The sequence below is a fragment of the Photorhabdus akhurstii genome (assembly GCF_019090985.1).
Lineage (GTDB): Bacteria > Pseudomonadota > Gammaproteobacteria > Enterobacterales > Enterobacteriaceae > Photorhabdus > Photorhabdus akhurstii.
Genome location: NZ_CP020335.1, coordinates 4,317,391 through 4,374,531, shown reverse-complemented (window position 1 = coordinate 4,374,531; position 57,141 = coordinate 4,317,391). Strand labels below are relative to the sequence as shown.

Sequence of the window (57,141 nt, the reverse complement as noted above, 5' to 3'; positions counted from 1 at the left end):
GGACTTGATTACTAACAGTGTTGTTTCCTGTTAATCCAAGCTTAAATGCCCCCACATCTCCAGCGTTCAGACTGATATCCCCGGTTAACGCTTTTCCATTAATTTTTCTACTATTCGGTACCGCATTTTTAGCTAAATTGCCGGTTTCTGCTAAGCCGAGATTTTTCACAAACGCATTTTTATCAGGAATGTCTGCGCCATTTTGGCTTTTTGCTAATCTGTTGTTAGCATTATCATTTACATCAGAAACAAGTTTTTGAGTGACTGCAAGTGAATTGCTGTTGCCTATTTTATCTGTGAGTTGAACAATTCCTTTCTGGGTTAGTGAAGCGCTTGGAACTTCTGCGGCGATCTTTTTTTCTAAGGCTTTATTTAATTGAGTAGTGAGTTTGACTATATCCCCATCATCCAGAACATCATCGCCATATTGTGTCGCGATAAAATTAGCTATTGTAGAGGATATTGCTGAAGATTGACGTAATACCTTATTGAGCAAATGAGTGGTGATATTTTCTGGAGGAAATCCAGTCTTTAAAGCCGGGTTTGCTTCATACCCTTCTTGGCTTACTACGTTAGCATTATTACTAATAGAAAAAGCTTTAAAATCATTCTTGGGACTCATATACTTTCCTCAAATTAAATAATACTATTTTATAATTAACATATTGAATTATTGTGAAAATAACTCCTGTCAACTCCCGCTGAACATAGTCTAGTTAGGAATGGGAATAATGGAATATTCTTATATCTTATGAGGTTAATTATTTTTGTATGGTTGGTGGCAATAAATAACTGTAAATTTTGTAACTAGAAACATATCAAAGTTATTTATATTTAATATATGAAATTACTTCTTATATTTCTTCCTGTTTTTTCTGTCAGATGTACGGTATATTTTTTTATTTTTAACGATTGAATAGATTGCTAAAAATGGATTGAGTTCTATTAAGTGATCTACTGTTTGACATGGTTGTTTAGTAATAGAAAACATATTACATTTATTCTGAATAATATGTTTTCTATATCATGACCATGACGCTCTGTTTTATGCCTATTTTTATAACTTCATATTACCAAGAATTAAAGTTACAGTAATAATGGATAATAACGTTGTCCATGTAATAATAGATGCCATTGCCTCATGATCACCACCCATTTGTTTAGCTAATATATAAGCATTACCAGCACAAGGCACTGCGGAATATAGAATAGCAATGTTTGCGGGAACGCCTGATACACCTAAATATTTTATTATCAATATGGTGATAAGTGGCATTACAACCAGCTTAAGTATAGTCGCATAGGAAATAGAAAGTATCTTTTTTATATGCATGCTGATGATCAATCCAGCGCCTACGGACATTAAGCTTAATGGTGTAGCTGCGTTCGATAAGTAAATAAAAAGTTGCCTGATTGGTCCGGTAATATGAATGTTAAAGTAGTTTAGCAATACTCCAATAATTGCACCAATGATTAGCGGGTTTTTAGCTAAAGCAAGGATAGCGCCACCGAGACTTTTCTTACTTCCGTGACCATAATGATTCATTACGAGTACGCTCATAATATTGGTAATAATTATCATATAGGCCACAAAGAATCCGGATAATGCAACTCCCTCACTGCTGAATAGTGATTGTGAAAGTGCTATAAAAACATATGAGTTATATCTAACTCCTCCTTGGAAAATAGATGTAAATAGATCTGGTGTAGTGTTAAAGAAAAATCTACCGATGAAAATAATAATAGCGATTATTATTGTTGAACTTATGGTTGATACGATTGGATAGAAGTTATCGGAACCAGAGAAATTAGCCTCACTAATATCTAATATTAACAAGCAAGGAAAGAAAAGATAGTAAACAAATTTATCTGAAAAATTCCAGAAAATAGAAATGTCCTTTATGTATATTTTAGATAGGAATCCAAGAGTAATTAGTAGGAATATAGGTAGGATTGAAAAGAAAACATTTAACATCTGGTGGTCCTTTTAGACAGAGAAAACTCTATGCTCTATTTGATTTAAATACCGATGATTCCAAAGGTTAGATGAGATAAATACGCGTTGTAGTCGCCAGTTAAAATATTTATATTGATGTTTTATAATTTTTCTAATAGGGTATATTGGCTTAGGGTTTATGGATGTTTTTTGTTTATTTAGGGCTGATATTATTCTTACAGGTAAAGAAGACATCATGGCGGATTTAACTAAATGAATATATAAATCGCCACCGGTAGGATCGTAATCAATTTTGTTTAATGCTGAAAATAGATCCTGTTTTTCTTGCATGGTTAATTGAAATATATTTTGGTAATCCATTTATATTCTCTTTGAAAAATTATAATGTTAACTAACCCTAAAAGTAGGAATATATTACATATATTGTTCTTCTTTAAAACCAAAATTAATAGATAGTGTGATTTGAATCACCTAAAATAAAATTATTATATTTGATTTTTTAAATCTTAAAGTGTGATAAAAATCATCTTTTTAATAGCTAATGATCACTGTAGCTAGATAGTCTAAAGATTAAGTAGGATGTATTAATGGAAAAATAAATTGATTTATCTGTAGCCCTACAATTGACAAAAAACGATAAAAGTTATGTGGTTGCATGAATACGCCTATATTAAATAGGCTGGCATGATTACAGTTATATGTTAACTGTTTCGTTAAATAAGAATACTAAGATTCTTCTTGTAAAAATAACTATATAATTTTATGAGAATTCAATGAGTATTTATTATAATTACTCTATGCTTTATCTAGAATAAAGAGACAGTTCTTGAAGGGTTATTACTTCATTTTATTAATATTTGAGTGGCTATTTGTTTTAATTACAGTATCTTCAAATTTCTTGATGTGATTATTGATAATGATGATGAGTTAGCGGGAATATGAGCAATGCTAATAATTAGCAGATTCCAGCAGCCATTGCCTCACATCTGAACTGTCTAGATTGGTGGGGCGGTAGGATAGTACTGATAAAACCAGCTAATGATTTTGCTAATTATGCTCATTTCTCCTGTACCGGAATAGGCATGATTTTGAGGTCATGTGCGATACTAAATTCTGCTTCGGTTTTTTCTCGCAGAGCCTCTAATGTGACATTTGGCGCATGTTCTTTCAGGATTAACTGGCCCTGTTCAAAGCAGAAGACAGCTAATTCAGTGACAATCATGCTGACTTTATTGATGGCAGTGAGTGGCAAAGTACACTGCTTGAGGATTTTTGCTGAACCGTCTTTGGTACAATGTTTCATGGCAATGATGACTTTACGTGCGCCGGTGACAAGATCCATTGCTCCTCCCATACCAAGGACCATTTTCCCCGGTATCATCCAACTGGCTAGATTGGCGTGCTGATCAACTTGCAGACCTCCCAGAATGCAGGTATCTACGTGACCACCGCGGATCAGGGCAAAAGAGAGGGCGCTGTCAAATATGGCAGCGCCGGGCAGGATGCCACAGGGTTTTCCGCCCGCGTTGACCAAATTAGGATGTACTTCTGTAATCGGTCCAAGGCCCAATATGCCGTTTTCTGATTGGAGAGTAATATGAATGTGATCAGGCAGATAGTTCGGGACTTGTGTGGGAATGCCGATGCCAAGATTAACAACGTCGCCGTCTTGTAGTTCGAGAGCAGCGCGGTGGGCAATAACTTGTTGAGCATTCATTATTAGTTTCCCCCTGGATAAACGATGTAGTCGATCAATGCGCCAGGTGTTATCACGCAGTCTGGTGTAATCTCGCCGACTTCAACCAGCCTATCGGGTTCAGCAAGCGTGATGTCCGCTGCCAGAGCGATCACTGGGTTAAAATTTCGGGCGCTTAACTGGTAGGTCAGATTACCGTGATAGTCAGCAAGATGAGCTTGAATCAACGCGAGATCAGCGCGTAGCGGGAGCTCCAGCAAATAGTCTGTTCCATTGACGGTGATTTTTTGTTTTCCCTCTTCTACAACAGTACCTACCCCGGTTGGGGTCAGGAATCCGCCCAGACCGGCTCCGCCGCAGCGAATTCGTTCGATCAGCGTACCTAAAGGAACCAGTTCCACTTCTATTTCTCCAGCAAGCATTTTGCGTCCGGTTTCCGGGTTAGTGCCAATATGTGAGGTAATGACTTTTTTCACTCGGTTATTAACCACAAGGGGGCCGATACCAACGTCAATCCCGGCGGTATCGTTAGCAATGATGGTCAAATCTTTGACGCCGGAGTTCAGCAATGCGGTGATTAAGTGAGGGGGTGTACCTACGCCCATAAAACCGCCAGCCATAATAGTCATGCCGTCATAAAAATGCTCCATAGCTTGTTGTGTGCTAATAAGTTTATTTTTCATATTGATTCCCTATATAGGGTATATGGATATATGGGTATAGGTGTGTATTAGTATAGCAATGGGTATGCCAGCGACGGGATTTAAATGGGAATATTTTATAATTAACTGAAATTTAATTAATTCTAATTTATCTGGTTGAGAAAAGTGTGTGCGGATTTATACGAATAATAAATATGAGGTGTGCAAAATTTTGCACAGGTGTGCACGTTTTGTTTCGCTATTTTTTGCATAATGAGCAAGTTATTGTCCGATAATAAAGTCTTGCCAGTTATTAGCGTATAGAAATTGAATTTTGTATTATCACTCATGAGATTATTTTTTACTTTATTGGTAAATAAATGAGTTATGATTTTTGCCATTATATTGGTAATTGAAAGCTCAAAACTAACTAGAAATATTCAATCGTGTACTAATGGCATTAGAAAATATTAGATAAAGAAGTGTAAGTTACAACATGGTCTTTGTATGTTCCTCTTTATCAGGAATAGACAACCCTGCATCCGTGCTCTGTTTTGCTGATGTAGGGTTATCTATTCCGCTAAATTCAGTGGATTAATACGATATTCTTGAAGTTTATACATCAGCGCCCGGCGACTAATTCCCAGAGTCCGAGCGGTTTGCGACCGATTACCCTGATTATTTTTTAAAGCCGCGCTAATCAATCTGCGTTCATAGGCTTTAATACTTTCTTTCAGACTGTGGCCGTGTTCCAGTGTATGTTGAGGCTCTGAACTTAGCGGTGGAGGTGGTTTGAATAACAGATGTGCTGGCAGGTCATCGGGGAAAATAACCCGTCCTGTACTCATGATAACCGCACGCTCAAGGGCGTTAGAGAGCTCGCGAACATTACCGGGCCAGTGATATTCAGCCAGAATTGACAGTGTACTGGCATCTAATTCGATGATCTCTTTATTATTTTCTGCGCTGAATTTTTGCAGGAAATGATAGGCCAGCAAAACAATATCTTCAGGGCGTTCCCGGAGCGGAGGAGGAGAAAGATGAATAACGTTAAGGCGGTAAAAGAGATCCCGACGAAACTCCCCTTGTTCCACCATAACAGCCAGATCACGGTTGGTTGCTGCGATCAAACGAATATCAGTTTTAATGGTTTGGCTGCCGCCAAGACGTTCGAATTCTTTTTCTTGCAAAACGCGCAATAGTTTGGCCTGTAGATTAAGGGGCATCTCGCCAACTTCATCAAGTAGCAAGGTGCCCTGATTAGCACGTTCAAATAGCCCCTGACGCTGTATCTGGGCGCCAGTAAAAGCCCCTTTTTCATGGCCGAACAGCTCACTTTCGAGTAAGGACTCTGGTAAAGCTCCACAGTTAATTTTGATGAATGGCCCTTTAGCTCGCGAACTATTGTAATGAATGGCTTTAGCGATTAGCTCTTTACCGGTACCGCTTTCACCAGTAATTAATACTCTGGCGTGGCTACGGGCAATTTTCGCGGTATCACAGCACAACGCCATCATTTTGGGGCTGTTAGTCAAGATCCGATCCCAACCGTAGTTGTCGGATGAGGCACGGTGTCGTTGATTGACTTCCTGCTTCATCAATTAGCCTCCGAAAAACCTCGCCATTTAGGATAAGGGGAAAGGCGGTAATTGGGAGTATAGAAAGCGTTTCCGAATGGGAGCAAGGGGGAAAATGGGTAAGTGTGAGGGGCTTCTAATGGGTTTGACTCACTTTAGCCTTATAGGTGTATGGCGTAGGGATGATCTGTTAATACCGGGAGGCACAGCGTTGTATTCTATGCTGCGCCTTGAATCTATTTGCTAAGACAATTTTAGGTGAGGGTTTCTAAGAGAGATAATTATTGTTCCGACTTGATTATCGTTGCGGGTATCTTTTCCATAACTAAAATCAAAATATTTCATTTGGTCTCCGGTTTCTACCACTGTTCCATTAATCGCTATGAAATTTTTACGGAGCATGGTGTTAAGACCATAGGCATTAGCATCTTTTGGTGCAACATCAATGACGACTTTTCCTGTGTTCTCTTTTCCTTCGGCCATGAAATTGAATACACCTTTAGGGTAATCTTCTCTGTGAATATCTAATGGAAAATCGGTGCCGTTTGGAGAGTTAAGATTTAATAAAGTCGCTCCGGCTTTTAGAGTGAAATTTGTGTAGAATAAAGGTTGACCTTGTTCATCTAAATCAGTTCTTATGTTTAATATTTGAGAGCTTATTAACATCTGTGCATTATCTTGTAAGATAATATTGCTATTGTATATATTGACCAGATGGCTTTTAAGCATAGCTTTAGAGGATTCAGTGATAGAGAAATCACATTCTAGTGAAATATTACCTTTTATCACTTCATTTTCTTGCTGTATTTCTACCGAAGCCTCTACAGTAAGGTGACTTAACCCTGATATAGCGACTGCTGATTCTTCTGGTTTCAGTATTTTATTTTTAGGACCGCTAATTCTTACCGTGTTTGCCTTTGCTATTGCAAGGGTACTTGAATTTTGTAATTTTATTCTATATCTATCTGTAATTTGAGAATTAAGATGAAAATTAACAGGTTTTTCTTGACTTCCTGATATTATAAGATTTCCTGAGGAGATATTTATTGTTTCTCCTAAAGTTTTATCTGTATTTTCTGCCTTATGTACTATCTCATATTGCTCTTTAAGTTCAACTGGAATTGATGGTCTGGGCCAATGAATATCGTGTGCTTTAATGCTATTTGTGTTATCCGTATTCAGTGTTAATGTATTTTCTCCAGCGTCCATTTTGAAGGTGAAACCAATGTTTTTATCGAAAGAGCTTGATGGAGTAATAGTTTGACTGCCGTGTTGATGACCGTATGATTGATCTTCATCAGGGACCCAGATAAATTTTTCGCTCATTAATTTTACCCTTTTTTGAGTTAATATTATTTCATTATTAAATGTAGATTAATATAAACATAGTTCAAAATAAGTAAGTTTCAAGATACTTTCTCCTATTTTATTGTGATTTTGTTGCTGATCAATGGAGTTTGATATCAGCGCTTTTTCCTGTTTTTGATAGAGATTTTTCAACGGTTTATTTATGTAAGGAATGATATTATCGGAGAATAGTTTATTACTACTTGCTAACTGAATAATTCGGTTTAAATGCAGGTTTGATTGAGCATAATTGGTGAAGAGAGTTGTTCAAGTTGATAAATAATTCTTTGTGAATGAGAAAATAACGATAGGTGAAAATCCTGTGTCAAGATAGTTATGTTTGGTGGGGCGCTGATGTAATCAATACATATTATGTATAATCCGAAGACGATATTAATTTCAAGCTGAGAATTTTACTCTCTGTGAGTAGCCAGATATCTTAGTCGTAAATTTAATCTATTTTTTGTATCTGTTTTGTTGGATAAGTTGATGTTAGGTAAGCTTATCAACGCATTTTAATAGGTTGTTATTACCTTATTTCTTGTCGTATAGAAAATTAAGGTACTTGATTGAACTAATCGGTTTACCTATATGTGATTTAAATCTCAAAAAAGAAAATTTCTAATTTCTGCACGCTTTATTGTCGATTGTCAAATGAAGTAATCCTCTGACGAGGATCTTGTTGGGGAAATATGTGCAAAATACTATAATGCATTGTAAATACTGAAATAATTATAAAATTAATTGCGAATACATCTGAGTGTGATGATTTTTAAAATGGTTAATTTTATTATGAAATAATAATAAGTATGAGCATAATATTATTCTGTTTTATATTGTTTATTGGCATTAATATAGAAATAATTATCTGATTTTATTTTTTTTGGATAAATGATTTTATGGTTTTTAATGTTTCAAAGTGAAAATGGATAAGATGTCATTAAATAATTTTTAAATTTAGTGGAAAGGAATAGAACTTTGTCTATATTTAATTAACAACGTAACATGATAAATAAAAATAGTAACGCCTTCGTAGAATAGAAGGGAAAGTTTTACGTCAACAATCCATTTCAAGCTTAAGGAGGTGCTCAGAGATTAGTTCATCAATTTAATTAAGTCAGGGTTTATATTTAATTTTTAATGTGAAGATGAATGTTATTCAAGATTCTATGACGTTTTTTATAATTTTCTAATAATATAGGTGAATGAAATGATAGAAAAAACAGAGCGTATTGCAGAATTAGAAAAGATTATCGATTCACAATTAACTTCATCTATTTATAGTGTTAGTAATTTCGTAGGTAACGATAATGATGTACATTTGACTGGAGGCAGTCTGACGAGAACATATACGATTATGCCAATGGAGACAGTGTGGGGCATATATGCAAGCGTTCCAATTATAGGTCCTAATACGGATATTAAAATTATTAAGCCACTTGATTTCCATGTTATGACAAAGTATTGGGAAAATGTTGGAAAGATTTGGTTATTCCAGGAAGCAAGAGCTATTAATGGTGTTATTAAATATTGTGTAGGTGATAATTTTAATTACTTAGCTTCAAGAGAAGCGCAAGGTAATAATAATAGTGGGGGAAGTAAAAATCTGAAAGTTGTGTGTAGGGTTCCGGGAGATTTGAATACTGCTCAAATGATATTGTACTAACACAAGATAGCTCGGTTTTTAAAGTAGAGTTTTTACAGATTAATTGTGTTCTTGATATATTATATACCTTATAGATTTCAAGATGCATTGCGACGGCAAGGGAGCGAATCCCCGGGAGCATAGAGAACTATGTGACCGGGGTGAGTGAGTGCAGCCAACAAAGAGGCAACTTGAAAGATGACGGGTATAAACTGGTTGTAAACTCGAATAAGCTTTTTTAAGGTTATAAATGAAAAGAGACATGATTGCTTGACGAGTTCTCTGGTTTTTAATTCTGGATTTAAGGCTACACTCCGATGTAGCCTTATCTTTTTATTTTAATATAAGGTATTGTATATTTTATTTGATATTTAGAGAAATAATGTGTGGCTTACTAAATATGTGTAATATTACTGTGTTTGTATTTTCATGAGCATAGAATTTGTTTTTATGGATATTCTTACCATTTTAAGAAATTACTGAATATAATAACACAGAGTATTTGTGATGACTGTTTGTGAAGTGATGACTCGATATTTTTCGGTTTTGTTAATTCATGTTAAATATATTGTTGAAGTATAAAATTGTTTAATTCTGGGTTTTATGAGTAAATTTACACATTAGATATCATTTATAAAGTATGTGTTTTATAGTTTACCATGATTAAATAATAGCTGATTTATATCGATGTTAAGTGGTACATTACCTTATTTGATATCGTACCACAAAGAGTAAAATTAATTTTGAACTGCTAAACATTTACTTTTTGATATGATTGGTATTGATCTTTAAGTGATATTGTTATAATCATAAATTTATGATCATTTTTTAATTGGTCTGGTTTATAACCAATATTAAAATAATCTTCGTGTTTTTCTTTTTTAATTATTTTATTATTGATAGCTATTAGTTTTTTGTCAAATATCTTATTTATATTGTCTTTTATATTATTAGGATTTTGTTGTGAGAATTCAATCATAATTTTTCCTTCATTCTTGCCTTCTGTAGTAATGAAATTAAATAGACCTTTTGGATATTCTACGTTGTCAAGGTAGAGTGGGAAATTGATACCATCGAAAGATTCTAAGTTTAGTAAAGGAGAACCTGCTTTAAGCTTGAACCATGTCTTGTTTTTTTCTATGTCATTTTTTTGCATTATGCCATTATTAATCAAGGTCACTGTCGATTTATCTTGTATGCTTATATTGCAGTAATTAAAGTTTCCATCTCCAAGGTAGAGATTACTACTTTCAAAAGTGAGCTTAGATGATTCACTTAAAGAAATTTCACTAGCTAGAAATATAAAAGCCGGAACATCATCTTCTATTTTTGTTGTTTGTTTTATTTCAAATTCACTGTTCCCTGACATTATGAGTTTTGGCGGTTTATTGGAAACGACATAATCTATAAACATAAATACAGTTCCTGGATTTTTGATGCTTAAGGAGCCTGAATTTTTAAGAATAAAATTAGCGCTTTCAGAACACCCTAAATAAGCAACTGTATGGCTTCTATCAACTGTATGGTTTTGATCATTTAGCCGATAGTCTACTAATAGTGTTCCAGCAGATACATTTATATCTAATCCTTTGCCGCTATCAGTCATTGTTCCGTCATTGTTGCGGTTAAATTCTGGCCAATAGATAGGTATATTATCGGAATCATTCTGTAGTGTTAATGTTTCACTTTCAGCGTTCATTGTGAAATTAGCGCCACCTAATTTATCGAATGAATCTGACTGAGTAGATGAAAGAGTAATAGATCCAGTTCCATAATCTTTGGTATATACCTGAGAATTATTTGGGTCCCATTCAAAGACTGTGCTCATTTTTAACCCCTCATAAGGATGAATATTTTTTTCATAATTAAATATAGTTAAAATAAATATAGTTCAAAGTGAGAGGGTTTCAAGGTATTGAATGAGATTATTGTATATTTACTCAAATTTTCTTGCTAGAAATAAATTCAATTACAGTGCATAGCATAGTGCCCTTTACGTCAATAATTTCACCTAAAAATATATTTTATTGTAATTCGGTTATTGTTTAACACTGGAATTAATTATTAACATTATTCCATATTTCTCTTATAGCGTCTCTTTAATTATTACTTTGTTATTAGGATGGTTACATTACAGATGAATAGCCTGGAATTATCTAACGCTTGTGGGGATAATTGAAATATTTATCCAGTTTTAAAGTAATATCATAGATATAACTTATAATGTATGGTCATAATATTTCTTTTTGTCAGTATTTTTCCATAGCGATTTGCATTATTTAAAGCATATAAATATTATAGTGAATTGATTTATCTCAGTTTTAATTTAAGTGCTGTTTGCCCGGAATTTATTCATATTGCTCTGTCTAATTAATGCTTGATGAATAAAAAATAATATTTAACTCACTGGAATCTTGTAGGGTAAATAATATCATTTTAATGATAACCATTTGAAATCAATATATGGTTTTTTCATATTATATTCCAATTGACTTGTAATAATGTGAAAGATGGACTACTTTCTTAATGTGGATATATGAAGCTCTCCGATTCACTAAAGAATATTGATTATATAATTTTATTCAGAAATTAAATATTATTTAAGAAAGATATTTACATACCTAAAATAGCTATGAAAATTAATTTCAATTAGTTAATGCCATTATACGATAATTGAATGATTCTTAAAGGATATATAAATATGAAGAAATTTATGTTAGGAGTATTGCTTCTCGGAATTGCGTCTGCCGCAAACGCAGGCAATGGAGCCGATAAGTCTATTGAACTAACTGATCAAGAGTGTATTGCGCAGTGGTATATGTCTAGTGCTTCCCAGTCTTGTGATATATTATCAATTTGGAAACTCGGAAATGATACTTGTGCTATTACAGCACAATGTCGTGCTGTTCATGGACCAGTTGTCGAGAATGGTACTCGGTTTTTCCCGTATTCTCAGGTATCACAGATCGCGAACTGCGGTGGTTATTTAAAGACTGATGGATGTTAATTTTATTTTCATTAATTTCAGGCTACGGATTGTAGCCTGATTAGGGCGTTAGGGAAAAATTGTAAATTCAAATCAGTGCCGTAATCTCGGCAAATAGGGATTATGGATAAAAATTTTTTATAATTAGTTATGGCTATGGTAAAGCCGAAATTTAGGATAAAAGGGAATGCCAAATAGGAAAAAATAAAAGAGATTATTGCTTTCAACAGTGAGTATAGATGATTCACTTAGAGAAATGTTACTGGATAAAAATATAAATGCAGGAGCATTTTTTCTATTTCTGTTGTTTGTTTTATTTCAAATTTGCTGTTTCCTGACATGGTAAGTTTAGGCGGTTTAGATTCATTTGAAACGACATCATAGACAAACATAAATACAGTTCTTTTCTTGGGTTATTTATGTTTAAGGAGCCTGAGTTTTCAAGATTAAAATTAGCACTTTCAGCGTTCATTGTGAAATTAGGATGAATGTTTTTTTCATCATTAAACATAGTTAAAATAAATATAGCTCAAAATAACCTTGTAGGTAAATGATATCATATCTAATGATAACTATCTAAAATCAGTGTATGTTTTTTTTCATATCATATTCCAATTGACTTGTAATCATGTGGTGAATGGACTATTTTTTTATTGTGGATGTATGACATCCTCTCATCCACTAAAGAATATTGGTCCTATGATTCTATTCAGAAATCAAATATTATTTAAGAAAAACATTAACATATCTAAAATAGCTATGAAAAGTAATTTCAATTAGCTAATAATAATATATGTTGGCAATATCCGTTATATGAGAAATGCATGATTCTCTAAGGATACATATATGAAGAAGTTTATATTAGTCGCATTGCTTCTAGGATTTGCGTCTGCCGCAAACGCAAGTAGTGGAGATGACAAGTCTGCTCCGCCGACTATTCCAATTACTACTCAGGATTGTATTGCAAAATGGAATGTATCTAGTGCTGCCCAATCTTGTAGTGCATCGGTCTCGAAAGCTGGAGAGCGTTCTTGCACTGTTTCAGCAAAATGTCGTGCTCTTAATGGAAAACTTATTAATAATTATAAAATTTATCCTTATGCTAATATGTCACAGCTCTCGAACTGCAATGGTTACTTAAAGATAGATGGATGTTAATCTTATTTTCATTAATTTCAGGCTACGGATTGTAGCCTGATTAGGGCGTTAGGGAAAAATTGTAAATTCAAATCAGTGCCGTAATCTCGGCAAATAGGGATTATGGATGAAATTTTTTATAATTAATTAGTTATGGCTATGGCAAAGCCGAAAATTACAGTGCATAGATCAATGTTCTTTCCGTCATTAAGTTTACCTGAAAATATATTTTATTGTAATTCGGTTACTGTTTAACGCTGGAGTTAATTATTACTTTGTTATTAGGATAATTACATTACAGATGAATAACCTGAAATTACTTAATGCTTGATGAATAAAAAATCATATTTAATTCACTGGAATCTTGTAGGGTAAATAATATCATTCTAATGATAACCATTTGAAATCAATATACGGTTTTTTCATATTATATCCCAGTTAACTTGTAATAATGTGGAAGATGGACTACTTTTTTAATGTGGATATATGAAACTCTCCGATTCACTAAAGAATATTGATTGTTTTATTCAGAAATTAAATATTATTTAAGAAAGATATTTACATACCTAAAATAGCTATGAAAATTAATTTCAATTAGTTAATACTATTATACGATAATTGAATGATTCTTAAAGGATATATAAATATGAAGAAATTTATGTTAGGAGCATTGCTTCTCGGGATTGCGTCTGCCGCAAACGCAGGTAGTGGAGCCGATAAGCCTATTGAACTAACTGATCAAGAGTGTATGGCGCAGTGGAATATGTCTCGTGCTTCCCAGTCTTGTGATGTATTCATTTGGAAGCAAGGAGATGAGACTTGCGCTATTACATCACAATGTCGTACTGATAATGGAGGATTTATCGATAACGGTACTGAGTATTTTCCGTATTTTAAGGTATCAGAGATCATGAACTGCAATGGTCGTTTAAAGATGGGAAGATGTTAACTTTATTTTCACTAATTTTAGGCTACGGTATTGTAGCCTGATTAGGGCGTTGGGGGAAATTTGTAAATTCAAATCAGTGCCGTAATCTCGGCAAATGGGATTTTTGGATAAAAACTTTTTATAATTAGTTAGTTATGGCTATGGTAAAGCTATTGCAATATTGGTTAAGGTCGAAATTTAGGATAAGGGAGAGCAACAAATAGGAAAAAATAAATGAAATTAAGATTTGCTAACAACCGATCAATGTGATTTAATAGCGTCACTGGTTTGGAAGTACAGACCTATTTATGAAAAGTTTTTATGAAAAGTATTAAAGTTAAAGCAGTTCACCATTTAGCGTTATCCCTGATACCACTTCATTGCGAATTCCTTCTAATTAGTACCCGTAATAGTACCCATAAGTAAAACTGAAAAACAGACCTCATAACGCCTTATGGCAACTTAAAAATTAAAGGAAAATTCTATGTCTAATGCAATGACTGGTTCAGTAAAATGGTTTAACAACGATAAAGGTTTTGGTTTTATTTCGCCAAAAGATGGTAGCAAAGATGTTTTTGTTCATTATTCTGCAATTCAGAGTAATAATTTCAAAACATTGGAAGAAGGTCAGGAAGTTTCATTCTCTATTGAGAATGGCGCTAAAGGTCCATCCGCAGTAAATGTTATCGTATTATCTTGATTTAACTTAACTGCTTAAATCTATTAGCGACTTTACGATAGCGATGAAGGTAATATCCTGAGTAGTTAAAGTTGTTAATAAGTAAAAACCCGCTTAGTTGCGGGTTTTTTGCATGGTGACAGTAGTATTTTGCTTTGATTATTTTGTCTTGGTAGTTTAAAGGGAACCAAATATTGAAGCTCCCATTGAACTGATATTCCGGTAGTGGTTTGTATTTAGCGCTCAAACCCGCATCAAGGAAGGCGGCAGATTTTTAGGCTGTTGGGTTGTGTTAGGTGTCAGGCGTTGTTCAATATCATCAATAAATCGTTCCAGCCAGGCTTGTAGCTCGGCGACATCTACTTCGGCCAGGGGACGTTGTGACCATAGAATGGTTTGTCCATCCAAATCTCCCTGGACATGAGCCGGCCAATGTTGCCCAAAAAGATTGTTGGCATGACTGATTTCGGCCCCTAATTCGCAGAACAACTGTAGCCAGTTGTCGTGATAACAACCAATCAGTACTTGAAAGCGTCCATCAACTTCCAGAGTGTAGATATTATCGTCAGTAGAAGATGCAGGTACGCCAAGTTTAGAGAATAGAGCTTCTATAAGCTGGTGATAGTCGTGTGTCATCGTGTTTTAGGCTCGAAGTTGGAAACGTAGAAATTTTGTCCTAGTCCGATTTCCTTGTTATACATGGATTTAGACCAGAAGTCTTGAGAGAACCAGTTGGAGAATGAGGTTTTGTCCGGGAAGCTGAACTCGCCGAAGTTAGGATCGAAGAAGGTAACACCCTTTTGGTCATCTACATAAGCGGCTACTGTGTGCCCGGCCATTTGTCCTTCAAAACTGATCTTCTTGTAGCCTGAGTCTTTATCACCTGTATCCAGGATGGCGTTTAATAGATCTTTTGTGCCTTTACTGCCAGTTTCTCCGCTTACTTCAAGTGGGCTTCGTGGTTGGATACCGTTCTCACGGAGCCAGGATTCGGTTATTTGGCTTTGCTCGGCATATGGATCTAGGCCATCCATTTGTAACTGCTTAATGGAAACCAGAGAGTCGATATGAAATTGACCTTTTTGGCCGCCCACATAGAGCTGGTTGAAGACGCTTTCACCCTTGGCATGAGCGCTTATCCAGTGTGCGGAGATGGACTCACAAACCCCGCCGGAGGTGTCTTGATGTTTCATGATTTGGTCCAGAAAGGCGCCTTTGGTCTGAGCGAACTTGAAAGTAACTTCGCCGCCGTGCTTACTGGCAGAATCTCGAACACTCCCTAATTTGGTGCTCACCGCAAAGTGAACGATTCTGTCTTTTATCATGCTGAACGAGAAGCGGCTCTCTTGATTCTTCTTGCCATCGGTGGTCAGTTGACGATCGAGCATGGAGTGGCCCGGTAGATTGCGTTGAATTGTCGCGGAAAGGCGTTCTAGTAATCCTGGTCTGGGTGAAGAGACTTTCAGAGATTTACCCGACAGTTCCCCCTGTGGTTGATTAACGGCTGTGGTATCAAGCTGTTGGGTAGGAAATATTCTTTGGTGATTAATACCTGAGATGGGAGACAATGGTCACTCCTTTAGTAGTTTTTATTCCAAGGGATATACGCTTGGATATCAGATAGAGTGAATCATAATGTTTTGTCGAAATAGAGAATATTAATAACGGCAGAAGAAATTTTCACTTTCCGTCGAAAACTGGTTATCTCTTTGAAGCGTGATGGCGTCTTCAATTTTGCCATTGGTTATTGATGGCAGACATCAGCGCTTCTAATTGGCTATCCAAACTGGCATCTATGATCCCGACTTCTGTTTCTAAAATACAACCCCCTTGATCGAGACGCTCATCAGCGGTGATCTCTAAGTAGCCGATCTCAGGGAAATCTTTGTGTACCCGTGATATCTGTTCACGAACTGTCGCGGCCTGTTCAGGATTAACGCGTAAAATAACCTGTTTTTGGTTGCTGACTAATGACAAGGCTTCACGAACTATCTGTAAGGTGAGGGAAACTTGGTCATAATTCTTTAGGATTTTACGTACAGCTTGCAAGACTACATTGCTCATCTGTTGTTCCACCTGCCGGTAGTATTGCTGGCATTGCAACTGGGTTTGATGAATCAGATTAGCTTGTTCCGCGCGGGCAGCATCAATACCAGCTTGCCAGCCTAGCTCTTTTTGTTGTTCATACACCGCTTGAGCGTCACGTTCAATTTCTTGTGCCTGTATCCGGGCGGCATCGAGCAGAGATTGCGCACTCAGACAGGTCTGATAGTCCGCTTTACGCAGTATCTGGAGTTCAGGGGACAGTTGAAGGTGCTCTGTTGTTATTTTAATAAATGGTAACATTCTGTGTTCACTTGCTTAGCCAATTTGAGACACAATGCTTGTGCCAATGGTCGTTCTGCCTGGCTGACAGGCCAGGCCGCGAGGTTTTCATAAGGTGGAAGCCGTAGGCTCAGGCGTTTAGCGAAATCGATAGGAAGAGGCTCCATCGCTGTTAGCCAGAACTGTAAAGCACTGATACGAAAATAGTTTGCATTGATTACTAGTGGTAACGAGCGTTGCCAGCCAGTCGGCCAGTTGCCGATAATGATGTCGAGATACTTTAAGCAGAAGCGGTGCCCCTCTTTTCCTAGTGAATCGTGTAAATGGCGAAGTTCTGTCGCCAGCAGGCAATGGCGGATAGCTTGCCCGTGCAGTAAGGCTCCTAGCCAGGTAAGAAGTTGTTCTAAGCACGATTGTTCTAACAGGGCGAGATTTCCCAACCCGGTTGGTAATTCATAATCCACATTCAGATCAAATTGGGTTAGCAGTAGCCCATTTAGTCTGGGAGAGTTTCTCCACTCAGGCAGGGAAGATAAGACTGCAAGCCATTCTGATGGTAGGTGGTCAGAATGAATATAGCTGGCAGGGCAAAATCGAAACTGATAGGGCGTTAATATTGTTGCCATTTATTGCATCCTGCTTCGATGCCACAGGAATTGCGCCAGATTACTGACAAATAACAAGGCTAATAATAGTACAAACAGCCCAATCAGACGCCCTTGTGATTCTTCAGTCACTTGGATAGAGAACAGAGTGGAGTAGCGTGGCGCCAGCGGTACTTGACGCACGCCCGCTGCGGGCACTAATACGACGCTGATCCGATCATAACTCAACCCTTCAATGCTGTTATTAACCAGTTGCTTAATTTGAGGAATGTAAGTGTCGAGTTGCACGTCCGCCGCGTGTTTGATAAACACCGAGGAAGAGGCTGGCGATAGTTTTTTGCCCAATCGGTCTTGCTCCTCGGGTAAAACAACATGTACCCGAGCTACCAGCACACCGTCGATCTCGGAAAGTGTTCGGGCGATCTCCTGCGCTTTGGCAAAGTTAAGCCGCGCCCGCTCTTCTATTGGCGAGGAGATAAGGCCGTCTTTGGGGAAGACATCTTGTAACGAAGAGAAGCTCTCCCGTGGATATCCTTTACGTTTGAGCACTTCAACCGCTTGCGCCACATCGGACTCTTCGACTAACAGCTTGATATTGCCATCTTTGTCTGGTTGCTTATCAGAGGAAATGCCCGCTTCCCTGAGCAAGGCTAACATTTCGTTGCCTTCTTTTTGGCTGACGCCGGTGTAGAGTTCGATTTTACAGCCAGTTAGCATCAGGACAGCGAGCATAACGCAGATTATATAGGGTTTCTTCACAGCTCCTCACTGGGCTTTCATTAAGGTTTCAATGTTTTGATTGAGCCGTCCTACCGTTTTGGCAATTAGCTCTTCTTGCAGGGTGATTCGCATCAGAGACCACTGCATTTGCATCAGGCTGTTAGGGTCGCTACCGGGCACGGCTAGTTGCGCTTCCAGCTCCTGTTTGGCCTGAGTGAATTGTTGTCTGAGCTGACCCAATTCACTAATCAGATTGTTTTCAATCCCCTGATCTTGATTGGACATAGCGTGTTCAAAACTCGCAATATTTTCGGCACTGGCCTGAGGTGCGTTGAGTTCATCCAGGCTGGTGAGCAGTGTCTCACTTATCTGTGGTAGATCCATTGTTCCTCCAAATTTGAGGTAGGTTGAGTTTATTTAGGTTGTCTATCCCTGTTTCACTGAGTTGTGGTTGGTCCATTATTCTTCCAAATCGAGTTTGTGTGAGTTTCGTATCAGGTTATCCACCATACCGTTACGGGGGATCAGTGTTTTCAACTCTTGCCGGATAAGGTCACTCAGGTACTCATTGCCCGGAATAGTCCCAATCTTGCCGAGTATCTTGAGAAGCGCCGTCTCTTGTTGTCGACCTGTGGGGGCGAATTCACGAACAATCGCTCTCAGTTCTGGCATATCCAGCGGCGGATTGACGGGCAATGTCAGGCCGCCAAACTGCGACCATAGCCGCTCTTGTACCGGAGCGATCAGCTTGTCTTCTAACTGAGCACGTTGGGCGGGCTGTTTATCAGATGTTGAAGTCTGATACCACTGCCATGTCACTTGGCGCTGTGTTGCTGGATCAAAATCGCCTAAAACGTTTTCCAGCGATTCTCCCTGTAGCCAGCGTTGTTGGCGCTCTTTCAGCATTTGCTGATCCGGTGTGGTTTCCAGTGCTTGCTCAAAGCTGAGTTGATGCCTGGAGCTGACTGAAGGCTGTACCGTTGGTTGCGACACGCTGTTATGGGATGGCCCTTCAATCCTATCCATGAGCTAGCTGTTCCCGCATGCCGTCAACGAAGGAGAGCAATTGTGGATCATCACTGCCAGCCATTCGCGTCAGTCTTTTCTCCAGAGCTGATGACAGTCCCAGGCGCCATTCGCACAACGCTAACCAAGGTTCCAGACTAGGCCAGGGAAGATCCCGTCCAAAATCCAGAGCCTGTTGATATTTGCCTTGGTTCGTCAAAGAAGAGAGCCGAATCAGGTTTGCTGCTTCTTGCCCTTCCTCGTTTGACATCAGCCAGTCAGCAATAATATTAGCTTCGTCATGGCAGTGATGGCCGCTTCCAACCAGAGCGATATCTGCCAGTAGCCCTTTGAGTGAACGTGTCATGATTAGATCTTCTGTAATATACCCTGCATCAGGTCTTTCATGGACCGGGTGACAGTGGAGTTAATGTTGTAGATGACTGACCACTTGTTGATTTTGTGCTGTAAATCGGCTAGCAAAGCGGGGTTGTCAGCACCGTCGTTGAGGGCGGTGATTGCTTCATCAACGTCTTTGTTGGCTGTGTTAGCTTGCGTCTTCAACTGGTCAGCAACCTTATCGAGGGTATTAACTGTTGTTGCGGAAGTAAAAATTTGGGCCATGATGGTCTCCTTCTGTTGTGTTAAGTATTGTGATTGCGGCTTGGATGGCATCAGCCTCCAGTTGCCATTGTTGGTATTCTTGTACCGAACCGCCACGTCTCAGGCGTTGTTTGATATCGTTCAGCGCCTGAGAGAGGCGGAGTTGCATTTCGTTGACATAAGTGGGATCGGCGCCAAACAGTCGTGCCTCCAGGGATGTCATCATAAAACCGGGCTCCTGTTGAGTTTGATAATAAATTGCTGCTCGCCCTTGGTAATAACAATCGCATCTTGGCGGATGGCCTCGATTCTTAAACCGTTTTCTGTTGTTGCTCCGACGGGGTAACGCAGGTTGTTTTTGAGTACCACATAGGGTATACGCCCGAGGGACACTGCCCGGACATCGAAATTGAGCTCATCATTGCGGGTGAGCTGCTTATTATTCAGTAATACCAATGCTGGCCGGTTGCCGAACTCTTGTTTAAATACTTGCTGTAAGCGTTGGAAATTGTGAGCTTGGTGTTCATCCAGTTGACCTGTGAACTCGATACGATCATTTTTATCTTTGTAGGTCAGCGTGTTGGGTAAATCATGTTTAGCTAACAGCATATCTAGTCGCTTGATATGATTGCCCGTGAACTTCGTTTGGTTTTCTATGCCTAGTAAGCCCGGAACATCACGTTTGAGCAGTGATTCGATATCGTTCCATTGCTGGCTGGTATCAGTGACTTCGCCCATAAGGCGAACCCAGCCCGGTTGTTTGCCATTGTTGCTTTGGAGCTGGGCATAGCCTAGTTTTTGTAAAATGAAATCCACCCCTTGACGCAATTCTTCCATAGTGCGTAATTCCAGCCGATAACTGAGAGAGTGAGTATCAAGATACTGTTGCAGCGCCAGCCGTTGTTGATTGAGGTTTACATAACCTTTGAGCAATAGCGGCTCGTTATTGGGCATCATTTGTACACTTACATGACGATAGGCTGAATCGCCATTGAGAAAACGGCGTAGCTCTTGCTCGGCCATACCGTTGGACATATTGCTTCTTTGCCATCCTTCATGTCCAAGCAGCATCAAGAGACCAAGTGCCAGTACCAAGCACAGTATCAACATTCCACCAGCTACCCGGCTGCGATTTTGGCGGACAGGGTGCTGGCGTGGTGTGACCGCCGGTTCAGCGAGTTGGTTTGGGAATGTATGTTGTTGGTCACAAAAAGCCCACAATAATGGGCCTGCCTCCTGACGGGCTAACGCTTGCAATGTCGCTCCCGGTGATAGCGGTTCGCCATTCTGACTTGGCGCGGTTTCACCGGCCCATTCCAACAGGCGAATTGAGTCCGGTTCGACTTCTAAGATCAAGTGCACTGGGGCAACATCTTCATCCACCAGAACGATATCTGCCTGTAGGGGGTCTGAGCCGATGGCTAAACGCCCTTCAGCTAAATTGACCTCAATACTTTTATTCAGTCCGCGGTAAAAGCGAATTTTCCAACTCATCTGTTCGCCTTATTTTGCACACGAACACACCAGGTTTCTTTCAGTGAACATTGTTGCTCAATGACTCGCCATCCGTAAGTTTTACCCATTCGGCATGAGTCTAAAAATGAGCTTTTACCTGCTTGCCGTAGCGTTTCTTGTACTTGACGGGCCGAGGATAGTGGCTGGCATTGCGCACTCCCCAGAGCTTTACTCAACGATAAGCTATGATTAGAGATATCTTGTGTTGCCAGTAATCTTGGGCGTAGATCTTGTCCGTTGCCAAGAGCCAGATAATGGGCTATCCCACTATCAATCAGACGTGGTTCAATAATGAATAGCCGTACTGATCGCCGAACTTGTTCACTGGTATTGCGAAACAAGACACCCAAATAGGGGATATCGCCTAAAAATGGCACTTTACGTGTTATTTGACTCATTTCGTCGCGGTAGATGCCGCCGATCAGCAGACTTTGCCCATGTCCAACTCTGGCAACGGTATCGACAACGGTTCGGCTGATAGTTGGGATACCATCCCGACCTGAACTATTAGGTTTCTGGTTACCATCCTCAATATGCAGATCTAAACTGATTTCAGCAGAATCTCCTACTTGGATGACTCTGGGGATCATGCGTAGCATAGTGCCATAGGTCAGGCTTTTAAGTTCCGCAACCCGTTCACCATTCACTTTCACGTAGTAGGTTTCATTGTTGTCAATGACCGCTTGTGTATTCTCCTGCGTTAAAAGCGTTGGGCGGGAAATCACCTGAGCGCTTCCTTTACTCTCTAGTAAGGTTATTTTGGCGAGCAGGTAATCCAGACCACGGCGATCGACCAGACTACCTAATGCGGCTGAACCGAGGCTTTCCCCTTTTTCTTTGACCTCATTTTTTCCCCCGGCGGAAGTGGTGATATCGATAATGTGACGAGGCCCGGTGTTGATGCCGACTTGCCAGTCAACCCCCAATTCTGAAAGGTTGTTTGCGTCGATGTCGACAATGGAAAGGGCAACTTCAATCCGGGCAGAGGGTTTGTCCAATACGTTGATCAAGTGGGCATACATGGGCATCCTTTCCGGGTTATCCCGTACAATGATGGCATTGAGGGAGGGTTCTGCCTGTACAACCGCACGGCTTGAGTAGCTTCCTCCCGTAGAAGAAGACGCTTCACCAGTAACAGTGGTCACATTGGTATCACTGAGCAAACGAGAGAGAATGGTAGCTACGCCAGGTGCTTCAATGCTGGTATCACGATATTGAATCTTGCGATCGACTACCGAGGCGTATTTAAGCGGGAAAATTTCCACCGTCAAGGCGCCGGTTTTTTCGCTACGCAGCAATGATTGCTGTTCCAGCGCAGATGCGGTTTGATCAACCAGTTCGAGATAACGGGGAGGGCCTGATATGTAAACCAGTTGATTGCTTGGATCAGGACGCCAGCCAAAGCGTGGTTCCCAAATGCCTGAACGTTTTAGGGCCTGCTGTAGTTCCGTTGCGTTGGTTTGTTCAAGCTTAAGCAGGCGCGATTGTATTTCGCTGTTTTTGAATACATACAGCACACTCCCGTCGTAATACCAGACCAGATTATAGAGAGAGGATAAATGTTGCAGGAATTCCTGAGGAGTGTTCTGCTCAAAATGGCCGTTAACTTGATCGGTCACTTTGTCACTGACAACCACTGAGGCTTCATAGTTAGCGCCGAAATCAACCAGTACATCCCGCAAGCTTTCTCCTTTTGCCAAATAGCTATAAGGCGTAGGAAACCAATCCAGATCTTGGCTATAAGCAGAGGGAATCATCACGCCGCTGATGCTTAACGACAACAGTAGGGAACGGCATAACCGTTGGAACTGTTTCATGGTTGCCATATTACCTGTTTCCATTGGGGGGAGGATTGGGTTTCTGACAATAAAGCCATAACTTGTTCCAGTAGATCGACGTGCATGGTTAGCATCTGTTCCAGTATTTGAGCATCCAAACTATCAAGGTCAAGGCGTGCCTCCAGAATAAGATTCTCTGATTCATCTAAGGTCAGTGCGTGGGGAGCATGGCGTCCCCAACGTGTGACCTGCTGCAATAGTGTTTTCAGTAACTCTGCGCCTGACGGATCTTTTGGGTTATGGCGCCAGCTTAACGGGCTGGATAACACAAGTTCAGTTCCCTGTTGGCGAAGGAACAGGTTGTAGTTATCAATGTGCAAATGGTAATGCCCTTGTCTATCGGAAACGAAAGGCTTCTGGCCCAAGCGACTGGCCAAATGATTGAGTAGAGTTTGCATGTTTCCTCTAATAATTAGGTCGTCGTCGATTGCCAATAAAAACTGTCCTGTGGCAGACACAGAACACGGGCACAAAGCCATTTTTGTAAGTGAATGGCCGACTCGTTGTCATGCTCTAAAGCGGTTAACCACGTCCAACAGGATGACAGTGCTTCGGGAACCGGTGTAAAAGCGGTCAGGTCGCCGCCAGCTTGGAGCGCATCCAGCCCGGTAAACCAGTTGGGCCATGCTTCGCGAGCTTGGGTTTCCGTTGTCAACAGCAATTTTTCTAATAGTTGTTTGCGTTGATTAAGCGCTGTTTGCAAAGATATAACCTCTTGATGATGTTGTTTACGGCATTGAGATGGGACACTTTCCACCTGCTGCCAAAAATGCGCTTTAGCCCGCAATTGCCGTTCTTGGATCTGTAACTGCTCAAATTCAGTGAACCAGAAATCTATCTCTGGCTCCAACAAACGGAGCCACCAGTTAAATAGCGGGTGTAATACCCAGTGCTGTAAAAGATGCCTGTCAGCCAGGTTTATGCGGTCGCCCAATACCTTATTCCAGTCACATTCCGGTTCTGCCGCCGCTCTGATGAGCTGTTGTAGATCATCACGCCGCAAAGCTTGTCCACAATTTAACCGTCTACGAAACCAGACGGACTTCATCAAGCTTTCCAGCAGATGTCTGGGTAGCAAGCGTTGTAATAAAATAAACTGTTGGCTATTAATAATGTCGCTATTTTGATACTGAATAGCCGATGATTTTCCGAGTAACTGATCCCGGCGTGGAATTCCCGACTGCATGACAGAGATCTTGCGGCCGAGAAACATGCTGGTTCGAGTCTGATTATGGTCTTGCTGGCTCATGCTATGCTCATCTTGCTGCTAGTCACTCTTGTCGATTAAATTAGGAATGGCCTTATTTTATCTGTCAGGCCAATGGTTAACTTGTAAAAAACGTCAGATTATTTTAGCCAATCGTTACTCTTTGCCATACCTGGCCCGACTGGGGGTGCAATCAAAGCGTCTTCGATAGCTTTGAGTAAAGTAAGATTGGCTGGAGAATCCAGCTTCCATTGAGATATCAACAATACTCATCTCACTGTTGAGTAGTAGTTGGTGTGCATAAAGAATGCGGCGTTCACTGATCCAGGCGCGTGGTGATATTCCGTATACCGAACGGAACAACTCTTTGAAAGTGGTTAATCCCATACCAAATTCTTTAGCGAATTCACTGAGTTTCCACTCCTTAAGGTAGTGGTTTTCCATAAAACTCTGCAAACGTTCCACTTGGCGGTTGCTCAATTGTCGTAATACTGACATGAGCAAAGTGCCTTGTTCTCCAAATGCTAATAACAATAGCAACTCTTCTGTTCTGAGTTGACCCAACGCTGTGGGGTAATCATGAGCCAGTAAATCGACCAGCCCATTTATACTTTGAGATAACAGAGGCGATGAGGTAAATGCAATTAATTCGGGTGTTGGCATATTGTGCCGCTCGACCTCACTGAGCAGAGTGCCAAAACGTTGCAAAAAACCGTGGAGAAAAGCGGTGCTCAGAGGCAACCAGAGTAGCTTACAGGTATCACTACGCGTTTTTGCTGCATAACTGCCACGACGAACAAAAAGCAGTTCGTTGTGGGAGATATCGTAGGTATTGGTACTATCCTGCCATGTCATTTCACCTTCGAGTAGGATATATATCCCTTCCTGAGGATGTTCTATAACGTTAAAGGCAGGCATGCTACGTTGGAATAGCGAGATATCCATTCCCTTCCCTGATGTTGTGATGCCGTTCATTCTATTGTCCTGGATCTGTTGGTGTATGTCTTAAAAATACAAATCACATTATTATTAATAGATATTTTCTTCGTTTTCGCTGCCTGAAATAGACAGAAAGAATAGTTTATGTATTTAACCTGATGGTTAACTATAGCACCTTTTAATTAAAATGATTTTTGCTAGTGGGCCTATTTATGTTCCTTGGCCCGAATACCGAATTATTCTCACGTTTTATAAACGAAGAGTAAAAAGCGATCAAATTTTTATACGATAACCATTGCCGATAGATTTCGCACTTTTAATCATAAACTGGGCCTTTTTTCCTGACTGATATTGATAGTTATCTCCTTTTATTCAGGCAATGTATTAATGGTTCAGAATACGTTAATAATTGTAATGACTAGAGTAATATTAACGGATTAACAGGTATAGAAGTCAGCGCAAAGTGAAATCCAAATGGCTATATGTAATATAAATTACTTAATAATAAATTCAATCTGGTTTCAACGATTTGATCAATCGATAAAAAGGTAAAATCAACCGAACTGAATTGGATTGTTTATTATAATATTGTTTAAGGAATGTTGGTTTATTGGCGGTAATTTTTATTTATATTAAATTTGTTGTTATTATGTAATCTAATCGTAATAATTAAGAGACGAATCTGAATTATATTTCGTTTATATTGAGCATTGGCGAGGTGTTTTGAATGCCAATGCTCAGTCATATATGTAGTTTCGCTGTTAAAAAACGCTATTTGGGAACAGGTTACGACTCAGGAGCACGATCTTGCCACTGTTCTAGCCAGCGTAACACTTCTGCGGTAGCTTGGATGAGATCGGCAGGAATATAGTGGTCGATTAAGCCATCCTGATAAAGCGCCCGTGCCAGAGGAATACGTTGTAACACCGGAATACCTTCCTCTTCGGCAATACGTCGAACTTGTAGGGCCTGAGCATCGGTGAACTTGAGCGTGATAAGGGGTAATGGTGTTTCCCCTTTCTTGTAACGGATACCCACCGCAATGTGAGTTGGGTTGGCGACGATCACTGATGAGTTCTTGACGCTGGCACGCATATTGCTCGACTGTAATTCTTGATGAAATTGACGTCGCTTACTTTTGATCTCTGGGCTGCCTTCACTCTCTTTGTATTCCCGTTTGATCTCGTCTTTGCTCATTCTAAGCTGCTTAATATGTTGGTAGTGTTCGAAAGCATAATCAGCGATAGAGATCACGATAAATCCAATGCCACACACGGTCATTAACTGGGTTAACATCATTCCCAGTACAGGGGTGATGCATTTCTCCCCACACTCTGGTAGGTAGAGTAACGCTTGTAGGTTGCCTGCCAAAGTCACCCAGACTAAGGTACAGAGCAACCCCACTTTAAGTATCGATTTGATGAATTCCACCAGACTCTTGATAGAGAAGATTCTTTTAGCGCCTTCAACAGGATTGATCTTTTTAATATCAGGTTTGATGGAATGTCCACTCAGTAGAAAACCGTATTGGGCGAAGTGTGAAGCCAGCGATAGCAAAGCGGAAACGCTCAGAATTGGCAAGCAGAGGTAGACCAGCTCCTGCATCAAGTTTTCAACCACATGGTTTAAGGCTTGGGGAAAGGGTTTATCTAGCAGATTAGCCGGGATTAGCATCAGTTTACTCAGATGCTCCAAGTAGTATTCAGACATGACCATCATCATGCCGATTAGCCCCAAGATTAAGGAGGTAGAGACGACTTCGTTACTCTTGGTTACTTGGCCTTTCTTCCGGGCATCCCGGAGTTTCTTGGGGGTAGGCTTTTCAGTCTTTTCTCCACTCATGGCGCCTCCAGAATAGGGATTAACATGCGTACCGGGGAGAGAATTAACAGCACCTTGTCATAGGCGTGATGCATCAATAACTGGATATAGATAACCAGTAGCAGACTGGCAATTGCGCTTTTGATTGGCATTGCCAACACGAAAACGTTAAGAGAAGGAGCGAAGCGGCTAATCAGTGCTAACCCGAACTCAGCCAGAAACATGGCAATTAACAAAGGGGCGGCCATCAGGGCGCAGAGTTGCAGCAGATAACTAAACTGACCATAGAAAAAATGGAGCCATTGGTTGGTAATGTTGGGGAAGAACTGCGTCACTGGCCAACTGTTATAGCTCTGAAAGAGAGCGCCAAGCAGGCTAAGAAAAGCGCCGCCGGAGAAAAAAAGTGTGATTAGCGTTTGAGTTAATAACAGACCTGTGGGTGAAGTTTGACTTCCCAAGGAAGGGTTAAGCACTGACGCCATTGTTGCTCCCCGTTGGTTATCTATAATAAAACCGGTGGCTTCCATCGCCCAAAATGGAATAGAAGCGATAAAGCCAATGAGCAAACCAAGCAGGACTTCTTTACCGAGCAACAGCGTCAACTCCAGGCTACCTAATGTGGGCAGTGGGTTGCCGGCTACAGTTGGGTAAGCATAGAGGGCCAGTGAACAAGCCACGCCGTTGCGGATTAACCCACCACCTAGCATCTGTTTGCTGAGCACAGGGAATATCACAAAGCAGCTCATGATGCGCGGTAATAGCAGGGTATAAGCCAGCATTTGCTGCTGGAGCTCTGGTAAGGTCATTTGATCAGCGGCACCTTAAGAAAGGTCATGTTGGCAAAGCTATAAAGTTCGTTGCCAAGCCAGGTAGCTGTCGCGAACAAGGTGATAACGACCGCGATTAATTTAATAACAAAACCCAATGTTTGTTCTTGTATTTGGGTGAGTGCTTGGATTAGCGAGACTAATGTTCCCACTGCCGCAGCCATGAGTACCGGAGGCAGGGAAAGGATTAACACTAACCAGAGCGATTGGCTGGTGAAATGCAAAATATCAGCATTACTCATATTCAATCTCCGTAACTGATAACAAGGCCGTGTGTCAGGCGTGTCCAGCCATCAAGCAGGACAAATAACAGTAACTTGAAAGGAAGAGAGATAGTCATTGGAGAAACCATCATCATTCCCATTGCGAGCAGAATGTTAGAAATAATGAGATCGATTGCAATAAACGGCAGATAAAGCAGAAACCCGATTTCAAAAGCTCGGGTTAATTCACTGACTGTAAAGGAGGGTAACAGTATCAACAAGCTGTCTGGTTCTAGCCGATCTGCGTACTGGCTTGGCCAAATTTGTCGGGTACTGTCGATAAAAAAAGTGCGTTCACTGGGCTTGATATGCTGTTTAAGAAAGTTTCGGTAAGGTGTCAGGCCCTCTTCCACAAATTTCTCTACTGATTGTGAGTTGCTGAATGAAACTTCATTTTGACGCAGGTAATCTTGAGTGGCGAAACCCACCGGAGCCATCACATAGATAGTGAGGATAATGGCTAATCCGTACATAGCCATGTTGGGTGGGATCTGCTGTACGCCCAACGCGTTACGCAATAAGGAAAATACCACGGCCAGTTTGAGAAAAGAGGTTGCCATTACCGCGATAAAGGGAAGCAGAGCCAGCAAAGCCAGACCGATGATGAGATCCAATTCGTTCGGTAGCTGGATCATGATTGTTTCTCCACGGAGAGATGTTCGACTCTTACTCCCAGACGCCCCTCAATATCGACCAACCGCCCTGAACCCAGGCATTTCTGATTGACAAGAATACGTACTACACCGTCTGAGGGAACGCCAAGATCGAGTAATGAACCGGGTTGCAGGCTGGTGAGTGTCTGTAGATCCAAGGTCTGACGACCCACTTCGAAACTGACATGAACCTCCAGGTCGTTTAAGTCCGTTACTGGCAGAGTGTCGTCAGAATTGTCAGAGGAGGGGGTGTGCATAGTGATTAACTCCAGTTTATGGTCATGGGATTTAAAGTAAGCCCAAGGGCGTCCTTCCAGATACGCTAATAAAGGGGCATCTGGTTGTTGCTGTGGGGGCAGTAGCAGCACATCCCCTGATTCCAGGGTGCGAAACGCATCTAAAGTCAGGGTTATTGCTCCCCATTGCAGAGAAAGTCGTAATGGAATAGACAGGCACTCGCCAGGTTGACGTTCTGGCAATATAGCAATTAAAGGGGATGGCTCTGGTAACCAGAGCGGCAATGTGGCCCCCGGCCGTTCAAGGCGTAATTGTAAACAAGCTGACAAAGGGCGTTCCGACGTGGTACGCAGTGCTGACCATGACAGAGTGGGTAGCACTTTGCTCTGATATTCCAGCAGTGCCAGCAGCAGATCTTGAGGGAGCGAGGTGAGATTCGCTTGTTGTAGATCAGGAGCAAGCCACAATGCTAGCTCGGCTGCATGGCAGTAAAAGGAAAAAGTTTGTCCTTGCCAATGGGCGATCAATGCCCTGTCCAACGTTTGGGGAGGGGCGGCCACATCCAGAGAGAGATGGCTATTATCCCAACTAAATTGTTGCTGGTGGCGATTCAGGGTCTGATGCAGCGTTAATTCTTCTAATGAAACTTTGGATAGGGTTAGGTCATTCATGCATCTTTTTTCCATTCTTCATATACGCTGCGACGTTGACGTGATCCGTGTTCACTATCCGTTTGAGGCGGAAGGGAGAGTTCAACCGTTTGTGTTGGGTAAAGAAGTTGTAAACGTTCAATCAGTTCAAAGCGTGCCTGTTTCAGGAGTTGTTGAGCTGCGGGATTCGCTAAAATCTCGATTTGAAGTTTGCCGTACTCATTAGTGAGTTGGATCTCAAGCGCCCCCAGGCTAGGAAGCGTCAAGTGTAATGTGGCCGGACGCGGTTGCTGTGTGAGTTCGATACTGATCTCCACACTCAGTTTGTCGATCAATGCTTCCAAAAGGGGAGATATGGTTGAAGTTGCTTGCATCGTGGCGAGGATGCGTTCCCCTGGCAGAAGTGGTGTTTGCGGCAAGAAAGGGGTTTTCCCATCTGATCCGCCGGAGTAAGAGGATTGAGAGTCAGACTCTTTTGGCTTTGGTGCCAACAAATGGTAGGTCTCGACTTCATCCAACGCTTTTTTTTCCGTAATGTTGCTTTCGTTGGCGATGTTGCTTTCGTTGGCATAGTGAGCAGGTATAAGTGAAGTCGGATCTGTCTGTTGGTGAGGAGTAGCACCGCGTTGTGTGTCTGGTTGAGATGGGGATCGGCCAGGTGTTGTCTGTATCACTGCATGATATGCCAGTTCATCGTTTGCGTTTTGCTGTACAGGCGTCATTGTTGCGTCAGGATGGCCAGTCACAGTGATATCAACTGGTTTCAGGCCGGAATCAGGCAAGACGTTCAGGTTTGGCTGATGCGTTGGGATTCCAGGTGCTGACAGAGACTCTTGTATCTCGCTAGCGATCTCACTAAGGCGATGAACGGAGGTCGATAAATTTTTCTTCTGATTTTGAGGTGGCGCAGGCATGTCATGGCCTGCCAATGGTAAGGCTTGCTTGCGCGTATCATCAATTACCGGTTGGGGGGAGCCGAATGGTGGAAACTCCTCATCTGAGTCATGTGTAGCATGCCGATCCGCTGTTTTACTATTTATTGTGTTAGTTAACGTTGTTGTGTTAGTTAACGTTGCCGAGTTAGTTAACGGTTGTTCTGTCCGCTGTGTGGTTGACTGGCGTGTGTTGGCGGCATGAGAGGTGATAGCTTGCTCGAAACGGCGTTGCAAATCTGCGTCTGCCTCTGTGGGAGACGACGTTGGGAGGGAGGAGACACCTTTGCCGATAGCTGTCAGTGGGTTCATACTCTTCTGTTTTACACTCTTTCTTGGCGATGGAACTCTTCTTGTTCCAGCTCTTCCTGGTATTCACCTTGGGCACGGATCGCCTCTTGTTGCTGACGACCCAATTCATTAAATTTTTCTTGCTGCTGGCGTGCGTGGTGCAATACACGCTGACACTCTTGTAATTGACGGAGTTCCAGCTCTACTTTTTCTTTCATTTCAGCCGCTTGCTTTTCCAATTGCGCTTCATTTTCGCGCAACAGGGCAACTTGTTGTTGCCAGCGTTCAAGACCTTTACGGTCAATAGGTTTGCCCTGACACAGTGCAAAAAGCCGCTGTTCCTCTTCTATTCGCCATTGACCGTAATCTTGCAGGGTTTGCAAAGCCTGTTGATGGTTTTGACGGGCTGTTTGTAGTTTCATTTGTTGCAGAGAAAAATGTTTTTCAGCGCGTTCGACTCGTAAGGCTTTTATGCGTTGTAAACGGCTAATCATTATCTTGTTATCTGCTGTAATAGCGCTAAAGTTTGCGGTAAATCACTTGGCTCATGAGTGCCTTGGCGTAACCAGCTACGTATTGCGTCAATACGCGCAATGGCATTGTCAGCAACGAGATCTTGCCCCTTTTGATACTCTCCAATCTGCAACAAAAGCTCCACTTCTTCATATTTAGCTAACCAGTTGCGTAACAGGCCAGCTTGAGCCTGATGTTCAGGAGTAATAATTTGATTCATTACCCTGCTGGCGGAACGTAGCACATCGATAGCGGGATAGTGGTTAGCCGCAGCCAGCTTGCGTGACAAAATAATGTGACCATCAAGGATAGATCGAGTCTCATCTGCTACGGGTTCTGTCATGTCATCGCCTTCCACCAATACGGTATAGAGGGCGGTAATCGAACCTTTGTCGGATTGACCCGCACGTTCCATTAATCGTGGCAAAGCCGCGAACACTGACGGAGGATAACCACGCCGGGTTGGTGGTTCACCGGCAGCTAAACCTATTTCTCGTTGTGCTCGGGCGAAACGGGTCACAGAATCCATTAATAGCAGTACACGTTTGCCTTGATCACGAAAATATTCAGCGATTGACGTAGCGACAAACCCTGCTTTAGCTCGCTCCATTGCCGGGCGATCTGAGGTCGCGACCACCAGCACGGAACGTTTTAGCCCCTCTTCACCAAGATCCGATTCGATGAATTCCCGTACTTCACGGCCACGTTCACCAATGAGCGCCAGCACGGTAACATCAACTTCGGCGCTACGAATCAACGTAGATAGCAATGTGCTTTTTCCGCCGCCCGCCGCGGCAAAAATCCCCATACGTTGGCCTTCACCGCATGTGAGTAAGCCATCAATAGCGCGTACACCGAGTGAAAGCGGGTGTTCAATCCGTTTACGGCTCATAGGAGCCGGGGCATCTCGATAAACGGGATACCAAGCTTGTGGTTCCGGCAATTGGCCGCCGGCAAACGGATTACCTAGCCCATCAAGGACTTGTCCTAACAGGTAATCACCCACACCAACTTGGTGCATGGCTCCGGTTGGACTGACTTCGGTATTTGAAGAGATGCCAAACATTTCACCAAGTGGCGTCAACAGCGCTTGATGTTGTTGGAATCCAATCACCTCCGCTAAAAGCGACAGCGTGTTGTCAGGATTGCGTAAGTGACAAAGTTCACCTATCCGTACACCAGGAATGACGGCTTTAAGTAGTGTACCCGTGACCTGTGTAACCCTGCCGCGAATCTGAATTAGCCGGCATTCATTAATGGCGTGGCGCATTTGGCCGGGAATATGGTCAAGGGAAAGCTTCATGATCGTTTATATAACCTCTGCTGCAAATACTATAAAGAAGGGAGAGGGGGAGGGATTGCAACCTGAGTCGGGAGTTTTTAGAAAATGGTTGGAGTTTGCCTGGACGTTCCCTGCTTTATCGGTGAGATTTCCTGATCTTATTCACGGCGTATTGTTCATGCTTGATGCGCCTTACACCAGACCAATGGGACTCTGCCTTGGATTACGACGGATTTTGCTAAAAATTCACGACTGATTTTGGCATAGGCGCTGGGACGGTATCTTTATAATTTGTTCATTATTAACTCTGATATGACAAGGTAGGCTATGGATATTATCCAGAATCATCTTCATTCGATAACTTTATCAGAACCGGGTACCGGGGTTACCGCACAACAGGAGCAGGCTAAGGTTGGTCAGTTTCAGGGAGAGAAAGCCGTGTTGGTATCGGCATCCCAATCTTTTGCTGATGCGGCTGAAGAGCTGACCTTTGCATTTTCGGAGCGCAAAGATATGCCGCTCTCCAAGCGTAAAGTTAGCGATGGGCATGCCAGGGTACGAGAAATTGAGGCGCTGGTGGGCGAATATTTGCAGAAGGTGCCGGATTTGGAGCGTCAACAAAAGGTCAAAGCATTGATCTCTCACTTAAATAGCGCTCAACTGACTAATATTGCTCAGTTACAGGCTTATCTGGAAAGTTTCTCTGGCGAGGTGAGTGAGCAATTTTATGCGCTGAGTCAGGCCCGTGACGCGCTGGCTGGCAGGCCGGAGGCACATGCCATATTGACATTGATTGATCAGGAGTTGTCACGTTTAGCGCAAGAGCAAGGGATTGCTATCGAGTTGGGAGCCCGCATTACGCCTGATGCCACGACAGCGGCGAGAAATGGGGTTGGCAACTTGCAAGCGTTGCGCAACATCTATCGTGATGCAGTGATGGATTATCAAGGGCTGTCGGCTGCCTGGCGAGATATTCAAGCCAATTTCAAGAGTAGTTCCCTGATGGAAGTAACCGGATTCATCATGAAAGCGCTGAGCGCTGATTTGGACAGCCAACAGCGGCAACTCGATCCGATTAAGCTGGAACGTGTAATGAGTGACATGCATAAACTCCGTTTGCTTAACAGCTTATCGGTTCAGGTTGAGCAGTTATGGAAAAGCGTGATAGAGGGGGAGAGCCATGGCATACGGGCCTTCTGACCTTATGGGGGATGTCGTTTCTCTGGTTGAGAAACGTTGGGCCAACGTGCGGGATATTGAAATGCTCGGTCATGCTTTGGGATTGCAAGATAGCCAAACTCAAATTCATTTCTATCGGGAGTTGAAGCGATTGATTCGCTTGATTCCGGTAGAAGTGTTCAGTGATGAAGAACAGCGTCAAAATTTGCTTAATGCTTGTCAACTGGCGCTGGATACAGCAATTGAGAGAGAAGAAGACGAATTGTGGTCGGGAGAGGGAGCGTCATGAACTGGATAGAGCCACAGTTGCTCCAGTTTTGTCAGGATTTGGGTATGGAGATGTCTGATGTTTCTAGTCCCTTGATTCAAATCGATTTTGAGTATTCTGGTACGTTACAAATTGAGCGCTATGGTGGCGCATTAACACTTTGGCTGGCCCGCGAAATTCCCTGGCATCAGGGAAAAGAGGTCATGGTTAAGGCGATGTTACTCACTTTCAGTGGTCAGGGGCCAGAACTGCCCTTGCGTTGTGGCTGGTTGGGGGAAGATCGCCTGTTATTGTTTGTGACACTGGATGAACGAGATATAACCTTGCCTTTGCTGCATCAGGCATTTCGCTCTTTATTAAGAGTACAGCGAGAGGTGCTCGCTTCGTGAGCAAAATCGCTGCCGCCCATATAGGAATTGAACAACTAACGGCGATCAGTCGGGAAGAGATAGGGGTTAGTTTACCTGATCGCTACGCGTTATTGCCTGATGGTCAATCCGTTGAGACTCACTCTGCACGTCTTTATCCCGCTAACAAGGCTGATCAGGCTTTGTTGGCTTTTGCTTGCCCGCAAGATGGGTTTCACTCTCTGTTGCGCCCACATGATTTCCGTCAGGCTGTGAGTGGTCTGCGTACAATTTTGCAACAAGATGATGACGTCAGGGTACAGCATGCTGTCTCCCTGTTGGAAAAAATGAATCAAGATGAACAGTTGTTGCAGATGGCTCTGCACCTGTTGCACAAGGTATGACCATGACTCTCAGTGCTAAACAGCAGAGCGCCCTGTTGCTGCTCGGCTGGCTACAACTTCAATACGGTCATCCTGACCGAGCGCGTATTTTATTGGATGCATTACTGGCTTTGCATCCAGAACATCAGGAAGGGCGTCGCGCCTTGGTGGTTTCATTACTTAAACTGCAAGAGGGGAGCGCGGCAAAAGAACATTGCACTCTCTTACAAGAACAGGGCGAACAAAACGCAGCCCTCTGGCTTTGTGTTAGCCGCGCTTGTCAACAGGAGGGGAACCTGGAAGAAGCGCGTAGTGCTTATCAACGTTATCTCGCTCAAGGGGCGCTATTATGAGCCGTGGGTTTGAGTTATTGCGTCTGATTGGCGAGCGTAAAGACATCATGTTGGCGATATTGTTGCTAGCCGTAGTTTTCATGATGGTGTTGCCGCTTCCGCCTATCCTGCTTGACATTTTGATCGCCATTAATATGACCATCTCGGTGGTGCTCATGATGATGGCGGTCTATATCAATTCCCCCTTACAGTTTTCCGCTTTTCCTGCGGTCTTACTGGTGACAACGCTATTTCGTCTGGCGCTTTCAGTCAGTACCACCCGGATGATCCTCCTGCAAGCAGATGCCGGTAAGATAGTCTATACCTTCGGTAATTTCGTTGTCGGCGGCAACCTGATTGTCGGGATAGTGATCTTTCTGATCATCACCATTGTACAATTTATCGTCATAACCAAAGGTTCGGAACGCGTAGCTGAGGTGAGCGCCCGCTTTTCTCTTGATGCCATGCCCGGTAAACAGATGAGTATCGACGGAGATATGCGTGCCGGCGTTATTGACGTCAATGAAGCCAGAGAGAGGCGCAGCATTATCGAAAAAGAGAGCCAGATGTTTGGTTCGATGGATGGTGCGATGAAATTTGTTAAGGGTGATGCGATTGCAAGTCTCCTCATCATCTTTGTCAACATTTTGGGTGGGATAACCATAGGCGTCACCCAGAAAGGAATGTCGGCGGCTGATGCATTGCAGCTCTACGCTATTTTGACCGTTGGTGATGGTATGGTCTCTCAGGTTCCGGCGCTATTGATCGCTATCACCGCAGGTATCATTGTTACCCGGGTTTCGTCGGAAGACGCTTCGGATCTGGGTAATGAGATCGGCGAGCAGGTTGTTGCCCAACCAAAGGCACTGCTGATTGGCGGCGTTTTATTGGTGCTATTTGGCCTTATTCCCGGATTCCCTACATTAACCTTCTTCATGCTTGCACTGGTGGTGGCAGGTGGCGGTTATTTGCTGTTCCAACGCCAGCGACAAGCCAGCGCCAGCCAGGAAACGGATCTTCCTAGCCTATTAGCCCAAGGAGCAGGCGCTCCGGCAGCCAAACCTAAACCCAAAAGCGGTAGTAAGGCCAAAGCTGGCAAGCTTAGTGAGAAAGAGGAATTTGCGATGACGGTTCCTTTGCTTATTGATGTGGACGCGGGATTACAGGCTGAACTGGAAGCTATTTCACTGAATGATGAATTAATACGGGTACGACGCGCCCTCTATTTGGATTTAGGGGTACCATTTCCGGGTATCCACTTACGCTTTAATGAGGGAATGAAGGAGGGGGAATACCTGATCCAGCTACAAGAGGTGCCTGTTGCTCGTGGTCGGCTGCGTTCATCACATTTGCTGGTGCAGGAACCGGTCAGTCAGTTGGAATTGTTGGTTATTCCTTATGAAGAGGGGGAACCGCTATTGCCTAATCAGCCAACCCTGTGGGTGGCCGAAGCACATCAGGAACGTTTGGCGAAGTCCGGGCTGGCGTTTTTATCCATGTCTCAGGTAATCACCTGGCATTTGTCACATGTGTTGCGGGAGTACGCCGAAGATTTTATTGGCGTGCAGGAAACCCGTTATCTTCTGGAACAGATGGAGGGGAGTTATGGTGAATTAGTCAAGGAGGCCATGCGCATAATTCCATTGCAGCGGATGACTGAGATATTGCAGCGGCTGGTCGGTGAGGACATCTCTATTCGTAATACACGTACGATTCTCGAAGCTATGGTGGTGTGGGGGCAGAAGGAGAAAGATGTAGTGCAATTAACGGAATATATTCGCAGTAGTCTCAAGCGTTACATTTGTTACAAGTATGCTAATGGTAACAATATCCTGCCCGCCTATTTATTGGATCAACAGGTAGAGGAGCAGATCCGGAGTGGTATTCGTCAAACGAGCGCAGGTAGTTATCTGGCGCTGGACCCAGCGGTGACGCAAAGTTTCCTTGAACAGATGAAGAAAACAGTGGGCGATTTAACACAAATGCAGAATAAGCCAGTGTTAATCGTATCAATGGATATTCGTCGCTATGTCCGTAAGTTAATTGAAGGTGATCACCACGGCTTGCCGGTACTCTCGTATCAAGAGTTGACTCAACAGATCAATATCCAACCTCTTGGCAGGGTGTGCCTATGAACCATGATCCACTTACACCTTGGTTTGAGGAGCGGGGTTATTCGGTTCACCCTCACTATATGGGAAGTAGCGCGATCCCTCTTGGTTGGCGTGTGTGGTATGAAGATTGTGAAATTGCCTGGCGCTATGATGCGCCGCGAGTTTGGATCATCATGTTACGTCGCACCCGGCAGCGCCGGGGGCTTGCTAATCCATTTGCGCCTCTTTATCTGTTGGCGACAGCAACGATGGCAGTGCTTGGGCCGGATAGCCGGCTTTATGGTCAAGTTAATACTTTGGTTGACTCTCCCCTTAATGATGAACGTTTGGCCCGGTTCTACCATCGCTGGACCGGTGCGAGTGAGGTGGCGCCTGGCTGGTTTGAGTTAGAAGCCAGTTGCGTTATATCGCTACATCAAATGAGAAAACAACAAAAAAAAGTCCAACTTTGACAGGAAGAAGCAATATCTCTCTTTATTATAGGAGTCACTGATGCAAGAGGAACCCAACGCCAAAGTACTGCAAGCTGCTGAGGCGGCCATTAAAGACAGTGATCACAGACTGCAACTATTGCAGGAGATGTGGCAGTCTCTTGGCATCAACCCAAGTGTGGGTACAGAACTGTTTGGTCATGCTGACGTTACTTTGGCTCAGAATGCTGAGCAAGAGTTGCTGACAGAAGTTAATCGCTTACGAAGCAACCAACCTCCCTCTTTGGAAGAGGGAAAGCGTCTCCGTCGCCCACCTCGTATGCGTGGCATTATTGTATAAGGAGTTTGAAGGTGGAAATTAGGCCATATCAAAATGACCCACAGCTTTTTTTGAAAGATCTGAACGGGGTTTCGCTAGAGCAATTACAAGGTTCTGGATCTTCGAAGCTTGATGAATTGGTTGAGCTTATTCTTGAGAAGAAGATCAAGATTGAATCTGGTTCTGTTGTTATCACTAACGATAAAGAACTCCTGAAAAAACTGATTGCCTATTTTCTGCCAGCGGACGCTGTTGTTAAAGGTGGTCACTTAGATAGCCAAATAAAAAATGGGATCGAAAATCTTAAATCTTTCTTGAATAGTTCAGCATTAAAAACTTGGACATTAAAAGATTTTCTGGCTGCGGTTCATTTTAATTTAACGCCGGATCGTCTTGATGATGATGTAATCGATATATTCGTTTCTGTTATGTCAGGTCATGATAAAAAACGACTTGAGTTACGTGATGAATTGGCTACATTGACCGCAGAGTTAAAGGTTTACAGTGTTATTCAATCGGAGATTAATGCGAAATTAGCAGCTAATGGGACGCTTAATATTACCGATTCCGATTCCTTCAATTTATTGGATCATAAGAAATATGGTTTTAGTGATCAGGCTGCTTTTGAGAAAAGTGCTGAATATAAGCTATTAAAGAAGATATCTTCTGACCCTAAAATTTCTATTAAGATATTTTTAGAAAGTCCCAATAAGCAAAGTGGCGCTATGACAGGTCTGGAGGATTCATATAAATATGACAAGGAAAATAATAAGTTAGCCAATTTCTCTACTTCGGTTAATGATCGTGTAAATCCGTTAAACAATACTGTCCAGGAAAAAACAACACGCTTAAATGAGGCGAGTTCCCGTTATAACGCGGCTATTGAGGCGTTAAACCGTTTTATTCAAAAGTATGACAGCATCATGCGCAATATTCTCGGCGCAATTTAAGGAATGATTATGGAGCATCAAGAAACATCAACGACTTCTGACCAATATGCACAAGAGCTGGAATCTTTTCTTCATGATGGCGGCACCCTTGCCATGTTGAAAGATATTTCTAGTGATACGTTGGAGCAACTTTACTCATTAGCATTCAACCAGTATCAGTCAGGCAAATGGCAGGATGCACATAAGATATTCCAGGCTTTGTGTATGTTGGATCACTATGATTCCCGGTTCTTCCTTGGATTGGGCGCGTGCCGTCAGGCAATGGGGCAACTGGAGCAGGCGATTCAAAGCTATAGCTACGGAGCGATGCTTGATATTAATGAGCCCCGTTTTCCATTTCATGCTGCCGAATGTCTCCTGCAATTAGGAGAACTTGATGGGGCTGAGAGTGGCTTCTACTCGGCTCAACAACTTGCGGCAGCTTTGCCGGAACAGGCTGCTTTAGCTGCCAGTTCCAGTGCAATGTTAGAAGCCATCACAATAAAAAGGACTCAGAAAGATGATTCCGATAACAAATGATTACCGAGTTTCTCAACCGGAAAGGAGTCTACTGGTTGATGATATCTCTGTGGCTACACCCCCTAAAGGAGAGCAACTTGTTACGCCTAGCCAGGCAAGTAACTTGTCGGCTGATGTAGCTAAGTCACGAAGGGTATCATTGCCAGCGCCATTGGCGGTGAGTAATGCTCGCCTTGGGCGAGAAGAAATGGTTAAGCTCGAATCGATTATACAAGAGTCCAAGCAGGCTACAGGGCTGATAAAGGAACTGACAACGAAGCTGACAGGAACGTCGCTGCTGTCTTCTCTAGTATTGTCCTCATCTGAGGCGATAGAGATTGAATTGGGCAAATTGACCAGCGAGATCGAGCGTAATCAAACAAAGTTAAAGATCCAAGATATCCAGCGGGCGCGTCAGGAAAGCTTGCAGAAAATGGATGAGAACCAGCAGAAGATTAAAGAAGCTGAAAATTCTGCTAAAGAGGCGCAGAAATCTGGATTGTTTTCTAAGATCTTTGGCTGGATCAGTGCGATTGCTTCAATTGTGGTTGGCGCAATTATGGTTGCTACTGGTGTTGGTGCGGTAGCAGGCGCTTTGCTGATTGCCGGAGGAGTAATGGGGGTGGCCTCTCAAGGACTACAAGAAGCGGCTAAAGCGGGTTTAATCAGCAAGGAAACCATGAAATGGCTGGGCCCAGCAATGATGGCGATTGAGATTATAGTGTCTTTGGCGGCGCTGGCAGTCAGTTTTGGCGGCTCGGCAGTCGGAATGATAGCCAAGATGGGCGCTAAGATGGGCAAAGCAGTTGCTGACGTGGCATCTAAGGTTGGTAGTAAAGTTGTAGAGGTAGGGGCTAAGGTGGCGGCTGAGGTAGCATCCAAGGTCGCAGTAAAGGCGGCGGAGTTTTCTGCAAAAGTTGCTGGTACGGCGGCAAATACTATGGCTCGTAGCTTGAAAGTGGGCATGCAGGCGAGTGATTTGGTGGTTGATGTTGCTAATGGCGCCGCTCAAACTGTCAATACAGCCTTCCAGAGTAAAGCGGCTAACCGACAAGCTGATGTACAGCTTTCACGTAGTGAATTGACCGCGTTTCAGGCTGTTATGGACAGGCTTAAAGAGGAGTTGTCCCAAATGGTAGAGTCTTTCCAACATGTGATGGAAATGATTTTCCAGATGCTCAATGCCAGGGGAGACATGATAAATAACCTTGCCAGCCGACCACAGGAAATTTAGGGAGTAAGAAGATGGAAGCTATTAATAATATCAATAGTTCTCAGGTGAACAGTGTCAATAATAGTGTTGATATTGTAACTGACAAAATCTCCATGCCGACACCAACAGCACATGAAGCTGCTATTCAACAGCCGGAAAGAATTAGGCTCACGGATAAGGTTGAATTGATTGTACCGAAACAGGGTTTCGATCCCAGTCGCTTAGGAAATGTCGGACAAGAATTAAATAATACGCTAGATATGATGTCGCTGCTGTTTGAGATTGCAAAGAGGATGCGTGAACTGGGTATTTTGCAGCGTGACACTGAGAATAAAGCGTCCATTGATGCTCAGAAGTCACAAGTGGATGAGATGCGACGTAGCGCCAAGTTGATGATTGCTATGGCAGTGGTTTCAGGCTTAATGACGATTGGTTCGGGGCTGATAGGTGGTTTTTCTTCCGCTAAAAATAGTCAAGCGATTAAGCAGCAGAAGACGTTGGAAGGTAATATTGCTGGTCGTAACGAATTAATTGATCTTAAGTTGGAACAGCTAGGTAAGAGTAGCGATGCGGATCGGGCAGCAATTGGTAGAGTATGGAATGTAGCACAAGATGCTGACAAGAGTGCTCTGAAATCTATTACCTTGGTTTTTGAAAGTCGTAACAGCAAGCAGCAGTTCCTAAGTTCAGTGATGAAATCTTTAGAGAGTATGTCCAATAATTCGGTGCAGGTAGAACAGGGACTTTCTCAGGCTAAAGCTAAAGAACATGAAGTGGATTCGTCTATTTCTCAACATGAAAAACAGAAGAGTGAAGATCAGATCTCATTGAATAACAATTTTATGAGAGAGGTTTTGCAATTGATACAGCAGCTTTATCAGAGTCATGTCCAAGCATGGCGTGCGGCGACTGGCGTGGTGTAATGCTAGCGAATAAGTCTGAGTGCACCGAGAGGTGCGCTCTTATCGATGGATGCTGCTATTTAAGCTCGTTTTTAAAATCTACTAATAGCGTTAAAGGTAAAAGTATAGAAAAGCGAAAATACCCAATTAAGATTTCAATCTTTGACAGGCAGAACGTGTTAAGGAAAAAAAGCACGCTCCTATGCTCTGGTGTTTGGTTTTTGATAATCACCGGAGTGACCTTTTTATTAAAAGAATTGCCCTTGAGTGACAGAGGCACAAAAGATGATGGTAGTAAACTGGCCCCCTTTTCTGCGGGAGTAACCCGTTTGTTTGACCATTCGGTAGTTCAAGTTGGTCTGATTGCCTTCTCTAGCAGGAGTAACCCATGATGGATGTGATAGCCATCGTCAACCAAGTTTTGTCTGAATTTGCTGTTAAATTCGGCTTGCCGCACCTGGCTTTAAATCATGAAGGTGTGGCCGCTCTCTGTTTTGATGAGCACCTTCATCTCTCTTTGATCTTAATTCCTGAACGCGACCAGCTCGTTTTACAGATAGATGTAGCTGATATCACTGCGGTTGGAGAAGGGATTTTCCGTCAATTAGCCAGTTTTAATCGTCATTGGTATCAGTTTGATCTTCATTTTGGTTTTGATGAGTCAACGCTAATGGTACAGCTTTATCGGCAGATGTCAGCTAGTCGGCTAAATTTGGCTCTCTTTGAAGAAAGCCTTTCAAGTATGTTGGATCATGCTGAGTTTTGGCTGGAGTTATTGCAGGCTCAACTTCCGGCTGACTCTCAACAGCGCGAATCTTTGGGAATGCGAGTATGAAAATTGAAAATTCGTTACCCATTCATTTAACAAGCGTGCCCCATGAAAATAATAGTCTTTGTTGCGGCCGTCAGGTTACTTTGGGACACATACCGCAAAATGTTAATGAGCCACTTTCTGTGGTGCTAAGTAGAGGTCTTGTCGTAGGGCTTGAACATGAGACAACATTGCAGCGTTTGTTGGATGGGCAGCATACCCCGTTGTCACAACGCAGGATCAGCCTGCCGTGACCAAAATAGGGCTGGTCTTGTTGTGCTTGCTGATTACTGGTTGTGTCAGTGAAGTAGTCAAGCATGATGCATCACGGTTGATTGAGGGAGATGTGACCATGCCGGTTTCTCTGCCTAAAACGGCAGACGTTGAGGTGTCGTTGCTTACTGTGGTTGAAGGTAAAGTATTGACAGTGGGTGAGATGTATTATCGCTTGGACATGTTACCCCTCACTTTTTCTATGCGTTTAAGCCCACAGTTTTCTCATAGTGAGCTATTCTTAAGGACTCGTTTACGTTGGGATGGGAAACGAGCGGTACAGGCGAAAAGCCAACAACGAATTGTTGCAGGAAAAAGGATTATAGTGCAGTTGTCTCCTTTAGCGTGTTATCCAGAATGTTTATGAGTTTTAAATATTTCTCCATTAATAAATAAGGCAATAATTATTGCCTTTTAAATTTTTAAATGCCATTTGATTATAGGTTAAATAAGAGTAGTATCTACTATAATATCTATTTTAATATTATTTTCTAATTAGGTCATGATAAGCTTTACATCTATTATATTATTATAGCTAGTAAATATAGTTAATGTTTTTCGCCCTTCTCTATTGTTTTATTCTATTTCTTATTTTTGATTACATTTGTTTTTTTACCTTAAAATATTTAATTGTATTTATATGTGTAAGATTACAGTAATCTTAGTAAATCAAAAATATTCTGTTGATTTTATCTGCTACATTTACCGATTTATTTAAACTGTTCCAATAGGTTTGGATGAATGTTTCTATCTTTACAAGAGACGGTAATGTGTAAATTACAGATATATTCTTTCATCATTATCACACTTAATTATCTTCTTTTTGATGAAAATTTTAATCCCATCTATAACTGATGCTTAAAATATTGTATGGTCTGTGAATAGCAATGGGGAAAAGGCACATTTTTACTATGAAAATAATGTTCTTATCAAAAACAACTAATTCATTAAAAGGACTATAGATGTTTCAGTTTGATATTACTATCATTATCCCGCTATTTAATAATGAAAGTTATATAGCCTGTTTGTTAGATTCAATATCTGCGCAAGAAAATATTAATTTTGAGGTTGTCATTATTAATGATGGATCAACGGATAATAGCTTAGAAGTCATTAATGAATACAAAAAAAGAGATAATAGAATACGGATCTTTAATCAAGAAAATCGTGGTGTTTCAATAGCTAGAAATGATGGCATAAAGTATGCGAGAGGAGAGTGGATTTTATTTGTTGATAGTGACGACTGGTTGAAACCGCAAACATTAAGAAAATGGCTTGATCAAGCTATTGAACAGAAATTAGATGTGTTAATTGGCAATGGAGTCAGTTTCATAGAAGATCCATTCTCACAGGAGAATAAAAGAATAACACGTAGGCAACCTTATGGCAGGATATTAACGGGTAAAGAGTGGATAGAATATTGTGTTGAATGTAGGGAATGGCCACATTTTGTTTGGTTACAACTTATTAAAAAGGAGCTGATTATAAATAACCAGCTAAGTTTTAAAGACAATACCCTTCACGAAGATATTTTATGGACCATTAATTTGTCACTTATTGCGAATCGAATTGGCTTTTGTGAGGAGTTATTATATTGTTATCGACATAATTTGGAATCAATAACTCGCTCAAAAGAAATTAAAAAATTATATCATCGGGCTGATAGCTATATTACTGTAGTTGATTCAATTATTAACATCTCAAAAGAAATTAAAGGTGAAAAGTCGTTAAGAAGATCACTGAGCCGTCATGCAATACGAGAGGTTGGCAGTTTTTTTATTTTGTATAGAAAAAGGATAAAAGATCCTGCCTTAAAAAAATTACTTGCGAAACGTTTTATTGAAAAAATTGCTTTGAGAGATTTATTGCCAGGTGTACATAATTATCATGAATTGTGGTTTATTATACGTTGTAATCTAATCTTAGTATTAAGGAGATTTATTGGCTAGTGGCTATGATATGTTAGATGCTCTATTTTTTTAATTGTTTTCACCTGATTACTTTGTCATTTCACAATCTATTGGGAAGGGTAATCCAACATTTAAGTTGGCGGTGAGGATATAAAATATTTTGGATATAATTGTTTGTTTGAGTAACAAAAATCTTCCTGTGAACGTTCATTTTTCCAGGTTAAATGATTGAAAATATCAGCATACATTTAGGGGTATTTGCGCAAATTGATAGAAACAAAGGTTTTTATATTAGGAAGAAAGATGGAGAAGTGATTTAGCCTTGATTTAGCGTTTATTTTGTTTTTAAATGAATCAGCAGAAATGAGATCACTATAACAAGATAAAAATACATTCCAGAGTTTAAGTGTATGGTGGTCATGTTGATACTTGAAAGTAGCAAGTTCAAGGCGAAGTAATAATTCTTTGCTTTTGATTGAAGGATGGATTATTGGGAAATTAAAAAATAGATAGAATATGGTTTCTTGTAGAATAATAGCTAACAGAAAGAGTATTGTTTAATTGGAATAGTTAATGCCTTAATAAATTATGTATCTGTTAATTATTATTATTCCCTTATACGTAATGACATACAACCAGAGTTTGTTGATGAGCTCGATATTATACTAAATGTAAGTAATCACCTTATAAAATTTAAGGCTGCGCTATGTGTGGCCTTTTCTTATTCTACTGATTTCGCAGTATTCCTATTAACTGAAATTTAAGGCTACACGGCAGCCTATGGATTCCCATTATATGAATGGGAGTAAAGGATGAAATACATGGATAAACAGCCTGACATCTGGATGCAGCTATGGGTATGGTTGCTGTCAGTCAAAGAACAAGGTATAGGAGCGGCACTGGCTGCCGCAATGGCTTATCTCAGAGGTCGATATAACGGCGGTAAATTTTGGACGTCAATTATGGATTCTATTATGTGTGCCATGATTGCTTGGTTTATCCGTGATGTGTTGAATTTTTTTGGTATGAGCACGGACTTGGCTTACATCGGCAGTGTGATTATTGGTTATCTGGGAACTGACTATTTTGGTCAGATCTTAAGAAAAGTTGTTAATAACAAAACAGGCAATAAACAGTAGGAGTGAATTATGAGCAGAGGTATTCGAAATAATAACCCTGGCAACATTCGTTGGGGTGATGACTGGCAAGGTTTGGTACCGGAATCACAACGTACCGATAAATCTTTCTGCCAGTTTGTCAGCCCTGAATATGGTATTCGGGCAATGATTAAAATTCTGCATAATTACAATCGGAAACATGGCCTTAAAACAGTGAAAGGTATCATTTCACGATGGGCTCCCCATAATGAAAATAATACTGATGCTTATATTAGCCATGTATGTAAAGACACTGAAGTGACTTGTGATCAGGTTGTTGATGTATTTAATGAAGTATTTATGACAAAGCTTCTTAAGTCCGTTATTACCATGGAAAATGGTAGTCAGCCTTATAGCAATGCGGTCATTGATAAAGCATTTTCACTTTTGTAGAGCGATATTATGAAGTTTAACTCTCATGGTTATACTGTTATTGCACTAGCGCTTGTCTCGCTTCTGGCTTACCACTATTACGGTAAGTATACCAAACAGCTTGATACGACAGTTAAGCTACAGAGTGAGTTGCTGGAGCAGCAGAATGAAATCGTTAATCAGCAGGAGCGGATAAGGCTCCTGTCTGAACTGGATAATCAGCATACAAAGGAGCTTGCTCATGCGAAATCTGAAATTGATGTGCTTCGCAACGATGTTGCCGCTGGTCATCGCCGGTTGCGCATCGCGGCCACCTGTAATCAAGGCAAAGCCGGTTCCTCCGGCAGCGTGGGCCATGCAGTCCCCCCACGACTTAACCCAGCAGCTGAACAAGATTATTTCGATCTCCGAAGAATGATTGTTGAGAACGAACAGCAAACGAAATACTTGCAAGAATATATCAAAACTCAGTGTCAATAGCTGAGTTTTGATAATGTTATTGCGTAATATAAAACAACGTAGGTATGGGTTGGTTATTAGGGCAAGTATGCTTAAGGTCGATTAATAATCAAACAGGGAATACTGTGTTTTGTAACACAACCCGATAACCATCAATATCTTCGAATGTTTTACCATCAATATCCCAATATGGGTTGTAAGAGGGGACTGCAATAAAGCCAGCGTTTTTCATTAATGATATCTGCTCTAACCATTCTGAATGGTCTGATATATAGAAGGCCAATAAATTGTCCTGCGTGGGGGATCTTCCTACTGTTGTGCCACGATGATGGGTAAATTCGAGATGCCAGAGATGGTTTGGATGCCCTAGAATAATACCATCAAAATTTTCATGATCTTCGAATTGCTCCAGGATAATAAATCCTAAACCTTGGCAGTACATTTCAGAAATTTTAGTTAAGTTGTCAGTTGGTCTGGCGATTCTTAGTATGGTTGATTTTTTCATGGTAATCCCAGTTGATAAAGTTTTTGTGGAATATGCCCAATTCTCGGATCTTCTATTGCTATATAAAACAATCGATAATGGTAGTTGATAAACGAGAAAAGTACAAAGTGGTGAGCTTCAAAATTAAAACAATCTAAAAATATTCGATACTACCGAGCTATTATTTATAATATGGCAAAATTTATGGTTTTATAATTGGAGTTTTTTGATAGGTTAGTTGGTTGTTTTTTTATTTTCTATCATCTTAATTACTAAAGTCTCTTATATGAACACGGATTTGATGTAAGTAGGTCCGTGTTTTTTCACAATGTTATCGAGAGTATGTATTCAGTTCCGATAAATTCTGATAAATATCTTCACTATTATTTTATGGGCCGCTCTTACTTTCTGTTTGCAATAATATCTTATAAGACATATTAAATAATAAAATAATTAATAAATTTACTACCTATTATTTAATGGCCTGAATTTTTCAAAGCCATTAAGTTGATTTCTATTGTTTTTACCAAGTGATACGACCAGTAGCCTAGTGTCTTGTGGCCCTTAAGCAAAATTTTTATATTATATTATATTTTATTATATTATAATCTAGTTTTGTTAGGGAGATTATAATTAATACTATTTTTCTGTATTCTTTTTTGTTTATTATTTTTTAAGGATAAATTTCTGATGAATATTAAGGAATTAATTATAGTTCTGGCGTTGTCCTGTTCTACACTATTAGGTGGTTGTACTGTTGTGCCTGGGAGTGGCCTTACTGTTTATAATAAAGAAATAATCAATGATGATGATAGTAACTATGATATTAATAATTTGGTAAACGTTTATCCAGTAACACCACAGTTAATTGAAAAGTTACGCGTGAATTCTGCTATTGCACGTCCTAATCCTGAATTAGATAAAGAGTTACAACAGTATGAATACCGTATTGGTGTTGGGGATGTCATTATGGTTACTGTTTGGGATCATCCTGAATTGACGATACCAGCCGGGCAATACCGTAGTGCCAGTGATACGGGAAACTGGGTGCATTCTGATGGAACGATTTTTTATCCCTATGTTGGTAAACTTCATGTAAAAGGGAAAACGGTCACTCAGGTGCGGACAATGATTACTGATAAGTTATCGAAGTACATCGAATCACCTCAAGTTGATGTTAATATTGCTGCTTTCCGTTCACAAAAAGCCTATGTAACAGGTGAAGTTGCTAGGTCTGCTCAACAACCTATCACTAACGTTCCTTTAACCATTATTGATGCGATCAACCATGCTGGCGGCTTAACCGAAAATGCTGATTGGAAGAGGATCATTTTGACTCATAAGGGAAAAGAGACGATTATTTCTCTTCAAGATTTAATGCAGAATGGTGATCTAAAGCAAAATCGTCTGCTCTATTCTGGCGATATTTTATATGTTCCCCGTAATGATGATTTGAAAGTGTTTGTTATGGGGGAGGTCAAAAAACAGACTACTCTGCGTATGGATCGCAGTGGAATGACTTTGACTGAAGCATTGGGTAATGCCGAAGGTATAGATCAATTATCAAGTGATGCTAATGGCATTTTTGTCATCCGTTCATTGCGTAATGTAACTGATAATAAAGGAAAAATAGCCAATATCTATCAGCTCAATGCTAAAGATGCAACGGCGTTGGTGTTGGGAACTGAGTTTAATTTGCAACCTTACGATATTGTCTATGTTACCAGTGCTCCAGTTGTTCGCTGGAATCGGGTTATCAATCAGTTGGTGCCAACGATATCAAGCATTAATAGCCTGACTGAAACAACTAAGTGGATTCGTAAGTGGCCGAATTAATGTTTAATTCTATTCTGGTCGTTTGTGTGGGTAATATCTGTCGATCTCCGACAGGAGAGCGTTTATTGCGGCAGATATTTCCTCAGAAAGAGATTTATTCTGCGGGGATATCTGCTTTGGCTGGTAATCCTGCAAATGAGCTTTCAAGTAGGGTTGCGGCTAAGTATGGATTGTCCTTGGATGGACATACAGCACGTCAACTAACCAGTGAATTATGCCAGCAGTCAAGCTTGATTTTGGTTATGGAAAAAAGACATATTGAAGCTGTAAATAGGATAAATCTAGGAGTCAGGGGGAAAACAATGCTTTTTGGCCATTGGTTAAATAAAATGGCAATTCCCGATCCATATAAGTCTGATATCGAGGTTTATGAATATGTGTATCAGTTATTATTTGAGAGTGCTAATAGTTGGCTTGGGAAATTATAACTTATAAGTATTTTCAAATTCTGGGTTTTCTATTCTTCATTACTTATCAATAAAGTAATTATAGGCTTTTTATGACTACATCAGATAAATCAAGTCACACTCATACGGATAGTGATGAAATTGATTTAGGCCGTCTTCTTAGTGCCTTATTCGATTATCGCTGGGTGATTGGTGGAATCACTCTATTGTTTACCATTATTGGCCTTTGTTATTCCTTGATTGCGACTCCGATATACAAGGCAAATGCTTTATTGCAGGTTGAAAAGAGAAGTAGTGCATTGCCTTTAATTGGCGACATGGCGGATATGCTTTCAGGAAGACCGTCAGATACATCGGCAGAATTGGAGTTATTAACTTCCCGAATGATATTGGGAAAGACGGTAAAGGATCTAAATTTGGATGTTCAGGTTACAGCGGATTATTTTCCTGTGATAGGTAAGGGAATTGCCCGTCTCCGTGGTATGCCAAAGCCAGATATTGTTATTAAACATTTTACAATATCACCCGAATATATGAACAAAGGGATAAAAATATATGTTGACGATTCAGAAAATTATCGGTTGCTGCTTGATGATCAAATTTTCCGCGGACAAGTGAACAAAGTATTTGATACTGATGGCATAAATTTGCTTATCTCAAATATTTCAGCTGCTCCGGGACAAAGTTTCACGTTGGTTAAACGGGGGCAATTGGGGGTTATTCGTGGGTTGCAACAAGCTTTGTGGGTAAAAGAAAAAGGTAATAGTACAGGTATTATTTCGCTTGAAATGGAAGGTGATGATCGTGCAAGAATAAAGTCAGTACTGGATAGTATTGGTAAAAATTACTTGCAACAAAATGTGACAAGAAAGACGGAAGAGGCTGAAAGTAGTCTTAATTTCTTAAAAAATCATTTACCTAAAGTTAAAATTGAACTCAATCGTTCTGAGGAGTTGCTTAACCAATATCGTCAAGCGAATGAATCTATCGATTTATCACTTGAAGCAAAGTCGGCTCTGGAAACATTAGTCCAAATTGAGAAACAGATTAATGAATTGACTTTCAGAGAAGCTGAATTACAGCAATTGTATACCAAACAACATCCTGCTTATGTTGCGTTGCTTGATAAACGTAAGACTTTGGTTGATACCAAAAAGGAGCTGAATCAGTCAATCAAACGGTTACCTAAAACACAGCAGGAAATTTTACGTTTGACCAGAGATGTTCAAGTTGGTCAAGAAATTTATGTGCAGTTACTCAATAAACAGCAAGAGTTGAATATCTTGAAAGCAGGGACAGTGGGTAATGTACGTATTATTGATGAAGCTATTGTAGAAAGTTCAGCGGTAAAACCGAAGAAGTCACTGATTATTGTATCTATGATGGTATTGGGGTTTATATTGTCTGCTGGATTGGTTTGCATACGAGTCATGTTTCGTAAAGGAATCGAAAGCCCTGAACAATTGGAAGAAATAGGTGTTTCCGTTTATGCCACTATTCCACTATCTGGGACTCAGATTAAACTTGAACAACAACAGAAAAAGCGAACTCATCGTCATAAATTACGGTTATTAGCGATTCAAGATCCCACAGATTTAGCTATTGAAGCATTACGTAGCCTTAGAACAACCTTGCATTTTTCAATGATGGAATCTGCAAATAAAATTATTCTTCTTTCAGGTTCTGCGCCTGAACTAGGAAAATCTTTTATTTCAGTAAACCTTGCTGCTGTATTGGCATTAAGTAATAAACGTGTGCTTTTAATCGATGCAGATATGAGAAGAGGTCGTTTACATAAGGTGTTGGAAAGTCCTCAATCTCTGGGGCTGTCTGAATATTTGGCTGGTCAGCATCAGATAAAAGAGATCATTACCAGAACTTACCTTACTGAGCTTGATTTTGTTAATCGAGGTGTTATTCCGCCTAATCCGTCGGAATTGCTTATGCATAACAAGCTTAAAGAATTATTATCTTGGGCAGAAGAGCATTATGATTATGTCTTGGTAGATACTCCTCCTATTTTGGCTGTAACTGATGCTGCGATTATTGGGAGATATGCAGGAACTTCATTGTTAATTGCTCGTTATCATAAAACAAGAGTTAAAGAAGTTAATATTGCTATTCGCCGGTTTAGACAAAATGGCATTCATGTTAAAGGTGTGTTGCTAAACGCGGTAGAGAAGAATTCTGGTCTCTATTATGATTATGGCGGATGTTATCAATACAGTTATAAGGATTGATCACCTTTCTCCGGCTTGTGGGGCCGGAGAAATTTTATCTAATGAGTTTTTATTCCTTTCATCTTATTATATACCTGCTTTTATCATTAAAAGTTAACCGCCGGTTTGCATGATTTCGTTATATCGTTGCTGGTCCCGGTACATTTGCAGATAGACCTGATATTTGGCTTGATGAAATGAAAATGTCTCTTTTTCCGGTTTGATAATGTTGCCGTCACGTACCATCGATTTCGCTGCTTGAGCGAAGTCGGTAAAGGAACCACAAGCAACGGCACCAAGCAGAGCAGAACCAAGATTGACAGCATCTTCTTCCTGAGTGAGATGGATTTCGCGCCCGGTGGCATTGGCATATTCACGTAACCATAGTGGGTTTTTAGTTGCGCCACCACATATAACTAGCCTGTTTATCTTATGCCCTGCTTCTATTAGTGCATCAATAATATGGCGGGTGCCATAAGCGATAGATTGCAGCGTTGCCAAGTAATGGCGGGCCAGAGCATCACGGCTATCTGCCAGCGTCAGCCCGCTGACCATTCCTTTGGCATTAGGGTTTGCCCTTGGTGAGCGGTTGCCGTGATGGTCACCTAAAATATGAAGTTGTGCGGTCGGGTATTTTTCTTGCTTTTCTAACTGTTCGACAGCTTCATTCAGTAGCTGGTAGTAATGGTGACCAGATTCCTTAGCTTCGATTTCTAGCTCCAGCCAGTTATTGTGTTGACGAATTGACCACTCAACTAATGCACCGGCGGCGCTTTGTCCACCTTCGTTGAGCCAATAACCGGGTAGCATAGCGCCGAAATAGGGGCCCCAAACCCCTGTAACCATGACAGGATAAGGACTGACAATCATATGGCAGTTTGAGGTACCACTGATAATGGCCAGACTGCCCTCTGGATTGGCGCCAGCCAGGGCCAATCCGCCGGCATGAGCGTCAATAATACCACCGGCGACGATGACTCCTGTGTGCAGCCCAAAATCTTTAGCCACTTCAACAGTCAGGTAACCTGCTTTTTCGCCAAGTTCAATGATGGTAGACGGAACTTTATTTATTAAATCTTCTAATCCCACATCATAAAGTAGTTTTTCGCTGAACTGTTTTTGATGAGCCAAATAGTTCCATTTACACGTGAGCGTGCAAATACTGGCTACATCAGCGGCAGTTGCTTTCCACACCAAAAATCAGCTAAATCAAAGAAACGCCAGATATCCTGATAACGTTGAGGAAAGTGGTTTTTTAGCCATAAGATTTTCGGTAGTTCCATTTCAGGGCTGATTTCACCACCTACATAGCAGAGTGCAGGGTCATTGGTTTGATTTATCGTGATGGCTTCCTTGATTGCCCGATGATCCATCCACATGATGATATCGTGTTCAGGATTGCCATTTTCGGTCACAGAAAGAGGACGTCCTTCTGTTGCTACAGCGACTAATGAACAGGTGGCATCGAAGCCGATTGATTTAACATCAATAGGATTAATATTTGCCAGTGCAATAGCTTCTCTTACTGTTGCACATACTTGCGCCCAGATATCAGTAGAAGATTGTTCAACAAAATCAGTTTTTGGGTGAAATTGCTGGATAGGGCGAGCAGAAAATGCATGCCGTTTACCGTGTTGGTCAAAAACCGCAGTACGGACACTGGCGGAGCCAACATCAACACCAATGAAATATTGTTGTTCCACCATGAGGTTCTCTCTCATTCATTAACCCAGGAGGATAAAATGAGTTGAGTGGAACAATAAAACAATGAGGTTATTCAATTATTGTGAAGCGGCTCGAAAAAGATTTAGTGGTTTTATGATGATAGAAAAATATCACATATATTTTCTATTACTCTTTTGGTTGATGTATAAACCCATTCCAGAATAGGGATTTATTTCTTAAAAAATCGATTTTAAAAATAATATTAATCAGTTTACTAATGAGCAAAAAATGGAGTGTAAAGGATAATGTTCTGTTGTTTTACTTTAATGATTGGAAAGGGTTAAATGTTTCGGTAAATTATTTTGATTAAGATAGTGGTTTATACGTAAATATTTTTTAATATATTTGGCGTGATAAATTTTTGAACATTCTAATCTTAAAATTCTATCGAGTGATACCACTCACAAGTATTAAATCTTTTTCCATTTTTACGAAATTTTTTCTCGCATATTTTCTGTAAATATTCTTTATTAAGTTGCTGCGCATATGTTGTTATTTTGTTATGAAATATCCGAGGGAATATATGGGATTAATCACAGAATGGCTGAGTGCTATTAACGGGATAGTATTGGGAGTACCGATGATGGTCGGTCTTCTGGGGGTTGGGTTGTTCATGCAGCTCCGTCTCTCTTTTCTGCCTATACGTAAATTGGGAACGGGTTTTAAATTACTATTTGAGCGTAATCATCAGCGGGGAGAAGGGCAGATATCGCCTTTCAATGCATTGATGACTGCGCTTTCTGCCACCATAGGGACAGGTAATATAGCTGGTGTAGCTACTGCGGTTGTATTGGGAGGGCCAGGCGCACTGTTTTGGATGTGGATAACCGCATTAGTGGGCATGGCAACCAAATATTCAGAGGCGGTGCTGGCAGTCCGTTTCCGTGAGGTTGACAAAAATGGTCACTATGTTGGCGGCCCCATGTATTACATAAAAAACGGCTTAGGTAAAAAATGGGCTTGGTTGGGGACGTTGTTTGCGGTATTCGGCAGTATTGCTTGTTTTGGTATCGGCAATACCGTACAGGCAAATTCTGTTGCTGATGTGCTGCAAAGTAACTTCGGCGTTTCTACCACGGTAACGGCCGTAGTATTGGCGATTCTGGTTGGCGCAGTGCTTATTGGGGGTATTAAACGTATTGCTGATGTCGCAGGTAAATTAGTGCCATTTATGACGGTTGCCTATCTTGCCGCCGGGATTATTGTTCTGGGGGTGAATTTTAGTGAAATTCCCGCGGCATTTGTCCTGATTGTTAAATCTGCATTTACGCCTGTTGCGGCACAAGGTGGCTTTGCGGGTGCGGCAGTATGGGCGGCAATTCGTTTTGGTGTAGCTCGTGGCATTTTCTCTAATGAGGCGGGATTGGGAAGTGCGCCGATTGCTCACGCGACAGCCAAAACCCAAAACCCGATTCGCCAGGGTTTGATCGCTATGCTAGGTACTTTCATCGATACTATTATTGTTTGTTCTATCACTGGCTTAACTATTGTCATTACTGGTGGTTGGTTGAACGGTCAGACAGGTGCGACGCTGACAGCGACTTCTTTCGCTATGGCGATTCCCGGCGGTAACTATATTGTCGCAGGCGCTCTGGTAATATTTGCCTTTACCACAATTCTTGGCTGGAGCTTTTACGGTGAAAAATGTACTCAGTATCTATTTGGGCAAAAAGCTATCATGCCTTTCCGTGTCGTATGGATTATCGCTTTGATGGTAGGCGCTACTCAGTCATTGGATTTTGTCTGGTTATTGGCAGATACATTGAATGCGATGATGGCGATACCAAACCTGATTGCATTAGCCTTGTTAAGTCCCGTTGTTTATCGGCTGACAAAAGAACATATTAAAGATGTCAATGCGGATAGTGTTGATATTAAAGCAAATATCTGAATAAAAGCCTTCCGTTTGGAAGGCTTTTTCATCACAGATTGAGATTATTCTTCACTGGTTTTGATATAGATGTTTTTGATCAGGGTGTAAGAATCCAACATCATTTTGTGTGTTTCTCTGCCAAGACCTGATTTTTTGTAGCCGCCAAATGGTGCATGAGCTGGCAGTTCATGGTAAGTATTAATCCACATACGGCCAGTTCTGACAGCTTTAGCGACGCGTAGTGCACGGTCGATATCCTGTGTCCAGACAGCGCCCGCCAGGCCATAATCAGAATCATTTGCCATTCCGATGACCTCTTCTTCTTCGCTGAACGGAATAACGGTCAATACAGGGCCAAAAATCTCTTCGCGCGCGACTCGCATGTCATTAGTAACGTTGGTAATGATGGTTGGCTGGATAAAGAAGCCATCATCATAACCTTCCCCAGTAATGCGTTTGCCGCCCGTGAGAATGGTTGCGCCCTCTTTTCTCGCAATATCGACATATCCAAGAATTTTTTCCATTTGTTCCTGGCTGACTTGGCTTCCCATTTGAGTATCTTTTGCTAACGGGTCACCAACCTGGATGGATTCGAATTCTACTTTTAAGGATTTGAGGAATTCATCATGAATATCTTTATGCAAGAATAACCGGGAACCTGATTCACACGCTTGACCCTGATTCAGCAAAATAGCTTTGGCTGCATATTTTACTGCCTTTTTCATATTGGCATCAGGGAAGATAATATTGGCTGACTTACCGCCAAGTTCTAGTGTTGCTGGGATCAGCTTTTTGGCTGCGGCTTCGGCTACGGTATAACCTACTCTGGTGGAACCAGTGAATGCCACCTTTTCGACATCTTTATGATCCAAAATGGCTTGACCAACGACTGAACCACGACCTGTAACAATATTAACCACCCCGGCAGGCAGAACTTTATCCAATATTCGACCCAGTTCAAGCAGAGTGATTGGTGTCAGTGTTGCCGGGTTAATCACAACGGTATTGCCCGCGGCAAGAGCAGGAGCCAGTTTCCATGCTGCCATCAGTAGTGGGAAATTCCAGGGAATTACCTGCCCGACAACACCAATGGGTTCACGGATCACCAGGCTGAGTGTATTGGCATCCAGAACTGAAGCTTCATCGGTATGGGAACGGATCACACCCGCAAAATAGCGGAAATGGTCAATGGAGGCCGGTAGATCCATATACAGGGATTCATTTAATGGTTTGCCGGTATCCAGTGATTCAAGGATGGCAAAACGCTCTTGTTCTGCTTCTAGTAAATCAGCAATTTTCAGTAAAGCTGATTGTCTTTCGATGGCGGAGGTTTGACTCCAGGCGTGGAAAGCTTTTTTCGCGGCGCAGACAGCAAGATCGACATCTTCCGCATTACCGGATACATATTCAGCCAGTAATTCCCCTGTCGCCGGGTTATAACTTTTGGTTGTCGCTTTGGATACACTATCTACCCATTGCCCATCAATAAGCATTTTGTAGGATTCAACGGGCAACATCTCTTTCTCAATATCATGTAATCGTTTCATTAATATACTCCGAGTACTTTGGTTTAAGAATAGTTACATCGAGAATCTATCTCATTAGGTTATTTTATTTTCCATTCTTGTTAGTAAAGATCGAATGATTCTCTGTATATCATGTATATAGCCTGATTTCTGTACTTTGCCTGTGTATATGATTTATTGACAATAATGGCCCTGAATTACTGGAATAGATGCTTAATTATTAAGTTTTATATAGTTTCATTATGTGAATATATTTTTACTTTATATTTATTACTTAACCTAATTTATCTTGTCATGTTTTATATTTTTTTTAGCATCAACTATAGTAGAGCAC

The 57,141-nt window shown here is 41.4% G+C and carries 62 protein-coding genes and 2 pseudogenes (1 of these 64 only partly in view); 30 read left to right on the top strand and 34 right to left on the bottom strand.

The genetic code is table 11. The annotated features are described in order from the left end of the window. The 7 genes and pseudogenes from B0X70_RS18735 to B0X70_RS18705 all read right to left on the bottom strand — a co-directional run. Positions 1–622 carry the 5' portion of a phage tail protein gene (locus B0X70_RS18735; protein ID WP_217470100.1) on the bottom strand. The gene continues 1,232 nt to the left of window position 1, outside the view, so 622 of the gene's 1,854 nt are visible here — the first part of the coding sequence; it begins with the start codon at positions 620–622; its stop codon lies off the left edge, out of view. A 435-nt stretch (positions 623–1,057) separates the two neighbouring features. Then, entirely contained in the window at positions 1,058–1,975 is a 918-nt protein-coding gene (locus tag B0X70_RS18730) for an AEC family transporter (RefSeq protein WP_036808990.1), read from the bottom strand. A gap of 12 nt (positions 1,976–1,987) precedes the next feature. Next, positions 1,988–2,317: a hypothetical protein gene (locus B0X70_RS18725; protein WP_217470098.1), complete on the bottom strand. Its 330-nt coding sequence runs from the start codon at positions 2,315–2,317 to the stop codon at positions 1,988–1,990. 697 nt (positions 2,318–3,014) lie between these two features. After that, positions 3,015–3,674 (bottom strand): CoA transferase subunit B, encoded by a 660-nt coding sequence (locus B0X70_RS18720; protein ID WP_036808996.1) that lies wholly within the window; start codon positions 3,672–3,674, stop codon positions 3,015–3,017. Positions 3,675–3,676: 2 nt separating this feature from the next. Next, the gene (gene atoD / locus B0X70_RS18715) at positions 3,677–4,336 is read right to left on the bottom strand and encodes an acetate CoA-transferase subunit alpha (protein ID WP_036808998.1); all 660 of its coding nucleotides are present in this window, start codon (positions 4,334–4,336) and stop codon (positions 3,677–3,679) included. Positions 4,337–4,866: 530 nt separating this feature from the next. Further along, positions 4,867–5,892 (bottom strand): annotated as a pseudogene (locus B0X70_RS18710) (sigma 54-interacting transcriptional regulator); the annotation flags it as partial. Positions 5,893–6,114: 222 nt separating this feature from the next. Next, complete coding sequence (locus B0X70_RS18705; RefSeq protein WP_217470097.1) at positions 6,115–7,197, bottom strand: hypothetical protein; 1,083 nt, start codon at positions 7,195–7,197, stop codon at positions 6,115–6,117. Positions 7,198–8,428: 1,231 nt separating this feature from the next. Between B0X70_RS18705 and B0X70_RS18700 the strand changes: the two genes are divergently transcribed. Next, the gene (locus B0X70_RS18700; RefSeq protein WP_036775245.1) at positions 8,429–8,884 is read left to right on the top strand and encodes a hypothetical protein; all 456 of its coding nucleotides are present in this window, start codon (positions 8,429–8,431) and stop codon (positions 8,882–8,884) included. Between the two features lie 730 nt (positions 8,885–9,614). Here B0X70_RS18700 and B0X70_RS18695 read toward each other — a convergent pair. After that, positions 9,615–10,691, bottom strand: coding sequence for a hypothetical protein (locus B0X70_RS18695; RefSeq protein WP_217470096.1), 1,077 nt, complete (start codon positions 10,689–10,691; stop codon positions 9,615–9,617). An 873-nt stretch (positions 10,692–11,564) separates the two neighbouring features. On the opposite strand from B0X70_RS18695, the gene B0X70_RS18690 reads away from it, so the two are divergent. From B0X70_RS18690 to cspE, 4 genes are all read left to right on the top strand, one after another. Next, positions 11,565–11,870 carry a hypothetical protein gene (locus B0X70_RS18690; RefSeq protein ID WP_036809005.1) on the top strand — a complete coding sequence of 102 codons (306 nt, stop codon included), beginning with the start codon at positions 11,565–11,567 and terminating at the stop codon, positions 11,868–11,870. 825 nt (positions 11,871–12,695) lie between these two features. After that, complete coding sequence (locus tag B0X70_RS18685; RefSeq protein WP_036809008.1) at positions 12,696–13,007, top strand: hypothetical protein; 312 nt, start codon at positions 12,696–12,698, stop codon at positions 13,005–13,007. A 625-nt stretch (positions 13,008–13,632) separates the two neighbouring features. After that, complete coding sequence (locus B0X70_RS18680; protein WP_036775251.1) at positions 13,633–13,935, top strand: hypothetical protein; 303 nt, start codon at positions 13,633–13,635, stop codon at positions 13,933–13,935. A gap of 463 nt (positions 13,936–14,398) precedes the next feature. Next, a complete protein-coding gene (gene cspE / locus B0X70_RS18675) occupies positions 14,399–14,614 on the top strand; it encodes a transcription antiterminator/RNA stability regulator CspE (RefSeq protein WP_021323801.1) in 216 nt (71 codons plus the stop codon). Between the two features lie 222 nt (positions 14,615–14,836). On the opposite strand, the gene B0X70_RS18670 is transcribed toward cspE, so the two are convergent. The 23 genes from B0X70_RS18670 to sctN form a co-directional block, all read right to left on the bottom strand. Further along, positions 14,837–15,229, bottom strand: a complete 393-nt coding sequence (locus B0X70_RS18670) for a CesT family type III secretion system chaperone (RefSeq protein WP_036809011.1) — start codon at positions 15,227–15,229, stop codon at positions 14,837–14,839. Next, on the bottom strand, positions 15,226–16,161 hold the full coding sequence (locus B0X70_RS18665; protein ID WP_217470095.1) for a YopT-type cysteine protease domain-containing protein: 936 nt from the start codon (positions 16,159–16,161) through the stop codon (positions 15,226–15,228). The genes B0X70_RS18670 and B0X70_RS18665 overlap by 4 nt, the downstream gene beginning before the upstream one ends. A 160-nt stretch (positions 16,162–16,321) precedes the next feature. Next, entirely contained in the window at positions 16,322–16,939 is a 618-nt protein-coding gene (locus B0X70_RS18660; RefSeq protein WP_217470093.1) for an HrpE/YscL family type III secretion apparatus protein, read from the bottom strand. Beyond that, positions 16,918–17,544, bottom strand: a complete 627-nt coding sequence (locus B0X70_RS18655; protein WP_105394518.1) for a Yop proteins translocation protein K — start codon at positions 17,542–17,544, stop codon at positions 16,918–16,920. Before B0X70_RS18655 ends, B0X70_RS18660 begins: the two co-directional genes overlap by 22 nt. After that, on the bottom strand, positions 17,545–18,282 hold the full coding sequence (gene sctJ, locus B0X70_RS18650; protein ID WP_269468749.1) for a type III secretion system inner membrane ring lipoprotein SctJ: 738 nt from the start codon (positions 18,280–18,282) through the stop codon (positions 17,545–17,547). A gap of 6 nt (positions 18,283–18,288) precedes the next feature. After that, positions 18,289–18,627 (bottom strand): type III secretion system inner rod subunit SctI, encoded by a 339-nt coding sequence (gene sctI, locus B0X70_RS18645; RefSeq protein ID WP_046395160.1) that lies wholly within the window; start codon positions 18,625–18,627, stop codon positions 18,289–18,291. A gap of 75 nt (positions 18,628–18,702) precedes the next feature. Beyond that, on the bottom strand, positions 18,703–19,269 hold the full coding sequence (locus B0X70_RS18640; protein ID WP_217470091.1) for a YopR family T3SS polymerization control protein: 567 nt from the start codon (positions 19,267–19,269) through the stop codon (positions 18,703–18,705). Continuing rightward, entirely contained in the window at positions 19,262–19,615 is a 354-nt protein-coding gene (locus tag B0X70_RS18635; protein WP_105394520.1) for a YscG family type III secretion system chaperone, read from the bottom strand. The genes B0X70_RS18640 and B0X70_RS18635 overlap by 8 nt, the downstream gene beginning before the upstream one ends. Positions 19,616–19,617: 2 nt before the next feature. Continuing rightward, a complete protein-coding gene (gene sctF, locus B0X70_RS18630; protein ID WP_036809034.1) occupies positions 19,618–19,872 on the bottom strand; it encodes a type III secretion system needle filament subunit SctF in 255 nt (84 codons plus the stop codon). After that, positions 19,838–20,077 (bottom strand): EscE/YscE/SsaE family type III secretion system needle protein co-chaperone, encoded by a 240-nt coding sequence (locus B0X70_RS18625; RefSeq protein WP_105394521.1) that lies wholly within the window; start codon positions 20,075–20,077, stop codon positions 19,838–19,840. The genes sctF and B0X70_RS18625 overlap by 35 nt, the downstream gene beginning before the upstream one ends. Next, positions 20,074–21,345: a type III secretion system inner membrane ring subunit SctD gene (gene sctD, locus B0X70_RS18620; protein ID WP_105394522.1), complete on the bottom strand. Its 1,272-nt coding sequence runs from the start codon at positions 21,343–21,345 to the stop codon at positions 20,074–20,076. Before sctD ends, B0X70_RS18625 begins: the two co-directional genes overlap by 4 nt. Beyond that, positions 21,342–23,192 carry a type III secretion system outer membrane ring subunit SctC gene (sctC, locus tag B0X70_RS18615; protein WP_105394523.1) on the bottom strand — a complete coding sequence of 617 codons (1,851 nt, stop codon included), beginning with the start codon at positions 23,190–23,192 and terminating at the stop codon, positions 21,342–21,344. Before sctC ends, sctD begins: the two co-directional genes overlap by 4 nt. Continuing rightward, positions 23,180–23,602, bottom strand: a complete 423-nt coding sequence (locus B0X70_RS18610; RefSeq protein ID WP_036775278.1) for a YscB family type III secretion system chaperone — start codon at positions 23,600–23,602, stop codon at positions 23,180–23,182. Before B0X70_RS18610 ends, sctC begins: the two co-directional genes overlap by 13 nt. 14 nt (positions 23,603–23,616) lie before the next feature. Continuing rightward, positions 23,617–24,453, bottom strand: coding sequence for a T3SS regulon anti-activator ExsD domain-containing protein (locus B0X70_RS18605; RefSeq protein WP_105394524.1), 837 nt, complete (start codon positions 24,451–24,453; stop codon positions 23,617–23,619). 114 nt (positions 24,454–24,567) lie between these two features. Then, on the bottom strand, positions 24,568–25,386 hold the full coding sequence (locus tag B0X70_RS18600; RefSeq protein WP_040150126.1) for a helix-turn-helix transcriptional regulator: 819 nt from the start codon (positions 25,384–25,386) through the stop codon (positions 24,568–24,570). A 750-nt stretch (positions 25,387–26,136) separates the two neighbouring features. Continuing rightward, on the bottom strand, positions 26,137–27,192 hold the full coding sequence (sctU, locus tag B0X70_RS18595; RefSeq protein WP_046395153.1) for a type III secretion system export apparatus subunit SctU: 1,056 nt from the start codon (positions 27,190–27,192) through the stop codon (positions 26,137–26,139). Next, entirely contained in the window at positions 27,189–27,977 is a 789-nt protein-coding gene (gene sctT, locus B0X70_RS18590) for a type III secretion system export apparatus subunit SctT (protein ID WP_046395152.1), read from the bottom strand. Before sctT ends, sctU begins: the two co-directional genes overlap by 4 nt. After that, positions 27,974–28,240 carry a type III secretion system export apparatus subunit SctS gene (sctS, locus tag B0X70_RS18585; RefSeq protein ID WP_036775290.1) on the bottom strand — a complete coding sequence of 89 codons (267 nt, stop codon included), beginning with the start codon at positions 28,238–28,240 and terminating at the stop codon, positions 27,974–27,976. Before sctS ends, sctT begins: the two co-directional genes overlap by 4 nt. Positions 28,241–28,242: 2 nt before the next feature. Then, entirely contained in the window at positions 28,243–28,896 is a 654-nt protein-coding gene (sctR, locus tag B0X70_RS18580; RefSeq protein ID WP_046395151.1) for a type III secretion system export apparatus subunit SctR, read from the bottom strand. Next, positions 28,893–29,822: a type III secretion system cytoplasmic ring protein SctQ gene (gene sctQ / locus B0X70_RS18575; protein ID WP_217470089.1), complete on the bottom strand. Its 930-nt coding sequence runs from the start codon at positions 29,820–29,822 to the stop codon at positions 28,893–28,895. The genes sctR and sctQ overlap by 4 nt, the downstream gene beginning before the upstream one ends. Next, the gene (locus B0X70_RS18570; protein WP_217470087.1) at positions 29,819–31,045 is read right to left on the bottom strand and encodes a type III secretion system needle length determinant; all 1,227 of its coding nucleotides are present in this window, start codon (positions 31,043–31,045) and stop codon (positions 29,819–29,821) included. Before B0X70_RS18570 ends, sctQ begins: the two co-directional genes overlap by 4 nt. Before the next feature lie 11 nt (positions 31,046–31,056). Continuing rightward, positions 31,057–31,518 carry a type III secretion protein gene (locus tag B0X70_RS18565; RefSeq protein ID WP_036775296.1) on the bottom strand — a complete coding sequence of 154 codons (462 nt, stop codon included), beginning with the start codon at positions 31,516–31,518 and terminating at the stop codon, positions 31,057–31,059. Further along, complete coding sequence (gene sctN / locus B0X70_RS18560; protein WP_036809056.1) at positions 31,518–32,840, bottom strand: type III secretion system ATPase SctN; 1,323 nt, start codon at positions 32,838–32,840, stop codon at positions 31,518–31,520. The genes B0X70_RS18565 and sctN overlap by 1 nt, the downstream gene beginning before the upstream one ends. On the opposite strand from sctN, the gene B0X70_RS18555 reads away from it, so the two are divergent. The 21 genes from B0X70_RS18555 to B0X70_RS18460 all read left to right on the top strand — a co-directional run bounded on the left by B0X70_RS18555 (position 32,839) and on the right by B0X70_RS18460 (position 46,758). Further along, the gene (locus B0X70_RS18555; RefSeq protein ID WP_217470085.1) at positions 32,839–33,075 is read left to right on the top strand and encodes a hypothetical protein; all 237 of its coding nucleotides are present in this window, start codon (positions 32,839–32,841) and stop codon (positions 33,073–33,075) included. The genes sctN and B0X70_RS18555 overlap by 2 nt on opposite strands. 71 nt (positions 33,076–33,146) lie before the next feature. Further along, positions 33,147–34,019 (top strand): type III secretion system gatekeeper subunit SctW, encoded by an 873-nt coding sequence (gene sctW / locus B0X70_RS18550; protein WP_217470084.1) that lies wholly within the window; start codon positions 33,147–33,149, stop codon positions 34,017–34,019. Next, the gene (locus tag B0X70_RS18545) at positions 34,000–34,287 is read left to right on the top strand and encodes a TyeA family type III secretion system gatekeeper subunit (RefSeq protein ID WP_036775304.1); all 288 of its coding nucleotides are present in this window, start codon (positions 34,000–34,002) and stop codon (positions 34,285–34,287) included. The genes sctW and B0X70_RS18545 overlap by 20 nt, the downstream gene beginning before the upstream one ends. After that, entirely contained in the window at positions 34,284–34,655 is a 372-nt protein-coding gene (gene sycN, locus B0X70_RS18540; protein ID WP_046395145.1) for a type III secretion chaperone SycN, read from the top strand. Before B0X70_RS18545 ends, sycN begins: the two co-directional genes overlap by 4 nt. Next, entirely contained in the window at positions 34,652–35,017 is a 366-nt protein-coding gene (sctX, locus tag B0X70_RS18535; protein WP_036775307.1) for a YscX family type III secretion system protein SctX, read from the top strand. Before sycN ends, sctX begins: the two co-directional genes overlap by 4 nt. Positions 35,018–35,019: 2 nt before the next feature. Beyond that, positions 35,020–35,349 (top strand): type III secretion apparatus assembly chaperone SctY, encoded by a 330-nt coding sequence (gene sctY / locus B0X70_RS18530; RefSeq protein WP_217470082.1) that lies wholly within the window; start codon positions 35,020–35,022, stop codon positions 35,347–35,349. Then, entirely contained in the window at positions 35,346–37,463 is a 2,118-nt protein-coding gene (gene sctV, locus B0X70_RS18525; protein ID WP_217470081.1) for a type III secretion system export apparatus subunit SctV, read from the top strand. Before sctY ends, sctV begins: the two co-directional genes overlap by 4 nt. Beyond that, positions 37,460–37,894 carry an LcrR family type III secretion system chaperone gene (locus B0X70_RS18520; RefSeq protein WP_217470079.1) on the top strand — a complete coding sequence of 145 codons (435 nt, stop codon included), beginning with the start codon at positions 37,460–37,462 and terminating at the stop codon, positions 37,892–37,894. Before sctV ends, B0X70_RS18520 begins: the two co-directional genes overlap by 4 nt. Before the next feature lie 40 nt (positions 37,895–37,934). Beyond that, positions 37,935–38,213 (top strand): LcrG family type III secretion system chaperone, encoded by a 279-nt coding sequence (locus B0X70_RS18515; protein ID WP_040150136.1) that lies wholly within the window; start codon positions 37,935–37,937, stop codon positions 38,211–38,213. 11 nt (positions 38,214–38,224) lie between these two features. Continuing rightward, positions 38,225–39,142, top strand: coding sequence for a virulence-associated V antigen (locus B0X70_RS18510; protein ID WP_040150139.1), 918 nt, complete (start codon positions 38,225–38,227; stop codon positions 39,140–39,142). Positions 39,143–39,151: 9 nt separating this feature from the next. After that, positions 39,152–39,661 carry a SycD/LcrH family type III secretion system chaperone gene (locus B0X70_RS18505; protein ID WP_217470078.1) on the top strand — a complete coding sequence of 170 codons (510 nt, stop codon included), beginning with the start codon at positions 39,152–39,154 and terminating at the stop codon, positions 39,659–39,661. Next, positions 39,642–40,874, top strand: coding sequence for a type III secretion system translocon subunit SseC family protein (gene sctE, locus B0X70_RS18500; protein ID WP_217470077.1), 1,233 nt, complete (start codon positions 39,642–39,644; stop codon positions 40,872–40,874). Before B0X70_RS18505 ends, sctE begins: the two co-directional genes overlap by 20 nt. An 11-nt stretch (positions 40,875–40,885) precedes the next feature. Next, positions 40,886–41,776 (top strand): YopD family type III secretion system translocon subunit, encoded by an 891-nt coding sequence (locus B0X70_RS18495; RefSeq protein ID WP_040150143.1) that lies wholly within the window; start codon positions 40,886–40,888, stop codon positions 41,774–41,776. A 242-nt stretch (positions 41,777–42,018) separates the two neighbouring features. Beyond that, entirely contained in the window at positions 42,019–42,147 is a 129-nt protein-coding gene (locus tag B0X70_RS25625) for a hypothetical protein (RefSeq protein ID WP_256448142.1), read from the top strand. Next, on the top strand, positions 42,144–42,590 hold the full coding sequence (locus B0X70_RS18490) for a type III secretion system chaperone (protein ID WP_269468748.1): 447 nt from the start codon (positions 42,144–42,146) through the stop codon (positions 42,588–42,590). The genes B0X70_RS25625 and B0X70_RS18490 overlap by 4 nt, the downstream gene beginning before the upstream one ends. Beyond that, on the top strand, positions 42,587–42,820 hold the full coding sequence (locus tag B0X70_RS18485) for a T3SS regulon translocated regulator ExsE family protein (protein WP_105397681.1): 234 nt from the start codon (positions 42,587–42,589) through the stop codon (positions 42,818–42,820). The genes B0X70_RS18490 and B0X70_RS18485 overlap by 4 nt, the downstream gene beginning before the upstream one ends. Continuing rightward, a complete protein-coding gene (locus B0X70_RS18480; RefSeq protein WP_217470076.1) occupies positions 42,817–43,206 on the top strand; it encodes a YscW family type III secretion system pilotin in 390 nt (129 codons plus the stop codon). The genes B0X70_RS18485 and B0X70_RS18480 overlap by 4 nt, the downstream gene beginning before the upstream one ends. A gap of 595 nt (positions 43,207–43,801) precedes the next feature. Beyond that, positions 43,802–44,788 (top strand): glycosyltransferase, encoded by a 987-nt coding sequence (locus B0X70_RS18475; protein WP_217470074.1) that lies wholly within the window; start codon positions 43,802–43,804, stop codon positions 44,786–44,788. Between the two features lie 773 nt (positions 44,789–45,561). Next, positions 45,562–45,888 (top strand): phage holin, lambda family, encoded by a 327-nt coding sequence (locus B0X70_RS18470; RefSeq protein ID WP_036775333.1) that lies wholly within the window; start codon positions 45,562–45,564, stop codon positions 45,886–45,888. A 9-nt stretch (positions 45,889–45,897) separates the two neighbouring features. After that, entirely contained in the window at positions 45,898–46,299 is a 402-nt protein-coding gene (locus B0X70_RS18465) for a structural protein (RefSeq protein WP_036775334.1), read from the top strand. A 9-nt stretch (positions 46,300–46,308) separates the two neighbouring features. Beyond that, positions 46,309–46,758, top strand: coding sequence for a lysis protein (locus B0X70_RS18460; RefSeq protein WP_105394534.1), 450 nt, complete (start codon positions 46,309–46,311; stop codon positions 46,756–46,758). A gap of 88 nt (positions 46,759–46,846) precedes the next feature. On the opposite strand, the gene B0X70_RS18455 is transcribed toward B0X70_RS18460, so the two are convergent. Further along, on the bottom strand, positions 46,847–47,242 hold the full coding sequence (locus B0X70_RS18455; RefSeq protein WP_046395133.1) for a VOC family protein: 396 nt from the start codon (positions 47,240–47,242) through the stop codon (positions 46,847–46,849). Between the two features lie 669 nt (positions 47,243–47,911). On the opposite strand from B0X70_RS18455, the gene B0X70_RS18450 reads away from it, so the two are divergent. The 3 genes from B0X70_RS18450 to B0X70_RS18440 all read left to right on the top strand — a co-directional run bounded on the left by B0X70_RS18450 (position 47,912) and on the right by B0X70_RS18440 (position 51,704). Continuing rightward, positions 47,912–49,057 carry a polysaccharide export protein gene (locus tag B0X70_RS18450; protein WP_217470073.1) on the top strand — a complete coding sequence of 382 codons (1,146 nt, stop codon included), beginning with the start codon at positions 47,912–47,914 and terminating at the stop codon, positions 49,055–49,057. Next, positions 49,057–49,485 (top strand): arsenate reductase/protein-tyrosine-phosphatase family protein, encoded by a 429-nt coding sequence (locus B0X70_RS18445; protein ID WP_036809197.1) that lies wholly within the window; start codon positions 49,057–49,059, stop codon positions 49,483–49,485. Before B0X70_RS18450 ends, B0X70_RS18445 begins: the two co-directional genes overlap by 1 nt. Before the next feature lie 71 nt (positions 49,486–49,556). Continuing rightward, positions 49,557–51,704, top strand: coding sequence for a polysaccharide biosynthesis tyrosine autokinase (locus tag B0X70_RS18440; protein WP_217470071.1), 2,148 nt, complete (start codon positions 49,557–49,559; stop codon positions 51,702–51,704). A gap of 93 nt (positions 51,705–51,797) precedes the next feature. Here B0X70_RS18440 and B0X70_RS18435 read toward each other — a convergent pair. After that, positions 51,798–53,386 (bottom strand): annotated as a pseudogene (locus B0X70_RS18435) (FGGY-family carbohydrate kinase). 545 nt (positions 53,387–53,931) lie between these two features. Between B0X70_RS18435 and B0X70_RS18430 the strand changes: the two are divergent. Further along, entirely contained in the window at positions 53,932–55,299 is a 1,368-nt protein-coding gene (locus B0X70_RS18430) for an alanine/glycine:cation symporter family protein (RefSeq protein ID WP_217470070.1), read from the top strand. A gap of 44 nt (positions 55,300–55,343) precedes the next feature. Here the strand turns inward: B0X70_RS18430 and B0X70_RS18425 are convergent, their stop codons facing one another. After that, complete coding sequence (locus tag B0X70_RS18425) at positions 55,344–56,828, bottom strand: aldehyde dehydrogenase family protein (protein WP_217470068.1); 1,485 nt, start codon at positions 56,826–56,828, stop codon at positions 55,344–55,346. Positions 56,829–57,141 lie beyond the last annotated feature (313 nt).

Excerpts from the sequence above, each read along its gene's own strand:
- B0X70_RS18495 (WP_040150143.1), top strand. The coding sequence starts at position 40,886 with ATGGAAGCTATTAATAATATCAATAGTTCTCAGGTGAACAGTGTCAAT.
- B0X70_RS18485 (WP_105397681.1), top strand. The coding sequence starts at position 42,587 with ATGAAAATTGAAAATTCGTTACCCATTCATTTAACAAGCGTGCCCCAT.
- B0X70_RS18515 (WP_040150136.1), top strand. The coding sequence starts at position 37,935 with ATGCAAGAGGAACCCAACGCCAAAGTACTGCAAGCTGCTGAGGCGGCC.
- B0X70_RS18505 (WP_217470078.1), top strand. The coding sequence starts at position 39,152 with ATGGAGCATCAAGAAACATCAACGACTTCTGACCAATATGCACAAGAG.
- B0X70_RS18720 (WP_036808996.1), bottom strand. The coding sequence starts at position 3,674 with ATGAATGCTCAACAAGTTATTGCCCACCGCGCTGCTCTCGAACTACAA.
- B0X70_RS18730 (WP_036808990.1), bottom strand. The coding sequence starts at position 1,975 with ATGTTAAATGTTTTCTTTTCAATCCTACCTATATTCCTACTAATTACT.
- sctE (WP_217470077.1), top strand. The coding sequence starts at position 39,642 with ATGATTCCGATAACAAATGATTACCGAGTTTCTCAACCGGAAAGGAGT.
- B0X70_RS18705 (WP_217470097.1), bottom strand. The coding sequence starts at position 7,197 with ATGAGCGAAAAATTTATCTGGGTCCCTGATGAAGATCAATCATACGGT.
- B0X70_RS18635 (WP_105394520.1), bottom strand. The coding sequence starts at position 19,615 with ATGACACGTTCACTCAAAGGGCTACTGGCAGATATCGCTCTGGTTGGA.
- B0X70_RS18490 (WP_269468748.1), top strand. The coding sequence starts at position 42,144 with ATGATGGATGTGATAGCCATCGTCAACCAAGTTTTGTCTGAATTTGCT.
- B0X70_RS18695 (WP_217470096.1), bottom strand. The coding sequence starts at position 10,691 with ATGAGCACAGTCTTTGAATGGGACCCAAATAATTCTCAGGTATATACC.
- cspE (WP_021323801.1), top strand. The coding sequence starts at position 14,399 with ATGTCTAATGCAATGACTGGTTCAGTAAAATGGTTTAACAACGATAAA.
- B0X70_RS18565 (WP_036775296.1), bottom strand. The coding sequence starts at position 31,518 with ATGATTAGCCGTTTACAACGCATAAAAGCCTTACGAGTCGAACGCGCT.
- B0X70_RS18440 (WP_217470071.1), top strand. The coding sequence starts at position 49,557 with ATGACTACATCAGATAAATCAAGTCACACTCATACGGATAGTGATGAA.
- sctU (WP_046395153.1), bottom strand. The coding sequence starts at position 27,192 with ATGAGTGGAGAAAAGACTGAAAAGCCTACCCCCAAGAAACTCCGGGAT.
- B0X70_RS18625 (WP_105394521.1), bottom strand. The coding sequence starts at position 20,077 with ATGATGACATCCCTGGAGGCACGACTGTTTGGCGCCGATCCCACTTAT.
- sctT (WP_046395152.1), bottom strand. The coding sequence starts at position 27,977 with ATGACCTTACCAGAGCTCCAGCAGCAAATGCTGGCTTATACCCTGCTA.
- B0X70_RS18570 (WP_217470087.1), bottom strand. The coding sequence starts at position 31,045 with ATGAACCCACTGACAGCTATCGGCAAAGGTGTCTCCTCCCTCCCAACG.
- atoD (WP_036808998.1), bottom strand. The coding sequence starts at position 4,336 with ATGAAAAATAAACTTATTAGCACACAACAAGCTATGGAGCATTTTTAT.
- B0X70_RS18430 (WP_217470070.1), top strand. The coding sequence starts at position 53,932 with ATGGGATTAATCACAGAATGGCTGAGTGCTATTAACGGGATAGTATTG.
- B0X70_RS18470 (WP_036775333.1), top strand. The coding sequence starts at position 45,562 with ATGAAATACATGGATAAACAGCCTGACATCTGGATGCAGCTATGGGTA.
- B0X70_RS18450 (WP_217470073.1), top strand. The coding sequence starts at position 47,912 with ATGAATATTAAGGAATTAATTATAGTTCTGGCGTTGTCCTGTTCTACA.
- sctQ (WP_217470089.1), bottom strand. The coding sequence starts at position 29,822 with ATGAATGACCTAACCCTATCCAAAGTTTCATTAGAAGAATTAACGCTG.
- sctI (WP_046395160.1), bottom strand. The coding sequence starts at position 18,627 with ATGGATCTACCACAGATAAGTGAGACACTGCTCACCAGCCTGGATGAA.
- B0X70_RS18725 (WP_217470098.1), bottom strand. The coding sequence starts at position 2,317 with ATGGATTACCAAAATATATTTCAATTAACCATGCAAGAAAAACAGGAT.
- B0X70_RS18455 (WP_046395133.1), bottom strand. The coding sequence starts at position 47,242 with ATGAAAAAATCAACCATACTAAGAATCGCCAGACCAACTGACAACTTA.
- sctS (WP_036775290.1), bottom strand. The coding sequence starts at position 28,240 with ATGAGTAATGCTGATATTTTGCATTTCACCAGCCAATCGCTCTGGTTA.
- sycN (WP_046395145.1), top strand. The coding sequence starts at position 34,284 with ATGAACTGGATAGAGCCACAGTTGCTCCAGTTTTGTCAGGATTTGGGT.
- B0X70_RS18520 (WP_217470079.1), top strand. The coding sequence starts at position 37,460 with ATGAACCATGATCCACTTACACCTTGGTTTGAGGAGCGGGGTTATTCG.
- B0X70_RS18460 (WP_105394534.1), top strand. The coding sequence starts at position 46,309 with ATGAAGTTTAACTCTCATGGTTATACTGTTATTGCACTAGCGCTTGTC.
- B0X70_RS18465 (WP_036775334.1), top strand. The coding sequence starts at position 45,898 with ATGAGCAGAGGTATTCGAAATAATAACCCTGGCAACATTCGTTGGGGT.
- B0X70_RS18610 (WP_036775278.1), bottom strand. The coding sequence starts at position 23,602 with ATGCAAACTCTACTCAATCATTTGGCCAGTCGCTTGGGCCAGAAGCCT.
- sctR (WP_046395151.1), bottom strand. The coding sequence starts at position 28,896 with ATGATCCAGCTACCGAACGAATTGGATCTCATCATCGGTCTGGCTTTG.
- sctF (WP_036809034.1), bottom strand. The coding sequence starts at position 19,872 with ATGGCCCAAATTTTTACTTCCGCAACAACAGTTAATACCCTCGATAAG.
- B0X70_RS18660 (WP_217470093.1), bottom strand. The coding sequence starts at position 16,939 with ATGTTACCATTTATTAAAATAACAACAGAGCACCTTCAACTGTCCCCT.
- sctY (WP_217470082.1), top strand. The coding sequence starts at position 35,020 with ATGACTCTCAGTGCTAAACAGCAGAGCGCCCTGTTGCTGCTCGGCTGG.
- sctV (WP_217470081.1), top strand. The coding sequence starts at position 35,346 with ATGAGCCGTGGGTTTGAGTTATTGCGTCTGATTGGCGAGCGTAAAGAC.
- sctN (WP_036809056.1), bottom strand. The coding sequence starts at position 32,840 with ATGAAGCTTTCCCTTGACCATATTCCCGGCCAAATGCGCCACGCCATT.
- B0X70_RS18700 (WP_036775245.1), top strand. The coding sequence starts at position 8,429 with ATGATAGAAAAAACAGAGCGTATTGCAGAATTAGAAAAGATTATCGAT.
- B0X70_RS18600 (WP_040150126.1), bottom strand. The coding sequence starts at position 25,386 with ATGAACGGCATCACAACATCAGGGAAGGGAATGGATATCTCGCTATTC.
- B0X70_RS18680 (WP_036775251.1), top strand. The coding sequence starts at position 13,633 with ATGAAGAAATTTATGTTAGGAGCATTGCTTCTCGGGATTGCGTCTGCC.
- B0X70_RS18605 (WP_105394524.1), bottom strand. The coding sequence starts at position 24,453 with ATGAGCCAGCAAGACCATAATCAGACTCGAACCAGCATGTTTCTCGGC.
- sctD (WP_105394522.1), bottom strand. The coding sequence starts at position 21,345 with ATGAGTTGGAAAATTCGCTTTTACCGCGGACTGAATAAAAGTATTGAG.
- B0X70_RS18685 (WP_036809008.1), top strand. The coding sequence starts at position 12,696 with ATGAAGAAGTTTATATTAGTCGCATTGCTTCTAGGATTTGCGTCTGCC.
- B0X70_RS18425 (WP_217470068.1), bottom strand. The coding sequence starts at position 56,828 with ATGAAACGATTACATGATATTGAGAAAGAGATGTTGCCCGTTGAATCC.
- sctW (WP_217470084.1), top strand. The coding sequence starts at position 33,147 with ATGGATATTATCCAGAATCATCTTCATTCGATAACTTTATCAGAACCG.
- sctC (WP_105394523.1), bottom strand. The coding sequence starts at position 23,192 with ATGGCAACCATGAAACAGTTCCAACGGTTATGCCGTTCCCTACTGTTG.
- B0X70_RS18545 (WP_036775304.1), top strand. The coding sequence starts at position 34,000 with ATGGCATACGGGCCTTCTGACCTTATGGGGGATGTCGTTTCTCTGGTT.
- B0X70_RS18655 (WP_105394518.1), bottom strand. The coding sequence starts at position 17,544 with ATGGCAACAATATTAACGCCCTATCAGTTTCGATTTTGCCCTGCCAGC.
- B0X70_RS18670 (WP_036809011.1), bottom strand. The coding sequence starts at position 15,229 with ATGACACACGACTATCACCAGCTTATAGAAGCTCTATTCTCTAAACTT.
- B0X70_RS18690 (WP_036809005.1), top strand. The coding sequence starts at position 11,565 with ATGAAGAAATTTATGTTAGGAGTATTGCTTCTCGGAATTGCGTCTGCC.
- B0X70_RS18445 (WP_036809197.1), top strand. The coding sequence starts at position 49,057 with ATGTTTAATTCTATTCTGGTCGTTTGTGTGGGTAATATCTGTCGATCT.
- B0X70_RS18555 (WP_217470085.1), top strand. The coding sequence starts at position 32,839 with ATGATCGTTTATATAACCTCTGCTGCAAATACTATAAAGAAGGGAGAG.
- B0X70_RS18475 (WP_217470074.1), top strand. The coding sequence starts at position 43,802 with ATGTTTCAGTTTGATATTACTATCATTATCCCGCTATTTAATAATGAA.
- B0X70_RS18640 (WP_217470091.1), bottom strand. The coding sequence starts at position 19,269 with ATGGATAGGATTGAAGGGCCATCCCATAACAGCGTGTCGCAACCAACG.